This window comes from Cupriavidus basilensis (assembly GCF_000832305.1).
Taxonomy (GTDB): Bacteria; Pseudomonadota; Gammaproteobacteria; order Burkholderiales; family Burkholderiaceae; genus Cupriavidus; species Cupriavidus basilensis_F.
Window position 1 is genome coordinate 3,492,817 of the sequence record NZ_CP010537.1, and the last position, 57,236, is coordinate 3,550,052.

Genomic DNA, 57,236 nt, shown 5'->3' on the forward strand with positions numbered 1-57,236 from the left:
CATCCTGTGCCAGGATATCGTCTGCGCGCACCTCGAAAACCTCGTCGACCTCGCGAAAATCGGCGATATGCACCAGCAGCACGGCGCAGCTGGTCTCGGCCAGGCGCGCCTGGGCGATCGACTGGTCGAGCCAGCGAGCAAAACCGGCACGGTCCGGAAGGTCCGTGCTGACGCTGTACTCCCCGACCGTGCCATGCCCGCGCGCGGTCGCGCGCACGGTCAGGCGTCCCGGGATACGGCCACGGCGGCGCATCGGCACGGTCGGGCCGCCGCTGCCGGCGATGCCACCAGTGCCAGGCGGATGGTCCTCGAACATCTCGTCCAGCGCAGGGCTCCGCGGGCTTGAGAAATTGCCGCTGCTGGCCAGCCGCCATCCGGGCAGGTTGGCACGGCGCAGGGCGAAGAATCCCAGCGGCAGCAAAAACAGTGCGCCCGCCGCCACCCAGGCCGGCGGCATGAACCTGCCGGGATCCAGGCAAAGGGCGGACGGGTGCGGGGCCTCGCCGCACAGGGTGCTCAAGCGCATGCCGGCAGCCACCACCACGCCGGCGCCAGCCAGTGTCATCACCAGCGCGGCACCACGCAGTGGCACGTTGCGGCGCAGCCAGGGGATGGCAAGCGTGAGTGCGGCCGTCGCGACAAGGGCCGCCGCGGTCCGCGACACGCCGTGCGTGACGCGCAGGCTGCCGGAACCCAGCGCGACCCATAACGGCAGGCCTACGGAAGCAGGGGAGAGCAGCAAGACCGCCCATTGCAGCGACCGGGCCGGCCCGCTGGGCTGCTCCCGGTCCGGCTTGGCTGCACGTATCCCCAACCAGACCGCGAGGCTGGATAGGGCAACGAGCAGCAGAAGGCTAGCACTCATGTCAATAAGGAAGCTGCGCAAAAATTGGGGGCGATGGCGCGACGATCCAGGCGATGCGGGCGCAAGACCCGCATCATCGCATCACACGCGCTTCCCCGGTGATGAAAACGGCGGCAAACGTTCAACCATGGCTCAGAACGCGCTCCAGTCGTCGCCGCCAGCGCTGGCCGAAGCCATTGCCGGGACAGCCGGACGCGCCGCGCTTGCCTTGCGCTGGACCGGCGTGCGCGGGCGCGCCGGCATGGCCGGCTGGCGCCCGGGCGAACCGCTCGCCGCGGCCTTGGCGGCCACGGGCGCGCGCGTTGCCGGCGGCTGTGCTGCCATCACGTGGCTGCCGGAAAGACGGAACACCGACACCACGCCATTGAGCTTCTGCGCCTGCTCTTCCAGCGCGCCGGCCGCCGCCGCGGCCTCTTCCACCAGCGCGGCATTCTGCTGGGTGACCTGATCCATCTGCGTGACCGCCTGGTTGACCTGCTCGATGCCGCTGGTCTGTTCCTGCGTGGCCGCGCTGATCTCGTTCATGATGTCGGTGACCCGCTTGACCGCGTTGACGATCTCGCCCATGGTCTGGCCGGCTTCGGCAACCAGCTTGGTGCCGCTTTCCACGCGCTGGCCCGATTCGCTGATCAATGCCTCGATCTCCTTGGCCGCGGCGGCCGAGCGCTGCGCCAGGGTGCGCACCTCGCCCGCCACCACCGCGAAGCCGCGGCCTTGCTCACCGGCGCGAGCGGCTTCCACCGCGGCGTTCAGCGCCAGGATGTTGGTCTGGAAGGCAATGCCTTCGATCACGGCAATGATCTCGACCACCTTGCGCGACGAGCCATTGATCTCGTTCATCGTATCGACCACGCGGCCCACCACGTCACCGCCCTTGAGCGCGATCTGCGAGGCATCGCTGGCCAGCACGCCGGCCTGGCGCGCGTTGTCCGAATTCTGGCGCACGGCCGAAGTCAGCTCTTCCATGCTGGCTGCGGTCTCCTCCAGCGACGAGGCCTGCTCTTCGGTACGCTGCGACAAATCGAGATTACCGGTCGCGATCTGCTGCGTGGCCGAAGCGATCGAGTCGGTGCCGCCGCGCACCTGCGAGACGATATTCGACAGGCTGTCCTGCATGGCGACCAGTGCCTGCATCATCCGGCCTACCTCATTGCGCGACACATTGGTGATACGCGAGGTCAGGTCTCCCGCGGCGATACGCTCGAAGACCGCCAGGGCCTCCTCCACCGGCCGGACGATGGCCCGCTGCAGGGTAGCCGTGCACAGCGCGGCCACCACCAGGCCAAAGGCGATCAACAGGAAGCAAAGCACGCGCGCTTGCTGGAAACGGGCCTGGGCGGCATTGAAATTGGACTCGCCGGTACGGTACTGGAAAGCCTGCAGCGCTTCGTAGGCGGTAGCCATGCTGCGCTGCAGTTCCGGCAAGTCCTTCTTGGCAATCTTGAGTGCCACGTCCGCGTTGTTCTCCCTGATGGCCTTTTGCACGGGCAGGATGCCCTTTTCCATGAATTCCTGGCGCTTGCGGCCAAACTCGGTGGCCAGCGCCTTTTCTTCGGCATCCTGCGGCAGCGCCAAGTATCGCTTCCAGGCCGCCTCGGCACTGTCGACGAATATCATCGAGCGATCCACCACCGCCTTGCCATCATCTCCCTCTCCCGGCATGACGCCGCGATCGAGGGCCAGGCGCATGCGCGTCATGCCAAGCATGGCGTCGCCCAACGCTTGCGCCGAGGCAAGCTGGTTACCATAGGTTTCCTGAAGCGCGTCGTTGCTGTGCGACATGCCATACAGGCCAACGCCGCCAACCAGCATCAGAAGAAGCGACAACATTGCCATTGCGCCGCGCAGCAGAGTTTTGATCTGGATATTGTTATGGAAAGACATGAAGCACCCGATACGGTAAGAAACGCGCAAGGCCTCCGTCGGCCCCGGCCCGGCGGATCGACACCCCAGCGACCCGCTCAGGGCAGATAACGGCGGTGTCGCGCGATTTCTTGAGCCGGGTGCCGTGCCCGCCACGCCAGGCCGCTCATGCCGTTCCGGCCGCGGCGCAACGCCCTCGCCCCGCTCATTCGCGCTCTCCTGGCACTACCTGTAAGCCCTCGCCGGTGGCAAAAAAAGCGCCACCGGCCAAATGGCGCATTGAGCGGCACTCGACGTCCGGAACACACCGTCGACCCTCTGATAATGCGGCTAAGTCAGCCCACGCGGCCGCCACTTCGGCGCTGGACAAGTCGTGGCGGCCAGCATGGGCGCTGGTGACCAGCGTCACCGGGCCATGCTTCAACAGGCGATAGGTTTTTGCCGGTTCCACAGGGACGCGCCGGGAGGCGGCGCCGACGGGAATCGAGTCGTCAGGCATGTCGGATACGGATCAAGGGTCGCTCAAACTGAAATCGGATCGGCATTGTTACAGCAAAAGCACTTCATGACCCTCGCCATTACCAGGGGAAGGGTTATTGCGCAGCGCGAATGTAAAAAAACCGAATCTGCGCCACGCATGCATTTCGGCGAGATGCCAAAGTGGGCACCACGCCGAAAATTCCGGCCCCATCGATGACCGGCGACCTGCGTGGAAGTTCATTAATTAGATGGCGCAGATGATTTATCAGAATTCTCTCCATCGGGGTTAAAAGCGTTTGCAGGATCGCGTACGGCCGTTATAATTCATCCGATTCATCACGCTCACCCAGTAAATCGAGGCTCGTAATGGCGACTTATCAGGAAATTGTTCAGAAAATCAGCGAACTCCAAAAGCAGGCCGAGGAAATCAAGGCCCGCGAGCAGGCTTCCGTCATCGCCGATATTCGCCAGAAAATCGACCAATATGGACTGACCGCGGACGACCTGGGCTTCGGCACCAAGCCCGCCGCCGGCAAGAAGGCGACCCGCAAGGTACCGGTTCGCTATCGCGACAGTGCAGGCAATACCTGGACTGGCCGCGGCAAGCGTCCGGGCTGGCTGACCCAGGCCCTGGCCGCGGGCAAGACCATCGAGGACTTCCTGATTCGCTAAAGCCGGGCGCAAGGCCGGGCATGGCGCCCGGCTTGCCTGCGTGCCCGCGCGTCCGGCCAGGCAGCTTAGCCGGCAAACCCCAGCGGGTTCATCGACTGCCAGCGCCAGGAATCCTCGCACATGCGATCGATGTCGTGCTGCGCGCGCCAGCCGATCAGCTTTTGCGCCAACGCGGGATCGGCGTAGCACGAAGCGATATCGCCAGGGCGGCGGTCCCCGATCACGTAGGGCACCGGGCGCCCGCTGGCGCGCTGGTAGGCCGCGACCACTTCCAGCACGCTGTAGCCCCGGCCCGTGCCGAGATTGACCGTCAGACACTGCTGCTGGTCACGCAGGTAGACCAGGGCCGCAAGGTGGCCGGCTGCCAGATCGCAGACGTGGATGTAATCGCGTACACCGGTGCCGTCGACCGTGGGATAGTCGCCGCCGTGCACCTGCAGTTTCTCGCGGCGCCCGCCGGCGACTTGCGCCACATAAGGCATCAGGTTGTTCGGCACGCCACCCGGGTCCTCACCGATCAGCCCGCTTTCGTGCGCGCCCACCGGGTTGAAATAGCGCAGGTAGGCGATTCGCCAGGCGGGGTCCGACAGCTCCAGGTCACGCAGGATCTGCTCGCTCATCAGCTTGGTCTGGCCATACGGATTGGTCGCCGACAGCGGAAAGTCCTCCAGGATCGGCACCGTATGCGGATTGCCATAAACGGTGGCGGAAGAGCTGAACACCAGCTGCTTCACGCCGGCCGTGTTCATGACCGAGCAGAGGGTGAGCAGGCCATTGAGATTATTGTCGTAATAATCCAGCGGTTTGCTGACCGATTCCCCTACCGCCTTGAGTGCCGCGAAATGAATCGCGCCCGAGATCCGGTGTTCGGCGAACAAACGGTCCAGCAAAGCGCGGTCCCGCACGTCGCCTTCGACAAAATGCGGGCGCTGGCCGGTAATCTGCGCAAGCCGCTCGACCACGGCGCGATTGCTGTTGCAGAGATTATCCAGGCCGATCACGTGATAGCCGGCCTCGAGCAAGGCGACCCAGGTGTGCGAGGCGATATAACCGGTAGCTCCCGTGAGCAGCAAGGTTTCAGACATAGCGATTCATCAAATAGTTGTGAAAAGAGACGTAACGGACGCCAGGACAGCGCGCACGGTGCAACAAGCGAAATCCATGCTTCAGGCTGCGATGTCGCGCCGCTGCCCTGGCGGGCCGCAGCCAAGCCCAGCCGGGGTTGCCCGCATCGGATCGAAACCGGTCGAGACAGATTGAAAGAGATTGAAAGAGGACGGCTAAGCATAGCAGGCCACATCTGACGTGCCTGTGTCACCGGCACCGCCTTGCGCCGGTTTCAGGCCGACACGTGCCTGCCAGGCCTCAAACGCCGCACGCAAGCGCCAGCCAGACTCCAGGTCGCGCATGCCAAGATACTGCGCCACCTGGGTCGGGCCAGCTCCGGCCTCGAAATGCAGTGCGCCGCAGGTATTGCGAAGCGTCTGCGGCGACGCGCGCTCGCTGCGCCCCGCCAGCACGCCAGCCTCGTCGAGCAGGATCTCCACGCGGCGGTATAACGAGGCCGCGTGCAAGTGCCGCCCGCTTGGCATGGCCGGGAACACCAGATTGCCCAGCGTGCCGGTACGGGAGCGGATTTCCAGCCAGGCCAGCAGCGCCGCCCGGGCGAAGGCAAAGACCGGCGCCTCGTACGCGCGGCCGTTGTCGGCGCGGACCAAACGCAGCCTGGCGGCATCCTCGGCGATGCTGTCGATGCCCAGGCCACGCGCTTCGCCCACTTTCAGGCCGGCGCCCAGCAACACGGCCACCAGTGCGGTATCGCGGGCGCGCTTCCATTGGGTGGCCGACAGCGCGGCGCCGTCCTGCCCGGTCGCCTGGGCCGCCGGTGCCAGCACGCGGGCAATCAGGGTATCGCGCTCGGCGGGCAGCAGAAAGGCGGTCGGATCGTTCTCGCCCTCGGCGAGGTGAGCGCGCACCGCCTGGCTGGCCGGGTTGTGCAAGCCGTCCTGCAATAGCGACAGATGGTGGAAGACACGCTCGATCAGCCGCGTGTAGCGGTAACGGTGATGCTTGTGCAGATCCTGCTCATCGAGGAAGGCCCCGATCTGCTCCGCCGACCAGGACAGCGGCGCCAAGCCGCGCTCGCCCGACCAGCGCAAGAGCTTGCCCCACATCGCGCGGTACACCACAGCCGTGCCATGGCGAAAGCCGTGGCTGGCCAGCCAGCCATCGAAGGCTCGCTCGGGCTGCTTGCGCCAGGCCTCCAGGTCCGCATCGAACAGGTCGGGGGATGGCCCGTTGGCGCTCATGTCAGTACTCACTCGCGCTCCTGCATTGGTTTTCGGCAATGCTGCTATTGTAGACAAATCGCCACAAAATTCGGAGTTCGTTTGACCGCTGCCCAGGCAAGGGCGGGCCTCATCCGGCGATCCGGTACGCGCCGGTTCCTGCCCTCGCAACGACAGGCCATTGCATTTGGCGTCGTCTGCTGCTACCTTTCACACATCGCTATGCAACTGGTTGCATAGCGATGTGTAAGCCGCCGCTGCCGCAGTCCCTGAGGGGTCGCGGGCAAGCGTTGCGCAGCGTGCCGCAACGGGCGACTCCCACGCCCTCGGCCCAACCGGAGGAGACACCGTGACCCAAGCAACCTTGTCAGCGGCAGCGCAGGCCTCGCTAGCCATCTGGCACCGCATGATCGCCACCCATTCCATGTCCGACCTGGACAGCATCGTGGCGGATGAAGTGGTTTTTCACTCGCCCGTCGCCCACACGGCGTACCCGGGCCGCGTTGCCCTGCGCATGGTGCTGGAATCCGTCAACCAGGTGTTCCAGGACTTCCGCTACCACCGCACATTTGTCAGCGACGACGGGCGCAGCGTGGTGCTGGAGTTCAGCGCGACGGTCGATGGCAAATCCGTCAAGGCCATCGACATGATCCGTTTTAACGACGCGGGCAAGATCGACGATTTCGAAGTCATGGTCCGCCCGAAGAGCGGCCTGGACGCGCTCGCCGCCGCCATGGGCGCCCGGCTCGCCAGCCAGAAATCCGTGCTGCAGGGCGCCAGCGCCTGAGCGCCTCACCGTTTCCCGTATTCCTATCCGGTCCACTGTATTCACTCTCGCAGAAACGCCATGTCACTTCCCGCCATTCTCCAGAACCGACTTTCGCTGCCGGTGGTTTGCTCGCCGCTGTTCATCATCTCCAACCCCGACCTGGTGATCGCCCAGTGCAAGGCCGGCGTGGTCGGCTCCTTCCCGGCGCTCAATGCGCGCCCTGGCCCGGTGCTCAACGACTGGCTGGACCGCATCACCACCGAGCTGGCCGAGCACGACGCCAAGCATCCGGACCGCCCGTCGGCACCGTTCGCGGTCAACCAGATCGTGCACAAGTCCAATGACCGGCTCGATCACGACCTGGAACTGTGCGTGCGCTACAAGGTGCCTATCGTCATCACCTCGCTGGGCGCGCGCAAGGAAGTCAACGATGCCGTGCACTCCTATGGCGGCATCGTGCTGCACGACATCATCAACAACGCCTTCGCACGCAAGGCCATCGAGAAGGGCGCCGACGGCCTGATCGCGGTCGCCTCGGGCGCGGGCGGCCACGCCGGCGTGCTGTCGCCGTTTGCGCTGCTGCATGAAATCCGGGAATGGTTCGACGGCCCGCTGCTGCTGTCGGGCGCCATCGCCAGCGGCGACGGTATCCTCGCGGCGCTGGCCGCGGGCGCCGACCTGGCCTATGTGGGCTCGGCCTTTATCGCCACCGAAGAGGCCAACGCGCAAGCGGGCTACAAGCAGATGATCGTCGACAGCACCGCGTCGGACATCGTCTATTCGAACCTCTTTACCGGCGTGCACGGCAACTACCTGCGCCAGAGCATCGTCAATGCCGGGCTCGACCCGGAAGCGCTGCCGCAATCGGATCCGTCCAAGATGAACTTCGGTTCGGGCAGCGCCAAGGCCTGGAAAGACATCTGGGGCGCTGGCCAGGGCGTGGGCGCGATCAAGCGCGTAGTGCCCGCCGCCGAGCTGGTGCGCCGCTTCGCCGAGGAATACGCGCTGGCGCGCCGCCGCCTCGGGCTGGCCCCGGCAGCGGCTTACGCCAATGGCGCAACGGCGGCCGACCTGGCCTGAGCGCGTTGTTGACGGACGGTGGCCAGCGCGCCGCAGCGCCTGGCCACCTGTGCGCCGCCTCTATTGCCACCCGTTTCCACGCATTTCCACGCATTTCCCGTCGGCCGGGCGTGATCGCCCGGCGCGACTTCAGGCCGCGTCGTCCTGCTTATCCAGCAGCGGCAGCAATTCCTCGGCCCACGATACCCAATCCTCTTCATACCGGATGCCGCGCTTGAGCAGGGCGTGCTGCACCTGTTGCGCGCGCGTGGGCTGCGCGGCGAAGAAATCGCGCTGCTCGATCTGGCGATAGGTCTCGAGCCGCTCGCGGTGCAGGCCGATCAGCCGCGTCATCTCCGGCCTCAGCCCGAGCGGGCCTACGACAGCATCGGCACGCAGCTTCACCAGGATTTCATCGCGCACGTCCAGGCCGGCCGTAGGCGCCAGCACCCAGCGTGCCAGTTCGTCGCGTCCTGGCGGCAGCACGAAGTAGACCTTCTTGCGGTTCCTGGCGTCACCCTCCCCCTCGTCCGCGGCAATCCAGCCGTGCTCGGCCATGCGGCCCAGCTCCCGATAGATCTGCTGGTGCGTGGCATGCCAGAAATAGCCGATGGAGCGGTCGAAGCGGCGAGCCAGCTCGTAGCCGGAAGACGGTTTTTCCAGAAGGGAAGTCAGGAGTGCGTGCTGAACGGACATGCGGGAAGCGTGACGTGGAGGCCGGTCGCCCGGTGGCGGCATATGGCAGCCGCCATGGCTTTGGGTGGCGAGCGCCTATGGTAGCGCAAAGCCAGGCCCCGCCAGGACTGCTGCCCACGGATACCGCCAGTTTCCGGCGGTTGGACACACGAAAAATGACAAGGCGACGACAACGCTGATGCAGATCTAAAAAATGCTAAATAGCATTTTTCGGCAGGGTGCAATACATTTGCAGACATAGTCATTCCGCATGCCTGTTGCCGGTTCTCGGCCACGGCACAGCCATGCCAGTCATTCACCAGGAGTGGTCCATGCCAGGACGAACAGATTTCGCCGAAGACCGGGATGTCCCGTGGGAGGCCGATGGGCCCCAAGCCACCAGCCAGCCCGCGCCGGCGACAACGATGCCCGTGTACTACCGCCTGCCGGATACGCCGGACGGGCACCATATCAAGGAGTACGCCAGCGGCTTGCGCCAGCTGGTGCGCTTTGTGGGCGTGGAAGAACAGGTTGTCAAGTACAGCCTGGCCTGACGGCTGATGCGCGGCGTGCGCCGTGCACCGTCTCCTGCCAATGTTTCCCCCTGTCTCCTCCTGCCCTGTGTGTGGGCCAGGATTGGGCCCGCAAGCTACCGCGGGCTTTTTTCTGTCCTGTGCGCGCTCACACGTCAAGCGCGCCCACGTAAAAAGGCCGGCCCCGAAGGGCCGGCCTTTTTACTGTCATCGGCCCGGGCCAGAAGTCCGGGCCAGGGCGACCGGGCTGGGATCGATCAGTCCACCGTGGCGCCCGAAGCCTTCACCACCTTGGCCCACTTGGCGGTCTCGGTCTTCATGAAAGCGGCCAGTTCGGCCGGCTTCTCGGGATGCGGCTCCGCACCCTGGTCGGCCATCTGCTTCTTCACTTCCGGCATGGCCAGGATCTTCACCACTTCCGCATTCAGGCGGTCGACGATCGGCTGCGGCGTGCCGCCGGTGGCGTACAGCGCAAACCAGGACGTCGCCTCATAGCCCGGCACGCCGGATTCGGCCACGGTCGGCACGTTCGGCAGTGCCGGCGAGCGCTTGGCCGAAGTCACGGCGATGGCGCGCAGCTTGCCGGCCTTCACGTGCGGGTACGACGACGGCATGTTGTCGAACATCAAGCCGATCTGGTTACCCAGCAGGTCGTTGACCGCCGGGGCGCTGCCCTTGTACGGGATGTGCTGGATATGCAGGCCGGTCATCGAGTTGAACAACTCGCCCGACAGGTGCATCGACGAGCCGCTGCCCGACGAACCGTACGACAGCTTGTCCGGGTTGGCCTTGACGTAGGCGATCAGTTCCTTGATGTTGTTGACCGGCACCTTGGGGTTCACCACCACGATGTTCGGTACCATCGCCACGCGCGAGATCGGCGCGAAATCCTTGACCGGATCGAACGGCAGCTTGGAATAAAGCGACTGGTTGATGGCGTGGGTACCGATGGTGCCCATGAACAGGGTGTAGCCATCGCCCGGCGCCTTGGCCGCGATCGATGCGCCGATGTTGCCGCCCGCGCCCGGACGGTTGTCGATCACCACCGGTTGGCCGAGCGCCTTGCCCAGCTGCAGGCCGACGATGCGCGCCAGGATGTCGGTGGTGCCGCCGGCCGAGAACGGCACGATCATGGTGATCGGCTTGGTCGGATAGTTGCCTTGTGCGTAGGCCGCGCTGGTCATGCCGCCGAAGGTGGCGGCCAATGCCACACCGGCAGCCAGCAGGCGACGGCGCGCGCTGTTGTGCGGGGTGCGAGCTTGGGAATGGGATTTCATGTTTGCTCCAGGATAAATCGCTGTAAGCCCGCGCTTGTGGCGCGGGCCATCTTTTTTTGTTTTCTACGGACTAAATGCTGCGGCGTGATGACGGGTGCGCGTTTTGCACCGGTCGTGCCGCGGGACTACACGGGTGCGACGCCGAGGGTGGTGCCACCGCACACATAAAGCACCTGGCCGGTCACGAAGCCATTCTCCGGCGACAGGAAGAACATCGAGGCGCGAGCCACGTCTTCCGGGGTGCCCATGCGCTTGACCGCGATGCTGGCGAGGATCCGCTTGGTCTGCTCGCTGCCTTCGGGGTTGCTCTTGCGGAACAGGTCGGTAGCAATCGGGCCAGGCGCCACGGCATTGACCGTGATGCCGTCGCCGCCGAGTTCCATCGCGAGCGTGCGCGTCATGCCGATCAGGCCGGCCTTGGTGGCGGAATACACCACGCGTTCCGGCTTGCCCAGCGCCGCGCGCGAAGCCATGTTCACGATGCGGCCAAAGCGTGCCGCGCGCATCGCGGGCAGGCAGGCCTGGGTCAGCAGCAGGGTGGCTTGCAAGTGCAGGCCAACCACGTAGTCCAGGTCTTCGACGCGCGCCGTGTCGGCCGTGCCGGGGCGGGTGGCGCCGGCATTGTTGACCAGCCGGGTCACGGCAAAGCGCGAGGTCACCTGCTCGGCCGCGGCGCGGGTCGCGTCGGCATTGGTCAGGTCAGCCTGGACAAACGTCATGTTGGGATGGGACCAGGCGGGGGCGACATAGTCGACATTGACCACCTGGGTCACGCCATCGGCCAGCAGCATTTCGCTGATGGCGCGGCCGATACCGGAACTGGCGCCGGTAACGAGCGTGGCAACGGGAAGAGACATCACATACTCCGACCGGCAAGAGGCACCGGGTCATGCTGAAGAGGATGCGACGAGAGCCGGCGAGCCAGTCGGCCCTGTCGCGCTGCTTCTTTGCGTTGGAAAACTTCGTCAGCCTGCACTTCCACCGGGTACTAACGGCAGCCGCGCGGCATTCTTTAGCGCACGGCGCCCGCGAGCCGAAACCCGCGGGCGCCCGGGCGTCAAACGGTCAGGCAGCTGACGATCAGACGCGCTCGATCACCATGGCGATGCCCTGGCCCACGCCAATGCACATCGTGCACAGCGCGTAGCGGCCGCCGGTGCGGTGCAGTTGGTACATGGCGGTGGTGACCAGGCGGGCGCCGCTCATGCCGAGCGGGTGGCCCAGTGCGATCGCGCCGCCATTCGGGTTGACGCGTGCGTCGTCGTCGGCCACGCCGAGTTCGCGCAGCACGGCCAGGCCTTGCGCGGCGAACGCTTCGTTCAGCTCGATCACGTCCATCTGGTCGATGGTCATGCCGAGCTGCTTGAGCAGCTTTTGCGAAGCCGGTGCCGGGCCGATGCCCATCACGCGCGGCGCCACGCCAGCGGTTGCCATGCCAACGATGCGAGCCTTGGGCGTCAGGCCGTGCTGGCGGGCCGCGGCTTCGCTGGCGAGCAGGATGGCGCAGGCGCCGTCATTCACGCCCGAGGCATTGCCGGCGGTCACGGTGCCATCGGCGCGAACCACGCCGCGCAGCTTGCCCAGTGCTTCCATGCTGGTGGCACGCGGGTGCTCGTCGCGCTCCACCACCAGCGGATCGCCCTTCTTCTGGGCGATCGTGACCGCGGTGATTTCCTGCGCCAGCGTGCCGTCGGCTTGCGCGCGCGATGCCTTTTCCTGGCTGCGCAGGGCCATCAGGTCCTGGTCTTCACGGCTGATCTTGTAGTCGGTGGCGACGTTCTCGGCGGTCTCGGGCATCGAGTCCACGCCGTAAGCCGCGCGCATCGCCGGGTTGATGAAGCGCCAGCCGATGGTGGTGTCGAAAATCTGCGCATCGCGCGAGAAGGCGCTGGTGGCCTTGCCCATCACGAACGGGGCGCGGCTCATGCTTTCCACGCCGCCGGCGAGCATCAGGCCGGCTTCGCCTGACTTGATCGCGCGCGCGGCGGTGCCGGTAGCGTCCATGCCCGAACCGCACAGGCGGTTGATGGTGGCGCCCGGCACGCTTTGCGGCAAGCCGGCCAGCAGCAGCGACATACGCGCTACGTTCCGGTTGTCTTCGCCGGCCTGGTTGGCATTGCCGTAGATCACGTCGTCAATGGCGGACCAGTCCAGGTTCGGGTTGCGTGCCATCAGGGCCTTGAGCGGCACCGCGCCCAGGTCGTCCGGGCGCACGCCGGACAGGCTGCCGGCGTAGCGGCCGATGGGGGTACGGATGGCGTCGCAGATGAAGGCTTCGGTCATGGTTGTCTCTCTCTCTTGCTTGTTCGTGATCGTGAAAACGGGAAGCTTGGAAGCGTGCTCGCCGGGGCTGGCCCCACCGGTCAGGCCAACACTCGGGTAGTCAGGCAGAAGCGCCCTGCTTGAGCGGCACGCCGGTCAGGCGTTGCAGTTCGTCGAAGGACAGGCCTTCGACCAGGTCGCGCGCCACCAGCCCGTCGGGCGTGACGTCGATGGTCGCCAGATCGGTATAGATGCGCGTGACGCAGGTCATGCCGGTCAGCGGATACGTGCATTCCGCCACGATCTTGCTCTCGCCCTGCTTGGTCTGGTGTTCCATCATCACGAACACCTCCTTGGCGCCGATCGCCAGGTCCATCGCGCCGCCCACAGCGGGAATCGCGCCCGGCGCGCCGGTATGCCAGTTGGCCAGGTCGCCCTTCACCGAGACCTGGAAAGCCCCCAGCACGCAAAAATCGAGGTGGCCGCCGCGCATCATGGCGAAGGAGTCGGCATGGTGGAAATACGAGCCGCCCGGCTTGATCGTGACCGGCTGCTTGCCGGCGTTGATCAGGTCGCCGTCTTCTTCGCCGGCGGGGGGGGCCTTGCCCATGCCGAGCAGGCCGTTCTCGCTGTGCAGCAGGATTTCACGGTCGGCTGGCAGGTGATTGCCAACCAGGGTGGGCAGGCCGATGCCGAGATTGACCACGGCACCGTCGGGAATGTCTTTGGCCACGCGGGCGGCCATCTGATCGCGGGTCAGGCGTTGCATATTCTGGATCTCCTTGGCGCTCAGGCAGCGGCCTGGCTGGCGCCGTCGACCTTGACGACGCGCTTGACGAACAACCCCGGGGTCACGATGTGTTCCGGGTCCAGCTCGCCGAGTTCGACGATCTCGCTGACCTGCACGATGGGGCATTTGGCGGCCATCGCCATGATCGGGCCGAAGTTGCGCGCGGTCTTGCGGTAGGTCAGGTTGCCCCAGCGGTCGGCGCGCAGCGCCTTGATCAGGGCGAAGTCGGCATGGATGGGCGTCTCGTAGACGTAGCCCTGGCCGTCGATGATGCGGGTTTCCTTGCCCTCGGCCAGCGGCGTGCCATAGGCGGTGCGGGTGAAGAAGCCGCCGATGCCGGCGCCGGCGGCGCGGATGCGCTCGGCCAGGTTGCCCTGCGGCACCAGTTCCAGCTCGATCTTGCCGGCGTGGTAGAGCGAATCAAAGACGTAGGAGTCGGCCTGGCGCGGGAAGGAGCAGATGATCTTGCGCACGCGCTCGGTCTTGAGCAGCGCGGCCAGGCCAGTGTCGCCATTGCCGGCGTTGTTGTTGACGATGGTGAGGTCGCGGGCGCCCTGGGCGATGAGGGCATCGATGAGCTCCGCCGGCATGCCTGCCATGCCGAAGCCACCGATCAGGATGGTGGCGCCGTCCTGGATATCGGCCATGGCCGATTCCACCGAGTCGAATAGCTTGTTGATCACTTGCGTTCCAGTTCCGAGAGTCCGGACGAACTATCCGGAACCGGCCGCCAAGGAGGGAAATCAGGCGGCGCGCAAACGCTGTCTCCGGACAGTCCTGCCGGAAGAGCCATCCGGCTTGGGTGCCCTCCGCTTGCAAAAGGCGCACCGCCGGAAACGAATCCAACAGACTTTGGTTTTTCTTGTTGTTGTGGTTTGTTCTAATTGCGAACTTCAATTCGCAGAATGAACAGGTTACACCCCCTGTCCGCGGGTGGTCAAGGCGCCGGCAAATCGCTTGTGCGTTAGCCGGCCACAACCGTAGGGCAGTTGAAAGCTAGCTTGCCAACGGGGCCGCGGCGGCCCGGAACATCGGACAGCTTACGCTCTTCAGGCCCCGCTGAGGTGGTTCCGGGCCGCTACGGCAATTGCAGCTCCGCCCGGCTGCCGCCGGCCCCCGCCCGGATCTCCAGCCGCACATCGATGCGCTCGCGCAGCTCGGCCACGTGGGAAATGATGCCCACTAGCCGCCCGGCGTGCTGCAGGTCGATCAGGGTGCGGATGGCAAAGTCCAGGCTCTCGGGATCGAGCGTGCCGAAGCCTTCGTCGACAAACAAGGTATCGAGCTGGATCCCGCCCGCGCGCGACTGCACCACATCGGCCAGCCCCAGCGCGAGCGAGAGCGAGGCCAGGAAGCCCTCGCCACCGGACAAGGTATTGGCCGGGCGCGCCATGCCGGTGTCGTGGTCGAACACCTCCAGGTCCAGGCCGCCGGCGGTGCGCTGGTCGCCCTGCTGGCGCACGCGCTGCAGTTCATACCGGTTGCGGCTCATGCGCATCAACCGCAGCGAGGCAGCTTCCAGCACCTCGTCGAGCAAGGTGGCCAGCACGAAGCGCTGGAATGTCATGCGGCGCGGATTGTTGCCGTTGGCCACTTCGGCCAGGCGGCCAAGCACGGCGTAGCTGCGCTCGATGTCCGCGCCCTTGCTGGCCAAGGCATCCAGCCGCTGCTGGCATTGCAGCAGGTTCTCGCGGCTGCGGTGCAGGTCGGCCTGCTGCCGGACCAGGGCCTCGAGCGCGCCGGCGGCGTCCGCCTGCGCCTGGCGCAGCGCGGCAAGATCCGGCGGGGCAAGATCGCGCGCGGCGATGGCGGCGCGCTCACGGCGATCGCCGGCAGCGGCCAGGTCGAGGTCGAAGCGATTGACCTGGGCTTCGGCCTGCTCCATCTGCGCGCCCGGCATGCGCGCCTCGGCGTAGGCCTCGCGGCTGACAAAGCCAGCTTGCTCCAGCGCGCTCGCGAAGGCGGTGTCCGCCTGCGTCTGCCGCGTTGCGTGGGTGGCGAGGCTCGCTTGCGCGGCGGCTTGCGCGGCCAGGGCTGCCGCCAGCCCCACGCCGGCCTGCTTGTCAGCTGCCTGCGCGGCGGCCAGCGCGGCTTCGCGCGCGGCAAGGTCCCGGCGCGCCTGTGCCAGCGCAGCGGTCAGCCGCTCCGGCTCGCGCCGGTCCGGCGGCACCTGCGCGCTGGCAGCCTGCCATTCGCCCTGGAGCTTGGCGTGACGCTGGCCTGCATCCTGCGCTGCGGCGTCGGCGGCACGAATGGCCGCCTCGGCTGCCGTGAGGGCGGCTTGCTGCCGCTCGACTTCCGTGGCCAGAAGTTGGCAGCGGCCGGCGGCCGCCTGTGCCGCCTGTTGCTGCTGGCGCAGCGCCTGGATGGCGCCGGCGAGCTGCTGCCTGGCCGCCGCCGGGTCTTGCGCGGCGCCCTCGGGCATGCCCACCGCTCCCGCCGCTTCGCGCAGTTCATCCAATTGTTCCTGCCGGTGCGTGGCGGCCAGCAGCGCGCCCTGCGCACGGCTGGCCGCGCCCTGCGCCGCCTGGTCGGCAAGCCGCGCGGCCTCGCGGGCCAGGTCCAGGGCCTCGTCGCTGACCAGTGCATCGACGTGCTGCGCCAGTCGCGGGTGCGCCGTGCTCCCGCAGACAGCGCACGCCTGGCCATCCTGCAAGCCGGCCGCCAGCCGCGCGGCTTGCCCGGCCCGCCAGGCCTGCTCCGTCTCGCGCAGGCGCGCCAGGCTTGCCGCCTGCTGCGTGGCGGCTTGCCGCGCGGCGCGCTGGTCGACGTCGGCCTGCCGGCCCGCTTGTTCGCATTGCGCCAGCGTGGCGGCGTATTTGTCGAGCGTGGTTGCCTGCTGCGCCAGGCCGGCCAGCTTGAGCTGGATCGTCTCCAGCCCGCGCGCGCCTTCCTGCGCCTGCGCCAGGCCGGCCTCAGCCTGGCGCAACGTGGCGGTAACTTGCTGCTGCGCCTGCAGCGCCCCGGCATGGGCCGCACCCGCTTGCGCCTGCTGGCGTGCTGCAGCCGCCAACTCCTGCTGCAGCACGCCGAGCCGCTGCGCCTGCGGCAACATGGCCTCCAGCTCCGTCACCTGCTTTTGCGCTGCCTGGCGCTCGCCGGCACGGGCCGCTTCGGCCTCAAGCCCCGCCGCGGCGGTGGCCGAGAGCGCGGCGCAAGCGGCGGACCGCGCGCTTGCCGCGGCCAGCGCTTGCTGCGCCTGCTGGTGTTCCTGCACGGCCTGCCCCAGATGCTGCTCGAACGGCTGCACCTGCATGGCACGGCGTGCGGCCTGCAGGCGCTGGCGCTGCGCCTCCATCTCGGGCCGCTGCGCCATCAGTGCGGCATGGGCCGTCTCGGTATCGCGCTGCTCCCGCAGGCGGGCATCCGTCTGCTCGCCCTGCCTGGTTGCCAGCGTGGCCACCTCCAGCGCGGTGCGCGCGGCCACATCGCGCTGCCGCAGTTCGGCCAGCTGGGCCTGCAACCCCGCAGCCTGCTCCCGCAGCGCGTCCACGGACGCCAACTGATACTGCTGCAGCAACGCCGTCTGCTCGATGCGCAGGCGCTCGGCTTCCTGGCGGATGCCGGCCGCCTGCCCCTTGAGCAGTTCCTCCACGCGCCGGTACAGCTCGGTGTGGAACAGCCGCTCGAGGATGGCCTGGCGGCTCTTGGAATCCGCCGTGAGCAATTCGCGAAAGCGCCCCTGCGGCAGCACGATCACCTGGCGGAACTGGCTGCTGTCGAAGCCCAGCAGGTTGCGCACGAAGTCATCGACCTTGTTGGGCTGGCTCGCCTTGCTGGTCCAGCCCGCGTCACCCATGACATCGAGCTGGGCCTTGGGCGTTTCCTTGACGGTGCCCTCGCCACGCAGCTTGGGCCGCTCCTGCGCAGGCGAACGCGTGGCCAGGTAGCGCTGGCCACCCAGGCTGAACTCGAACGTCACCTCCGTGCGCAAGGCCGGATCGGCGTTGGCGCTGCGCATGTCCTGCGCGCTGCGCTCGCCGCCAGAGGTGTCACCGTAGAGCGCAAAGCAGATCGCGTCGAGCAAGGTGGTCTTGCCCGCGCCGGTGGGGCCGTGGATCAGGAAGAATGCCCGCTCACCTAGCCGGGTGAAGTCGATTTCCTCGCTGGCGGCAAAGGGGCCGAAGGCTTGCAGTTTCAGGCGCAGCGGTCTCATGCGGACTCCCGGTCGGCGCGGGCGATGCCCTCAAGCACCTGGTCGAGCACGCGGCGCTTATCGTCGTCCAGCGCTTCGTCCGCCACCTCCTTGAAGAAGTTGGCGAACAGCTCGCCGGTATCGAGCTGACGCAGGCGCTGGCCTGCCGCCCCGGCCTCGCCCGAACGCGCCAGCACGGCGCGCTCGATGGCGAGCGCATTGGGATAAGCCTGGCGCAGGCGCGCCATCGGATCGAGCAAGGCGCCGTTGTCGGTCAACACCGCGTGGATGTAGTCATCGCGCCGCGGGTCTGCCGCGCCTTGCGCCAGCAGATCGGCCAGTTGCCCTTCGACGATGCGCAGGTCGCGCCGGGGCGTCAGCGCGATCGGCTCGATGCTGACCGCGCCATCGGCCGCCAGTTCGATCAGCGAGACCGACTTGGCATGCGTGACTTCGGACAGCGAGTACTTCAGCAAGGAGCCGGCGTAGTGGATGCGCTGGCCGAAGGTCTGCGGGCGATGCAGGTGGCCAAGCGCGACCAGGTCGAAGCCGTCGAACACGCTGGCGGCAACGGCGCCGCTGCCGCCAACCGACAGCGGCCGCTCGGATTCGCTGGCCTCGCCACCGATCACGAAAGCGTGGGCCACCACCACCGAACGCGCCTGCGCCGGATGGCTGGCGCGGATCGCGTCCAGGCGCGCCGCCAACGCCGCCTCGTGCCCTGGCACCTCCATGTCGAAGGCGTCGCGCACGGTTGCGGGCTCGGCATAGGGCAAGGCGTAGATCCTTACTTCGCCATGGGCATCGGACAAGGTCACGCAGGTGGCATCGCGCTCGGTGATGCCGGCCACATGCAAACCCTGCGCCGTCAGCAGCCGCGCGCCGAAACCAAGCCGCTGGGCGCTGTCGTGATTGCCCGCGATCATCACCACCGGAATGCCGGCATCCGCCACGATGCGGGCCAGCACGTCGTCCAGCAGCGCCACGGCCTCGGGCGGCGGCACCGCGCGGTCATACACGTCCCCGGCGATCAGCACCGCATCCGGCCGGCGCTCGCGCACCAGCGCAACAAATTGGTCAAGCATCCAGGCCTGGTCTTCAAGCAGGCTGCGCGCGTGGAATACGCGCCCGAGATGCCAGTCGGCAGTGTGAAGAAAACGCAATGTGAATCCCTAGCAGTGTATGGACGGACCGGAGCGGACTGCGGCGGCAGGCGCCATCATAACGTTGCCCAGCCGTCATTCAGCTTCGGTTCAGCCGGCACTCTCCACCATAGGCGCCGAGCCAGTGCAAAAGCACCGCCTCCGGCACAATGGGCTGGCCAGGTGCGCGGCCGCAGACAGTACAAGTGGATCGGCCAAGGCCGCGCAACGACGCCAGCATCCTTCTGAAATGGCCGCCAAGATCCGAGCGCAAAAACGGCGATGCCCGGGCCGTAGGCACCAGGGCATCGCCGCACTGACGTCTGGAAGCCTGGAATCCGGGTTATTCCTGGATATTGGCTTCGCTCACGATCTTGCGGTACGACTCGGTTTCCTTGGCGATAAAGCTGCGGAAAGCGGCGGCGTCCTTCGCATCGATGTCGACACCCGATTCGGTCAGCTTGCTCTTCACTTCCGGCGCGTTGATGGCGCGAGCCAGCGCGTCCGTCAGCTTGTCGGTCACCGCCTTGGGCGTGTTGGCCGGCGCGAACAAGCCAAACCACAGGCGCATGTCCACATTGGCCAGGACCTTGTTCTCCGCCAGTGCCGGGATATTGGGCGCGGCATGCGAGCGCGTGGCCGAGGTCACGCCAATCGCTTGCAGCTTGCCCGACTTGATCTGCGGCAGCGCCGTCGACAGCACCAGCACGCCCAGCTCGATCTGGTTTGCCATCAGGTCGGCGATGGCCGGCGCGCCGCCCTTGTACGGCACGTGGGTCATATCGACCTTGCTGGCGCCGCGGATCAGCTCTCCCGACAGATGCAGCGGCGTGCCGATGCCCGAGGTGCCATAGTTCACCGGCTTCTTGCTCTTGGCCAGCGCCAGGAAACCCGCCACGCCCTGAATGCCGGAATGCGCGCCGGACACCAGCACCATGGGCTGCGAGCCCACCATGCGCAAGGGCACGAGATCCCGCTGGCCGTCGTACTTGATCTTCGGGTTGGTCAGCTTGGCGATCGAGATTTCGCTGTTGGAACCCAGCAGCAACGTATAGCCGTCGGCCGGCGCATTGATGGTCTTGAGCGCGCCGATGGTGCCGCTGGCGCCCGGCGCATTGTCCACCACCACCGATACACCCAGGTCCTGGCCAAGGCGCTGGCTCAGCACGCGCGCCACCAGGTCGTTGCTGCCGCCGGCGGCGTAGGGCACGACGATGGTGATAGGCCGGTCCGGATAACCAGCCGCCTGGGCAGGCGCTACGGCGAGGGTCAGCGTGGCGGTAGTGACGATCGTGACGGCGGCGGACAGCGCCGTGGCGAGGGACTTCTTCATCGGATTCCTTTTCTGGCGCCTTAGGCGCTCCTTTGGTGTGGCAAGCGTGACGCGGGAAACCAGCGGGTTGCCGGCCTCATGATGCGGATCGCAATATACATGCCATCCAAAAAACTAGCCAAGTCTCGTTTACGAGACTGCCGAGGGCACTAATGGTTTCTTCATGCACCACAATCCAGCATCAAAGGCACATTGATGCACAAAGTGCGGATGATCCGGTTCATCCGGCCGGCGTGGGTAGATCGTCCGGAAGCACGGATGCCTTGAACGCGGAGATGCGCGGCAGCATGGCATTCCGAGACGATGCTTCTCTCGCCATCCCTCGCCATCCGGCCACGGCCCATGCTAGGATGGGCCTTGTCTTCTTTTTGAGATTCCCCGAGGATGGACGCTCCGATCGCTGCCGGCCCAATGGTTGATTTCGTTGAAATCGGCAATCGCCTGCGCGCGTACCGTCTAGGCGCGGGGATGCGCGCGGAAGCCATCGCCGAACAGCTCGGCGTATCGCGGGCCGCGATCTATCGCATGGAGAAGGGCGACATCGTCAAGATCGAGACCCTTGGCCGTCTCGCCCAGTTGCTCGGCACGTCGCTGGCGTCCATGCTGGGGGTCGAGTCCGAGTACTACTACTCGGCCGTGGCGTATATCGAGCGCATGCGCCAGCTCGAGCACGGCGCAACGCGCATCCTGGCCCATTTCGAACCGATCTCCTACCTGCTGACCTCGCCCGATTACGCCGGCCACCTGCGCCAGATGCTGGCGGAGAGCCCGCAGCCGGCGCCAGCCACAACCATCGACGCCCTGCTGGACCTGCTGGAAGAGCGCAAGCAATCGTTCGCGCGCAGCGTGCCGCCCATCACCAGCCTGATCGACCTGCGCTCGCTGGAGCGCTTCGTGCATTTTGGCTTGGTGGGACGGCTGGACCTGCCGCCCGCGGTGCGCATGGAGCGCTCGCTGGCAGCCCGGCGCGAGATCGAACGCGTGATCGACCTGCTCGACGCGCAGCCCATCGGCCTGCAGATCGGCATCGTCGACGGCAGCATGCCCAACGCGACCTTCCAGGTCTTCGAGCGGCCCGGCAAGGCTTATGTGGCCACCAGCCCGTTTCGTTTTGGCGAATTTCCCAACGTGTCCACCGGGATCGCCACCGTGACCGCGGCGCCCGAGGCGGTACGGCTTTACACCACCATGGTCAATGACCTATGGCAGCGCGCCTACAAGGGGCGCGATGGCGCCGCGCTGCTGCGGCGCATGTTGAACAGCGTATGAGCGGGCACGATCCGCCCGCCATGCAGCCATTTTTCATTTGACGTACCGAACCCGTTTTCACTAACCGATATTGCGCCATGACGCTTGAAACCACCCTCCAGCAATTCCAGGATTCGCTCCCCGGCACCGACGCTTTCGTGACGGTGAAGAAAGCCACGCGCGAGCTGATCGACGCCGACCCCGCACACGCGGCGGCCTACTTCCTGCTGTACGGCTTCGCCCGCTCGTACGTGCTGCTGTACGAGGACCAGGCAGTGACCATGGACTTCGCCGAAGCCGCCAAGCAGGAACTGCTCGGCTACATGCAAGGCATCGCGCGCACGCTGCACGGCGAGAGCGCCGCGCTGCTGGCGGAAATGAACCGCATCGTCAGCGCTTACCAGGGCGGCAAGAAGACGTTCTGAGGCGCAGCGCGCCCGTGCCATGACGGGGGCCAATTCACGCCGGCTCGGCCTCGTTGTCGGCGATCTGGAACTTGCGCATCTTCTCCCACAGCACCTTGCGGCTGATGCCCAGGCTGGCCGCCGTATCCTGGCGCCGCCAGCTATTGGCATCCAGCGCGGCCACGATGCGGCGGCGCTCCTCGGTCTCGCCGCGCCAGTCGGCCGTGCGCTCGCTGCTGTCGAACGCACCCGGGCGCAGGCTGCGGAACAAAGGCCGGATCCGCGCCTCGTCCCAATGCCCGGTCTGCTGCACGGTAATGCCGATGCGCTCGGCCAGGTTGCGCAGCTCGCGCACATTCCCCGTGAAGAACGCCGTGCCCACCGCGCCCTTGAGCCAGTCAGGCACGGGCGGCAATGCGTCCAGCCCTGACTGCCCAAGCATCTGCTTGAGGAACGACACCAGCAACGCCACCTTGTCGACGGCGCCCCGCTCCTCCAGGCTGGGCAGGCGCAGCTCGATCACCGCCAGCCGGAAATACAGGTCCGCACGGAAGCGGCCCTGCGACACGGCCTCGCGCAGATCCTTGTTGGTGGCCGCGACCAGGCGGAAATCCAGCTTGACCGGCATGGTCGAGCCCAGCCGGGTCAGCGCGCTCTCCTCCAGCACGCGCAGCAGCTTGACCTGCTGGAACATCGGCAGGTCACCGATTTCATCCAGGAACAGCGTGCCGCCGTTGGCCTGCTCGAAGAAGCCGCGGTGCGCGAACATGGCGCCGGTAAACGCGCCCTTGGCATGACCGAAGAACTGCGACTCGAACAAGCCATCGGGAATCGCTCCGCAATTCACGGCAACGAACGGTCCCTTGCCATAAATGTTGTTGCGCTCGTGAAAGCGCTGCGCGATCCGCTCCTTGCCCGCGCCGGTCTCGCCATACAGCATCACGTTGCTGCCGAAATCCGCGAAGGTCTCCACCTGCGACAGGAACTGCTGCATGGCGGGCGACTCCGCCACCAGATCCGCCACCGCGTTCGCCGGCTCAGCCGCCGCCAGCAATTGCGGCAGCAGCTTGCCGATCTGGTTGCGCAGGTCAGGCCCCGTGAAATCGTCGGCCAGGATATGCGCGTACTCCGCGGGAAAGCGCCCCGGATCGGTCTCGCGCCCCGGCGCCGCCACCCACACCACGGGCATGCCGTGGGCCGCCTCCCAGTCCAGCGCGGTGAACTTCGCCGCGCCGATCACCGAGACACTGATGACTGCCACGCACGGCTTTAGCCGCGGCTCCGCGGGCAAGGCCTCCAGCGCGCCGGCGCGGATCACGTCCACCCCAAGCGGCGACAGGAAACGCGCCACCCGGTCGGCAATGTCAGACTTGCCTTCCCATACATAAACTTCAAGGCTCTCGTAAGCCCAGCGATCTGTCTTCATCTGTCTTCCGCCGTATAGCGATTAGCCTGCTGCATGGCTCAGAACACCAGCTCGGCGTTGTTGCAGTCGATTCCTTGCATCCAGATGTCGGCGTAGCCTAGCTGGATGCCTAGTGCGCCTAGGAGCGGGCCAAGCACGCTGTCCAAAGCAGAGAACAAGGGCGTAAGCAGACCAGCTAGCGGCAATGGGACGTTCAATAGGTCGAGCCAGAGTACCTTGACGGCGACCGTCAGGTTCAGGTTACCCACAACATCGACCAGGACCCCTGTGAGTGGTTGGGGTGTCCCGACCCGAGTCGTTGTGCCTGGTGCCATGCTGACAGTCGAACTGTTGACGCTGACCGCGCCGGTTCGCGCACTGCCGCTGGCGATGATGCTCACCCCCGTACCGAGAAGACTAATCCCGGTGTTGACCAAGGTGACAGGGCCCGACGCGCAGCCGCTGCCGGAGGCTGCGGCAAGGCATGCCTTGACCAAGCCTGTGTTCACCCCCAATGTGGCACGGCAATCCGCCTTTGCGGCCGCGCACTGAATGCCCTGCAATGAGGCCGTGGCCGCCGCGACTTCAACGTAGAGTGGCACGTTGATGCCAACGCCGGCCAAGCTGGCCACATCAATACTGATTCCGGCATCGAGTCGCAACCCCACCTGGGCCGTGTGCGCGGAAGTCTGCCAGACTCCGGGACTCAGCTGGCGCGCGGGGCCCACTGCCATCACGGGTGGCTGCACGACATAGAGCTTGGCGCCGATACTGGTAAGGCCGGGCACGCTGAGATTAGGCACATTCACCTGGATCGCCGAATTGCCATTGGCAACCTGCGCCCCGAGCATCAGCAGTTGCGCCACGTTCAGCGCCACGTCCGCCGCTGACGACGCCGCCGGCGCCAGCACGCCCAGGTTCAGCAACTGGCCCAGTCCCACGTTAGCCTTGACCCCGCTCAACCCAAGTTGCGTAGGCGGACTGCCCAGCGCCGTGGACAGCAGCGAATCCTTGCCGGCCGCGCCCAGCACGAGCGCATAGAACTGCTGGATCGACAGCGATGTCTTCAGCAAGTCGTCAATGGTGCCAACACCCAGCTTCAGGCGCAACTGGTCAAGCGTGACATTGGCGTTGAGCAAGCCTTGCCAGTCCAAAACGGACAGCTGCACCGAAGTCCCCAGCAAACTGCCGAGCACACTGCTACCGGTATTGACGTCCAGCAACCCGCTACCTACCGAAAACGACGCCACCGGCGGACTCGCATTGGCAATCGCCTCCGCGCGCAACTGGCGCGACGCGCTGCCGGGAATCACGAACAGGATCGGCACGGTCTGGGTCACGACCACCTGCACCGCGTTTGCCGATAGCTTGGTGGTGTCGTAGCCGGCGTTGAAGTGCCGTACGGTGTCGCTCCCGGTGCTGTAAGCCGGATCCCATACGCCCAGGCAGACCCGCATGCCATCGGCATCGCTGCTGCCCGCCGCGCTGCAATTGGCAGTCGCGGTGCCGGCGTAGTCATTCTGCGTGCCCGCCGACTGCGTGGCGCTCAGCACATTGGCCGACACGGTGGCGGCAGCCGCGGCTTGCTTGAGCTGCTGCGCGCCGGCCAGCGCGGCCATGTCGGCGATCTTTTGCAACTGGCGCTGCCGGTAGAACACATGGCCAACATCGATCGAAACCAGCGAACCGATCGCAACCGTTGCCAGCAGCAGGGCGCCAAGCACACCGATGGCACCGCGCTGCCCGCGTCGGCGCCCAGCGACGAGATGCGAGCAGCAGCGACTCATCGGCCTGCCACTCCCTGCCCTGCGCCACCGCCGGAACCATTTTTCGATCCCGCCTGGCCCGTATAGAACTCGGGGATCGGATACGTGAACGTCGCCATGTAGCGCTGGTAGGACAGGGCAGCCTGCTCCCCACGCAACACCTGCAGCTCGCCCGCCTGCGCGCCGCTGCGCTGGATCTCGAGGATGCCGCGGGTATGCGGGCCAATCTCTTGCCGGGCCGGTCGCGCCGAGGGGGTTGCAGGCGCGTCCGTCTGGGCTCCGGCGGGGAAGGCGCCCAGCCCGAGCATGGCGATCACAAGCGCCAGTCCGCTGCGCCGGGCATGGCCACGCAGGCTTCTTGTTCCGGTCTGGTTCATGGAAATCTCCTGGGTTGGTGCCGTCGGCGCGGACAACGGGTATCGGGTATTGCGAGCTTGTGCCATCCAGCGATCTCTCATGGCGTGGCCTGGATGATGTCGGTCAGGCGCTGATGGTTCGGGCCGGGTGTGCCGGCGGCGGCAAGCCGGGCCGATTGTGGCGCGGTCTGCGCCACGGCCTGCTGCGCGGCCACGCGCTCGCGTTGCGTGCTCGCGCGCCGGACCCGCTCCGCCTCCTGCAACACCGCCTTGCGCGTTGCCTCGGGCAGGCCGGCCCGCTGCATCAGCGACGCCGCCTGCTCACGCTTGCCGTCGGCTGCGAGCCAGACCGCCGCGTTGCTCACCACGCGCGGATTCTTGCCATCGAGCTGCAGGGCCTGCATCACCGGCACGCGCGCTTCAGGCAGCGCGCCAGTGCGCATCAGCGCGTAGCCCAGGTCATTGGCCACCTGTGCATTGGTGGGATCGGCACCGGCTGCCAGTTGGAACGCTGTCGCGGCGGCGGCAAAGTCGTTCCTGCGCCCGGCGATCAGGCCCAGGCCGTGGTAAGCGCGCGCCTGCACCGAAGTGCCAGCCAGGCTGCGATAGGCCTGCTCGGCAGCGGCATCCTGATTGGTCTCGCGCAACGCATCCGCGCGCATCAGCGTCATCGCCGGCGACACGCCGAAGCGATTCTCGTAGACGTCGATATGCGCGAGCGACGCGAAGTACAGGCCCTCTTCCTGCATCTTGCCGATCAGGCCGAGGTAGACCGACTTATCGTCGTAGATGGCCCGGTCCTGCTTGTCGCGCAGTTTGGACAGCTCGACCTGGGCATCTGCCTGATCGCTCATGCGGGTGGCCAGGCTGGCGCCGCAGCCAGATAACACCGCCAGGGCCAATGCCGATGCCAGGGCGGTTAAAGCGCGTGCGGGCCAAATCGATCGATATCCCGCCTCGCTTCCTGGGCACTTGTCTTGCTTGTTCATTTCGATCCCCCCGACATATGCGCCAGCATTCTTATCACGCCCAAAAAGCCTGGTCCGGCCGTGATGATCAGCAATACGGGCAGCATGGTCACCACCATGACCGCAGTCATCTTCACCGTTAGCTTCCCCACCTGTTCTTTCATGCGCGCCTTGCGCGATTCCTGCAGGCGCAAGCCGAATTGCCGCAGCGGCTCCTGAACGGCCCCGCCGAATCGATCCACCTGGCTAAGCATGGTGATCAGGTTTTTCAGGTCCTCGCTGTCGAACAGCTTCCCGATGCGCTGGAGCGTCTGGTCGCGCGACCGGCCCGAAGCAAACTGCTGGTTGGCACGCATCAGCTCAGGGCCAAGCACGCGCAGCATGCTGCCGAACTCCGCGACGATCACCTGCAGGCTCTGATCGATCGACAACCCCACACCCTGCAGCAGGCGCAGCATGTCGACCAGCACAGGCAACTCATCCTCCAGGCGCAGCATGCGGCTGCTGGCCCGACGCCGCAACGCCCATTTCGGCGCCAGGAAAAACACCGCGAACGTGACGAAGGCCCACATCGCTGCGCCCATCACCGATGTGGGCAATCGCCATGCAAAGACTCCCGCCGCCAACGCCGCCGGTAACGACAGGCGCAGTCCCCCAAATATGGCCCGGGCCTTGTCACCGTAAAAGCCACACTGCTCAAGCAAGCGCTGTTCTTCGGCCGTCACCACGGCCTTGCCCAAAGGCGACTCAAGCCAACGCTGGTCAAAGCGCTTGCCAAGCTGGCTGCCCAGCCGCGCACCAATGCGAGCGCCGGCACCTTGGGCCACAGCGGCGTTGGCCGGAGCCGTGGCCGGAGCAGTGGCGGGAGCATCCGGCACGGCGGCGGCAGCGGCCGCCTGTCGCGAGAGAGCGGCATCGATGGTCCGCTCGGCGCGGCGACGTTGCCGCCATTGCCCCACCAGCGGCAAGGCCAGGGCGGCTAGCCCGATGGCCGCCGCGCATAGGCTCAGAGAGATCAAGGTAGTGCTATCCATGGTCCCTTGTTCCTATACCGACTTGGCCAGGCGATAGAGCATGGCCGCTCCCATCACTTCCAGTATCACGGCAACCAGCAATAGCGTCTTGCCGGCCGGGTCGCGCCACATCATCATGATGTAGGCGGCATTCATCACGAACATCAACCCGGCCACCACCATCGGCAGCAAGCCGAGCACCCAGGCCGACAACCGCGTCTCGGACGACAGCGCATGCAGTTCCTGCTGCGCTTGCTGGCGGTCTCGCATGAAGGCGGCGGTACGCTCCATGACAATGTCCGCGCGGCCGCCGTAGCGCACCGCGAGACGCAACACGGAAGACAGCAGCATCAGTTCGTCAACCTGGTAGATCCGCGCGACCTGCAAGACCGCCTGATCCAGTTCCTTGCCTGCGCGCTGCAAGTGGATGGCCTGCACCAGGCACTGGCGCAATGGCGCCTCGGTGTTGCCGATGGCAGCCTGAAAGGCCGAAGGCACACTGCTGCCGATGCTCATCATCCGGACTACCGCATCAAGAAACGATGGCAACTGCTGGCGAAGTCTCTGCCCGGTACGACGGGCTCGGTTCCAGAGCATGAAATAAAGGATCGCCACCCCGATCGACAACGCGGCCACTGCGGCCAGCCAGCCGCCCATGGCAACGCCCACGAGCCCTAAGGCGATGATGGAACCACCCCACAGCGCATAAGTGCGCCGCGTCGGCGCCAAGTCCGCACGGCGCAGGAAATCCGCCCACTTGCGCCGCAAGTCGTGCTGCTTCTTGCCGGCTTGCGGCTCTGGCGTAGTCGCATAGCGTGCCTTGACCTGCTCGGTCTGCGCTTGCAAGAACGCGCGTGCGCTCTCTTCCTGCGCGCGCGCCTTGGCGCTGGACAGCAGCAGCAGGCCCAGTCCCAGCAAAACGAGAGCGGCCGCGGCAACGACCAGCGCTGCGCTAGACATCGAAGCGGTCGTCCAGGCCAAAGTTGGCCGGGCGCATGCGCGCCAGCTTGGGCGAATGCGGCAGGATGCCAAGCGAGAGCCAGCGGTCTACCTCGTTGCCGTCAGGGCCGACGAACGGCTCGTGGCGGAACAGCTCCTGGGTCGAGATGATGTTGTCGCCAAGGCCAGTGACTTCCGTGATCGAGAGGATGCGGCGCTTGCCATTGGAGAGCCGGCCGATCTGCACGATAAAGTCGATGGCATTGGCAATCTGCCGGCGCAGGCTGGCCTCGCTGCCCTGGAAGCCGGCAAAGCCGGCCAGCATCTCCAGGCGGTACAAGCACTCGCGCGGGCTGCTCGAGTGGATGGTGCCCATGGAGCCATCGTGCCCCGTGCTCATGGCCTGCAGCATTTCCAGCACCTCGCCGCCGCGCACCTCGCCCACGATGATGCGGTCGGGCCGCATCCGCAGGCTGTTGCGCAGCAGGTCGCGGATCGACACCACGCCCGTGCCTTCGAAGCCGCCGGGGCGGCTCTCCAGCCGCACCACGTGCGGATGGTTGAGCGCCAGTTCCGCCGTGTCCTCGATGGTGATCACACGCTCGCCGTCAGGCACATAGGTGGCCAGCGCATTGAGCAGCGACGTCTTGCCCGAGCTGGTGCCGCCGCTGACAAGGATGTTGCAGCGCGCCTTTACGGCAGCTTCGAGCAGTTCGTTGACCTCGGGGCTCATGGTGCCCAAGCCTTGCAGGTCCGCGGGCGTCAGCGGGTCCTTGCGGAACTTGCGGATCGACACCACCGGGCCGGCCAGCGCCAGCGGGGGAATCACCACATTGATGCGCCCGCCATCCGGCAGGCGTGCGTCGACCATGGGGTTGGACTCATCCAGCCGCCGCCCGATCGGCGCCAGGATGCGGCGCACGATGCGCAGCAGATGCCCACTATCGGCAAAGCGCACGGGAATGCGCTCCAGCACGCCGTGCCGGGAGACGTAGACGTCCAGGTGCCCGTTGACCAGGATGTCTTCCACCGCCGGGTCGTTAAGCAAGTCCTCGATCGGGCCGAAGCCCGCCAGCTCCTTGGTCAGCGCCTCGGCGATCTGACGCAGCTCGGCCTCGTTGATGGGAATGCGGCGCAGCCGCGTGAAGCTCTCCAGCTCCAGGTCGACAAAGCGGTTGATCGCGGTTCGCGACCAGCGGCCGAACTCCGCGCCCAGCTCCTCGATGCGGGTGAGCAGATGCTCATGGGCCGCTTCCTTGATGTTCTGGAATTCCTGCGAAGCAGGAAAGGGCGCGGCGGAGTTATCGGAGAATTCGATGGCTTGCGACATGTCAGTTCCCAGCCCGCTCAGCGCGTATCACGCGCATGGCGCGTAGCGCTTCGGGCAGTTTTTCTTTTACCCGGCCCAGCAAGCCAGCTTCGCTTGCAGTGCCGGCACGGTATCCCAGCCGATCCACCAACTGGCCAATGGCACGGACATAGGGATCGGCGGGGCTGTCATCGGCCAGCACCACGCCACGGTTGAGCGCCAGCACCAGCGGCTCGCGCCGGTCGGGCAAGGTGCCAACCGATGGCGCCTCCAGGCGCTGCGCGATCTGCTGGGCATCCACGCCCAGGCGCGCCTCGAAGCGCGAGACCAGCAAGTGCAGGTCATCGCGCTCCACCTCGCGCTTCTTCAACTCCTGGAGCAACTCCGCGGCCGAGACGATGGCGCCCACGCTTTGGTCCACCACCAACACCACCATGTCGGCGGCCTTGACCAGGTGTGCCATGAAATCGACATTGCTAAAGCCGCCCAGGTCCACCACCTGCAGGTCAAAAAAAGCGCGCAGGCGATTGAGCAGCCCAAGCGCCTCCATGAACGAGATATCCCGCATCTCCGCCAGGGTGGCCGGCAGCGGCAACACGGCCACGCCACTGCCGTGGCGCGCCAGCGCGGTCTGCACGAAGACCTGGTCGAAGCGCCGCAGGTTGCGCACGCCTTCGACGAAGTGAAAGCCGGGGCTGATGTTCATGTACAACGAGCCGTCGCGCGACGGCAGCCCCAGGTCCATCAACAGCACTTCGCCATGGCTACGCTTGCGCACCGCCGCCGCAAGGTTGGTAGCCAGCGTGGTCGCGCCCACGCCCACGCGCGCGCCAAGCACCGCCACGACCTTGCCCCGTCGCGCCGGCTCCGCGTGGCCGCGCACCGCCAGCAGCCTGCGCACGATCTCGATCGCGCCAGCCGGCGGCGCCGTCATGTCGATAAAGTCCTTGGCGCCGGCCCGCAGCGCGGCCAGCATGATGTCCGGCTCGCCCGCGTTGCCCACCGCCACCAGCGGCAGCCCCGGGTACAGCTTCGTCACATGCTCGGCCAGCCGGCTTGACGCCAGCGCCTGCTCCCGCGAAAAATGCAGGAAGACCATGCCGGGATTGACCGTGGCGATCTGCTCCACGAAGGCATCCTGCGGGCCAGCCTCGACGACCAGCCGGCCCAGGTTGCCGAGCGCGTTGGCCAGCCATTGGCGCGGCTCCGGCTGTGTGGTATTGAACAGGAAGAAGTCCATCTGACCCCGCCTTGCGCCGTCGTCCTGCTTGCCCAATGTCATTTTGAAAACCCTGGCAGCGTCGGATCGACGTATTCGCCAAGCACATACCACCCCCACACATTGGGGTTGCCGCTGGTGCGCCCATCCTCGCTGACCGCGGCCACGGCCGCCGCGCCCTTGGCGAGCGGGCGCACCAGGCGCGGCGTGACCACGATCATCAGCTCGCGGTCTTCCTGGTTGAAATTCAGGTTGCGAAAGAAGGTACCGATGATCGGCAGGTCGCCGAGGAAAGGCACCTTGTTGACGTTGCTGACCGTGGTACGGCTGACCAGCCCGCCAATCACGAAGCTCTCGCCATCGCCGAGTTCCACCGTGGTGTCGGCGCGGCGGGTGACGATGGCAGGCACCATGGCGCCGTTGATCGATATGCCGCGCGACGGATCGAGATCACTGGCTTCAGGCGCCACCTTCAATGCAATGCGATCCTTGGCCAGCACGGTGGGCGTCACGGTCAGGCCAATGCCGAAGGGCTTGAACTGGATGGTGGTCGTGCCAAGTGCCTGCGGCACCGGGATCGGGATCTCCCCGCCGGCAAGAAAGCTCGCGCTCTGCCCGGACAGCGCCACCAGGCTCGGCTCGGCCAGCACGCGCGCCATGCCATTGCTTTCCAGCAGGCTCAGGTTGGCGAAGATCCCGCGCGAGAATGACGCCGCGACAAGATTGAAGGCACTACTCATCGGCGAGCTGATGTCGGCACTGAACGAACCCGGCGTGGAGTCCGTTCGCGGTGTGAAAGTGAACTTGTTCAGCGACGACGGGGAGAACGTGCCAAAGGCGAAGCCGCCGTTGTTCCGGTAGAAATTGAACCCCACCTCCTTGAGCACGGTCTTGCTGACCTCGACCACCTTCACGTCGACCTGCACCGTGCTGCTGACCGCAATCGTGGAGCGATCGATCACCACACCACCCTTGCCTTCGGCGGTAGCGGTGGCCGAGCGCGCTGCCAGTTGCGCGCGCAGCGAAGCCTGCGCATCGCGCGCCTGCCCGCTGATCAAAGCGCCGCCGCCCGATACGGCCACGTCGGGATCGCCGGGCTCGCCTCGCGTCGCATCCACTTGCACCCGGTAGGTTTGCGCGGCTTCGCCACGCGGCCAGACCATCAGCTCGGTGGCGCCGGGCTTCTTGGCGACCACCAGCACGCCGTTGGCACCCGAGCCGCTCTTTAGCAGCAACCCATCCGCCACGGCAGGATTGCCGATCGCCACGCGTTCAAGTGGCTTGTGCAGACGTAGCTCACGCTGGCTACCCACCACCAGCTTCAGATCGCGCACGCCGCCATCGGCCTGCTGCGCCCACGCCGCTGGGACGGTGCAGCAGACGGCCAGGATGGTGGCGGCCCCGGCAAGAATGGATTTCATCAATCGACTATCCAGAAGTAACACTGAAAACACCAATCCAAGCGCAATCCGGCGGGCCTGCACGAGGCATGCATCGACCACGGCAGCATGCCTGGCCTCATTCGATCTCGCGCTTGCCGCCGCGGATCATCTCAACACTGTTTTGCGCGACGCTGCTCGCGATCGCGCCATGAGGGCGCTGCGCGATGGCTGCGGGTGCCGGGACAGGCGATGGCGCCGCCTTGACCGGAAGCGCTTCACCCCGTGCCCCGCCGGCGATCCCTGTCAGCGCAACGCCTGCCATTGCGCGATCGGATGGCGCCAGCGCTGCGGCAGGCACCCCGCCTTTTGCCTGCGTCTTTGCCTGCAATACCGGCGCGGGATCCTCAAACAAGCCTTCAGTGGGAACATCCGGATCATCGGGATTGCGCAAGGCCAGCAACAGGCGCCCGGTTTGCTGTGCGATGGCCAGCTTGCCGACGTTGGCCACCGGCACTGCCAGTACGGCGGTCTTCGCGCCTTCGCGGCGCGCCATCATTTGCTCGGGCGGGGGCTTGGCGGCTTCATTGACCGTACCCGCGCCATAGGCCAGCACGCGCAGGCGCGCGAGCAGCATGCGTGCCTGGCTGCCTGTGATCTCCTGGCCATCGCGGCGGAACACCGCGAACACATCGACAAAGTCGCCCGGCTGCACCTGGTTGCCAACGCCAATCACTTCATCGACCGCGACCGCCACCGCGCGCTCGCCCTCTTTCACCTGGGTGGCAAGGCCCGCCAGCAGCTGGCTTTCGAGTACCGGCACGTTCGCGCCGATGCCAACCAACGGCACCTGGCCTGCCACGCGGGCCACCTCGGTGTAGGCCCCAGCCGGATTGATGGGTAACTGCTCTACTTTGAGGGCGTCGACGGGGACTGGCTTGCCGGCTTCAATCGGCTTCACTGTGACCACCACCGGATACGACTGCGCGCTTGCGGCCACGGGCTCCGCTGGTTTGGCCGGCGTACGCGCCACGCGCCACGCGAGCAGCGCCAGCAACGCGGCAAGGACGAGCAGCGCGATGGCAAGCACGCGGATCTGTTTGCTGGTCATGCTAAATCTCTGGTTTGGATAAATGGAATCTGGCTTGGGCACATGTCGACAAACGGCGTTCGCTCGTGGCGTGGGCAGATCCTCATGTGTCAGGCGCCAGTTGCACCGTCGCGCTGCCAGTCAGCGTTGTGGGAATGGGTACCCCAGGTATGACCGGCAAGATCGCGCTTGAGGGAAGGTTCAGCGTCACCGTGACGCAGACCGAGCCGCTCGGATTGGCGCAGGAAACAACTTGCGCGATATTGGCGGTGGGAATGACGCTGCTGATCGAGGCAGGCAGCACAGCGAGGGCCGTCGTCGAAGCCGCACTCACCCGCAAGGCCTGCGTGGCAGCCGCGTTATTGGCCGATGCCCCGCTCGGGTAACGCAGGGCTGCTCGCGCGCCCTCTTCCGCGGCAAGCGTCAGGGTCTGCTGCAAGGCCAGCACGATGCCGAAATAGACAATGCCGATCACGACAGCCAGAAGAACCGGCAGCACGATGGCAAATTCAAGCGCAGCCGTTCCGGACGAGCGCGTCCGCACGGCGTGGTTTCCCCGCAATGGCATACTTCACCCGGTTATCTTTTACTTTTTGCGCCGACCGGTGACGCGAGCGCCAGGCGGTTGGCCAACGGCCCCTCGCCCGCGCGGCAGCTACCTTCCCAAGATCATCCAGACCAACAAGCCGATCGCAAGGTACGCAGCGTACGGAATGCCGCGCCGCTCCGCCGTGTGGGGCGCCGCGCCAGGCACGCTGATGCCGCCTGCGCGCCGCTGCAAGCTTGCGAAATGGTCTCGCCATGCAGCCCAGACCGCGCCAGCTTGCATGCGCACCAGCAAGGCATGCGCAAGCGCCAGCAGGCTGCCGACGACCCATACCGTCACCAGCCCCATGGGGCCAGTAAACAAGCCTGTTACGGCGAAGAACTTGATGTCGCCCGCGCCCATGCGGCCGAGTGCATAAACCGGCAACATGACCAGCAGGCCCACCAGAAAGCCGAGCAGCCGCGAACCCAGCCCAGGCACAGGCTCAGAAGCCGGCCCGAACGCAAGCGCCAGGCCGATTGCCACGATCGTGGCAGCCAGCACGGCATTTGGTACTTTGCGATAAGCGAAATCGGTCCAGATGATCGCCGCGCAGAACAGCGCAGCAATCAGGGCTAACACTTAGCCACCGGATGCGGGAAGAATGGCCGTGACCTTGCTGCTCAAGCGAGTGAACAGGGCACTGACGTCGGTGCCTAGCTGGGTGACCGTGGTGATAAGAGCCAGAGCAATGAGTCCTGCAATCAACCCGTACTCGATTGCAGTTGCCCCTTGTTCGTCCCGAAGAAAGCGTACCAAAGCGTTTTTCATGATGTCACTCCGTTTTTGATTTATTCCATCACGCAGCGTCCGCTTACCCCTCCGATACCGCCTCGCTCTTGTGGCCAGGCTAGTACCGAGCAGTAACGCTGGTGAAGAATTTATAGATCAAAGCCATGTATCAACCATACCCCCCCTTGGAGTTATAGTTGTCTCAGCATAATGGCTGACGCCCGTTTGAAAACAGTGTCTTTTTAAAGAGCAAACGTTCTACTCGCGTCAAATACCACACCCGTTCGGGTGAGCCATGTGGCGCGGCGTGGTGTAAAAGGATGCGCAGCCGCGGGGTAAGGACAACTGCGCACCGTAAAGACTAATTCGACGTGCTCGACGTACTCGACCTACTCAGATCAACAATCAACGAGCCAGGCCGCCGAGCAGATTGGTCAGCCCCGGCGTGTTCGGCGTGCCCGATGTCGTCGAAGCCGCGCCCGCTGCGGCGTTGCGCGCGCCGCTCAGCACGCCCGTTACAGGTGCCAGCAAACCGGCCAGGGGCCCCAGCGCGCCGGCAGTGCCCGTGCCCGCGGAAGCGCCGCCCGTCACGCCGGCAAGCAGGCCGGTCACGGGTGCCAGCACGCCTGCTGTGCCTGTGCCCGTGCCCGAGCCGGAGCCGCCCGCAATGCCACCCAGCGGCAGGTTGTTGAGCAACCCGCCAAGCGGATTGCCGCCGGTGCCGTTGCCGTGCACCAGCACGCCGGTCCCCGCGACGGTCTTGCCGGCTTCGGTCACGACACCGCCGAGGCTGGAGACCAGCGGGGCCTGGGTGTTGGTCAGCAGGCCGCCGCCGCTGGCCACGGAGTTGCCAAGGGTTGCCAGCAGCTTGTCCAGCGGCGCGCCAAGGCCGGTGGCTGCGCCAACCGTTTGCGTAACGGTGGTGACTTGCGTGGTCAGTGGCACGATCACCTTGCTCACGCTGCCGGTGACTTGCGCCACGGGGCCGGTCGAGAGCGCCTCGCCGAGCTTGCCGCCGGCCATCGTTACCGCGCCGCCAACCTGATTGACCAGGCCGCCCACGGGCGTGGTCACCGCACCTAGCGGCGCCAGTTGCCCGGTGCCAAGGCTGCTCACGAGATCGCCCGCGCTCGATACCGTGACGCCAGCTTTCTGCACCACGTTGCCCGTGCTGGACACGGTAATGCCTAGCGGATCGGTGACGGCGCCCATCTTGCCAAGGCCGTCGCGCACACCCACGCCTAGCGCACCTACCGTGTTACCGGCGTTTACCACTACGCCGCCGAGCGCGTTGCGCGTGGCGTCAGGAAGCAGCGGCACTTGCGCAGCCTGGATCTGCTTGCCGATATCGCTCACCGCATTGCCCGTTGCCACCACCGTATTGCCCACGCCTTCAGTGACCTTGGCGGTGGGCGTGGTGTCGGGCGTCGCAGCCGGTGTGTTCGGAGGGGGCGTGATTGGCGTGACGGCGCTGGGACTCACGCCGCTGCCGGAGCCGCCTGAGGAGCAACCTGCCAGCAGCAACAGTGCGGCGGCACAGGCGAGGGTCATGGATGACATCGGGGCGAAATGCGCTTTCATGGGATCTCCTGGTCTTCCTCGCGGAAGGTTCTCCTTTGGAACTGCAATCGAATTGGCTCTTGGACGATGCATGCGAAGCCTTGAGCGCGGAACGCAATACGACTAGGGCGTTTGCTTCGTGCCGCGCCGTGCGCCGCGCTTGTCGGGTGTCAATACCGCAAGCTGCGTGCCACCCGCATGGCATGCTGTCGGCAAGGCAGTCCATCACCGCAGGCGCCACCGCGCAAACCGTTGTTTGACGCGGGATGGCGAGCATAGGCCCGCCGCGCGTCGCGTTGCGCAACAAGGCGGCCCCATGCCGCGCGGCGTGTTACGTGCTACGTAACGTGTTCCCCCCTCGATGTTCCCAATGCCCAACTGCACACGCACCGTCTGCCCACACGTTGCCGACACGGAAGCATGCAGCCGTAGCGCAGGGAACAAGTCCGCGTTGTTCCCAATGGGCGCCATGGCGTTACGTAACGCGTAACACCGAAACACCGCACAGCGCGCTCATGTCTGGTCCTTTCCCGGCTATGTCTCATCCTCTTCAAACCCAAGCGTGGCAAGGCTTGGCGCGTTTATATCCGGCGCCCGCGCGCGCGCCGGCGGCATGCGGGCACGCACTGGCACACCCTTTGCGCAATGCAGTGACACCACGGCATGCGCGACGCGCTCCGTGATTTCACGACGGGAAGAAGAAAAGGAAAAGGTCATGCGTACTCAACAGATTCTCATCACGGCACTGCTCGGCTCGCTGTTGGCACTCGGTGGTTGCGCCAGCGGTGGCGGCACAACGTCCATGGATACCGGCAGTGGTGCAGGCACCAGCAATGGCGGCGGCACCAGCGCAGGCACCACCGGCGGCAGCGGTACCGGTACCGGCGGCGGCACCAACGCCGGCACGGGCGGTGGCAGCAATGGCGGCAATTCCGGTGGCAACAACGGCGGAAACAATGGCGGAAACAACGGTGGTAATAACGGTGGCAACACGGCCGCGCTGACGCCGACCAGCAAGATCGTCGATCAGGCGGGTGGCATCGTGACCTCGGCCGGCAACGTCGTGAGCGACCTCGGCACGCAGATCAAGAACACCAACTTGCCGATCCTCTCGACCCAATCCAAGGACGGCCTGGGCGGCGTGGTCGGCTCGCTCGGCGCCGCGGTCAGTACCCTGGGCAACGGCGTGCAAAACGGCCTGGGCAACATCCCTAACGCCACCAACCCGCTCGGCACCACGGTGGCAAGCACCGGCGGCGTGGTCAGCCAGGTGGGCAATGCCGTGACCAATGCCGGCGCGCTCGTCAGCGGCCTGGGCAGCGGTCCGCTGTCGCCCCTGGCAGCCGTCACCACGCCGGTGGGCTCACTGGTTTCGCAAGTCGGCACCGCGGTCAATGGCGCGGGCGTCCAGCTCGGCGCGGCCCTCTCGAGCGGCCCCGTGGAGCAGCTCACCGGCGGCGTCAGCAAGCTCATCGTGCCGCTCACCTCGCAACTCACCAACACCACGCAGACGCTCGGCGCGGCAACCGGCCTGGGTGCTCCGGTCAACAACCTCCTGGCGACGCTTGGCGGCGGCCTGGCCACGGCGGGCAACACGATCAAGCAGACCAACACGCCGGTGGTATCGGGCGTGGGCGGCATCGTCGCCGGTGCGGGCAGCACGGTGGCCGCGCTTGGCGGCGTGGTCTACAACCCGGGCGGCACGGGTACCGGCAACCCGCTGGCGCCGGTCACGAGCCTGCTGGGCGGCCTCACGGGTGGCAGCGCAAGCGGCCCGCTTGCGCCCGTCACCAGCCTGGTCAGTGGCCTGACCGGCGGGCTCACCGGCGGCCTGGGCGGTGGCAGCGCAAGCGGCCCGCTCGCGCCTGTCACCAGCCTGGTCAGTGGCCTGACCGGCGGACTCACCGGCGGCCTGGGCGGCGGCAGCGCAAGCAGCCCGCTCACGCCTGTCACCAGCCTGGTCGGCGGCGTGGTAAGCACGGTCGCCGGCGCAGCTGGCGGTGCCTCGGGTGGCAGCGCAGGCAATGCGCTCGCACCGGTTACCGGCATCGTCGCTGGCGTCACCGGCGGCAATGGTGCAAGCAGTGGCAGCGGCTCGGGCAACAACGCACTGGCGCCGGTTACCGGCCTCGTGAGTGGCCTGCTGGGCGGCCTCGGCGGCAAGCGCTAAGTGCCGAGCAGGCAATACATGCTTCGCGCTTCATGCGCCTGCATTTAAGAATTAAAGAAGGGGGTGCGTTCGACGCGCCCCTTTTAAAAAGAGAACGCGATCGGCCACGCAGCAGCGCCAAGGGTAGCGGCACCCCTGGCGTCATTGGCACAGCGCGTTAAAGCCGCATGCTGATTTTTACGGATACAGGGGTATTACCATGACGCACACACACCTGCGTGTCGCTACGTTGCTGCTCGGCATCGGTGCCTGCACCAGTGTCCTTGCGGAACCACGCAGCCCGATCCTGGGCGATCCCACGCAAACCTTGCCTAGCATCGCGCCCGCGCGCCCGCCGCAGAGCAATGTCACCGTGCAGGTCGAACGGCCGGACGCCGCGCTGCAAAACCTGCTTACCAGCAAGCTCACGCCGCAGCGATTCCAGATCGAAGGCGTGAAGGCGATCCCTTTCGCGGAAATCGCAGCCAAATTCGCACCGCTGGCCGGCAAGGAAATCACGGTGGGCCAGTTGCTGGAGGTCGCGAATGACGTCACCCGGATGTACCAGGAACGCGGCTTTCCGCTGTCCTTCGCCTTTGTCCCGACGCAGAGCTTCGAGAATGGCAATGTGCTGGTCACCGTGGTGGAGGGCCATGTTTCCACCATCACGATCCGCGGCGAAGCCGGCCCGGCCGAAGGCCGCCTGCGCGCCATTGCAGAGCAATTGATGCAGGACCAGCCGCTGCGCCGCGAGACCTTCGAGCATTACGTCAACGTACTGGCGCTGCAGCCCGGCATGCAGGTGGCAGCGACCGTGCAGCCGCCGCAGACCACGGACGGCGCCTGCGAGATGGTGCTCGAGGTCAAGCGCAAGCCCTTTACGTTTGGCATGGGCCTCGATTACAAGGATCCGAGCGTGCGCGGCATCTTCACCGCCACCACCAACAGCCTGACCCCGCTGGGGGAACAGATATCGGTCTCCGCGCTGGCGCCCCGGGGCCCGGACCATGAGGAATACTACGTCGCCAGCTACGGCCAGCCGATCGGCACCGAGGGCATGATGGCCCGCCTGAGCGCCTCGCATTACCGTGGCGTGCCGCAGAACGGCACGCTGGCGCAGATCGGCTTCGATACGCGCTACGTGAACGACACCAAGCGCCTCGGCGGCACGCTCAGCTATCCGGTGATCCTCAACAACGCGCACTCGCTCACGGCTACCGGCGGCCTCTATGCCAACGACCAGTTCGAGCGCTATACGCAGTCGGGCACGGGCAGCCAGATCGCGCTGACCACGCACGTGCGCGTGCTGAGCGCGGAACTCGCCTACGTGCAGCGGCAGGAGGGCCAGACCCGCAGTGCCACGCTAGGCGTCTACAAAGGCATGAACGCGCTCGGCGCGAGGCGTGAGAACAACGTCAACGACCTGGACTTCGTGCGCAGCCGGCTGGTGGTGTCGCAGGCCACGGACTTGCCCTGGGGCTTCGGCGTGGCGGTGTCCGCCGCAGGCCAGTACAGCGGGCAGCGCCTGGCGTCGAGCGAGCAGATCAGCTTTGGTGGCCGCTTCTTCGGGCTCGGCTATCCGGCGGGCGAGGTGGCGGGCGACAAGGGCTGGGGCGCGTCGGCTGAGATCAACCGCCTCTTTACGCCCGGCCTGACCTACCTGAAGACCGTGCAGCCTTACGTGCTGACAGACATGGCGCGCGTGTACTCGAACAGTTTGTCGCTGGTGCACCGCACGCTGCAGTCGGTGGCCATCGGCCTGCGCTTCTCGGACCGGCGTTACTACACGCTGGATGTCTCGGTGGCGCAGCCGGTTGGCGACAAGCCGACCAATGCCTCGCGCCGGTCGCCGCGCCTGAACGCAACTTACTCCTATCAGTTTGAATAGGTGACGGCGCAGGTGGCGAGTCGGTAGCGACTATCGGGCGAACAGGCGCATAGGTCGCGCCTGGACGGCAAAGACGAAGCGTCTTTGCGAATTTTCCGCATCACTTTGCAGATCTTTCCGAATTTTTTCGATGACAATGCGAATGATACTTGTTTGCATTCATTGCCAACCGCAGCCATCGGAGAATCATGCAAAGCGCCCTCGTCATCAGGACCAAGAAGAAGCTCAGCGCCACCGCGCACCTGACTGGCGCCGTTGGCGTGGCCATCGCGGCCGCGCCAACGGCTGCCCAGACCGCCGGAAGCACCAAGGTGGCGGCGGCGGAACTGCCCGCAGTCATTGTCAGCGGCTCGGCCCCAAACCCGTTCAAGACCGACGGCACCTCCTCGATCAAGACGCCTGGCGCCTTGCTGGATACGCCCAGGTCCATCACGGTAATCCCGCAGGAACTGATCCAGAGCACCGCCTCCACCAGCCTCACCGAGGCGCTGCGCACCGTGCCCGGCATTGCATTTGGCGCGGGCGAAGGCGGCAACCCGGTTGGCGACCGTCCGTTCATCCGTGGCTACGATGCGCAGGCCAGCACCTTCCTGGATGGCATGCGCGACATCGGCGCGCAATCGCGCGAGATGTTCAACATCGAATCGGTGGAGGTCACCAAAGGGCCGGCCGGCGCCTACGACGGACGCGGCTCGGCGGGCGGCAGCATCAACATTGTCAGCAAGTCGCCCAAGCTGGGCAGCTTCGCCGAAGGCAATCTCGGCGTGGGCAATGCCAGCTACAAGCGCGGCGCCGCCGACGCCAACTGGCAGTTCAGCGGCCACGCAGCGGTGCGTTTCAACGCCATGTTCCAGGATGCGGGCGTGCCCGGACGCGACAGCACGCATCAAGAGCGCTGGGGCTTTGCCCCGTCCGTCGCCCTTGGCCTTGGTGGCCCGACCCGGTTGACGCTCTCCTACTACCACATGGAGACGAACGGGCTGCCCGACACCGGCATGCCCTACGACAACCCGAACTTCGTGCCGCGCACCGATGGCCGGCCGCGCACGCGGCTGCCCGGCGATGGCTCGCCGCTCAAGCTGCCGCGCAACACCTACTACGGCCTGGCCGACCGCGATTTCCGCAAAGACAGCGCCGACGTCGCCACCATCCGCTTCGAGCACGATTTCAGCCCGGCGCTCAAGTTGCGCAACCAGACGCGCATCGGGCGCACCAGGCAGGACTACCTGTGGACGCGCCCGGACGGCAGCTTCAATGGCAACATCTACTACGACATGGTCTGGCGCCGGACCAACCAGCGCCACGGCGTCTCCACTACGCAGGCCAACCAGACCGACCTGTCGGGCGAGTTCCTCACCGGAGCCATCAAGCACAAGTACGCCTTCGGCGTGGAGTTCTCTCGCGAGAAAAGCGAAAACGACGGCTACACGGTCGCCACCGGCAACAGCCGCTGCCCGAGCGGCCCGGGCGCGGCCAGCGGCTACAACTGCACCACGCTGTACAACCCGGACCCGCATGACCCGTGGAGCGGCCGCATCGCCCGCAACTACAACCCGACCAATCACGCGGCCACGACCGCATCGGTCTATGCGTTCGACTCGATCGCGCTCAGCAAGCAGTGGATGTTGAATGCGGGATTGCGCTTCGACCACTACCGCGGCGAAGTGCGGACCGCCCGCGCCAACGGCGGCGCTGGCCCGCGCAGCACGCATACGCGTGACGACAACCTCTTCAACTATCAGGTAGGCGTGGTCTACAAGCCGGTGGAAAACGCCAGTGTCTACTTGTCCTACGGCACCTCGTCCACACCCGCCGGCGCGGTGGTCGGCCAGGGCAGCGAGCCGAGCGGGCTGGCGCCGACCAGCGCAGGCTCCGCGTTGTCTCCGGAAAAGAACCGCAGCATCGAGCTCGGCACCAAGTGGGACGTGCTGCGCAAGCGCCTGGCCTTGACGGCCGCCATCTTCCGCGTGGAAACCACCAATGCGCGCATCACCCTGGAAGACGGCCTCGCGGCCATGGCGGGCAACAAGCGCGTGGACGGCATCGAGCTCGGCTTCTCCGGCAACGTGACGGATCAGTGGGCTGTCTTCGGCGGCTACACCCACCTGAAAAGCGAACTGCGCAACAACGGCGGATCCGGCGCGGCCTTCGGCGCATCCAACGGCCACGCCTTCCCCAACACGCCGTCGGACAGCTTCAGCCTGTGGAGTACCTATCAGTTCCTCCCCAATCTCACGGTCGGCGGCGGCGCGTACTACGTCTCCAAGGTGTGGGGCAGCGAGGCCCGCAACAACTGGGTGCCGTCCTACTGGCGTTTCGACGCCATGGCGGCCTACCAGCTGAACAAGCACGTGACGCTGCAGCTCAACGTGATGAACCTCGCCGACAAGGTCTATTACAACCAGGCCTACCCGGCGCACTACGCATCGATTGCGCCCGGGCGCGCCGCCGTTTTCAACGTCAACCTGCGCTACTGAGCCGAGGTTGGCCGTCGTCGTGGCACGCGGGAGCCGCACGTGCCACGGCATGTATTCCCGCACGGCGAACCCTGAAATGTAACGTTTTCGCTACATACGCCATGGATGTATGTCTTGACTGACATATAAAATACAAATGATAATTCATCTCATTCGCAACATCATTCAAGCAATCGGGGAAATTCGTGCAGACCGCTTTTGTTGTCCGGAAGAACAAGAAACTTAACGTCATCCCGCGCCTTTCCGGCGCCGTTGGCATGGCGGTCGCGGCCGCGCCGGTGGCTGCCCAATCCGCCGGCACGACCGTTGCTGCCGTGGAATTGCCGGTGGTAACCGTCAGTGGCGCCAACGAAAGCGGCTTCAAGGCGGACACCGCATCGTCGATCAAGACACCCGCCGCCCTGCTCGATACGCCCAGGTCGATCACCATCATTCCGCAGGAAGTGATCCAGAGCACCGGCTCGACCAGCCTGAGCGATGTGCTTCGCACGGTACCCGGCATCTCCTTTGGTGCCGGCGAAGGCGGCAACCCGGTTGGCGACCGGCCCTTTATCCGTGGCTACGATGCGCAGGCCAGCACCTTCCTGGATGGCTTCCGCGACATCGGCTCGCAAAGCCGCGAGCTGTTCAACGTCGAATCCGTCGAGGTCACCAAGGGCCCGGCCGGCGCCTACGACGGCCGCGGCTCGGCCGGCGGCAGCATCAATATCGTCAGCAAGGCGCCCAAGCTGACCAGCTTCGCCGAAGGCAACATCGGCGTCGGCAATGCGGACTACAAGCGCGCCACGGTCGACGGCAACTGGAAGTTCGCAGACCACGCGGCTTTCCGCCTGAACGCCATGTATCACGATGCCGGCGTCGCCGGGCGCGATACCACGCACCAGAATCGCTGGGGCTTTGCGCCCTCCGTGGCCTTCGGCCTGGGTACCGGCACGCGCCTGACGCTGTCCTACTACCACATGCAGTCGGACGATATCCCCGACACCGGCATCCCGTACAACAACCCCACCTTCAATCGCCGCACCGATGGCCGCCCGCGCCTGAGCGTCGCCGGCGACGGCTCGCCGGTGAACGTGCCGCGCAACACCTATTACGGCTTGTCCGATCGCGACTTCCGCAAGGACAAGGCCGACATGGGCACCATCCGCTTCGAGCACGATTTCAGCCCCGCGCTCAAGTTCCGCAACCAGACCCGTATTGCCAGGACCAGCCAGGACTACATCTGGACCCAGCCGGACGACAGCCAGGGCAATCTGTACTACGGCATGATCTGGCGCCGCACCAATACGCGTGTGGCCACCGCCAACACCATTGCCAACCAGACCGACCTGTCGGGCGAGTTCGCCACCGGCACGATCAAGCACAAGTACGCTTTCGGCGTGGAGTTCGCGCAAGAGAAGAGCGAGAACGACAGCTACAGCGTGGCGACCGGCAGCAACCGCTGCCCGAGCGGCCCGGGCGCTGCCGGCGGCTACAACTGCACCACGCTGTACAACCCGAACCCCAACGACCCATGGGCGGGCGCCATCAGCCGTGTGAACAACCCCACCAACTCGAAGACCAACACCAGTTCGGTCTACGCCTTCGACTCGATCGAGCTGAACAAGCAGTGGCTGCTCAATGCCGGCGTGCGCTTTGACCGCTACAGCACCGAGTTCCAGGCCGCCCGCGCCGCCAACGGCACCCGCGCCGAGTACTCGCGTGACGACAACCTGTTCAACTACCAGTTGGGCGTGGTCTACAAGCCAGTGGACAACGCCAGTTTCTACGTCTCCTACGGCACCTCGTCGACCCCGGCCGGCTCCTTCCTGGCGCAGGGCAGTGACGGCAACGCACTGGCGCCGGACCGCGCCGGCAACCGCGGCGACCAGCTCGCGCCGGAAAAGAACCGCGCCTTCGAGATCGGCACCAAGTGGGACGTGCTGCGCAAGCGCCTCGCCTTGACGGCCGCGATCTTCCGCGTGGAAACCACCAATGCGCGCATCACGCAGCAGGACGGCACCGCGGTGATGGGCGGCGACAAGCGGGTGGATGGCGTGGAACTCGGCTTCTCCGGCAACGTGACCGACAAGTGGGCCGTGTTCGGCGGCTATACGCACCTGAAGAGCGAGCTGCGCAAGAACGGCGGTACCGGCGTTGCTTTCGGCGCCACCGATGGCCAGTCCTTCCCCAACACGCCGGCGGACAGCTTCAGCGTGTGGAGCACGTATCAGATCATCCCCAATCTCACAGTGGGTGGCGGTGCGTACTACGTGTCCAAGGTGTGGGGCAGCGAAGCCACCAACAAGTGGGTGCCGTCCTACTGGCGCTTTGATGCGATGGCCTCGTATCGCATCAACAAGAACGTGACGGTGCAGCTCAATGTGTTCAACCTGGCCGACAAGGTCTATTACAACCAGGCCTACGCCAGCCACTACGCATCGATCGCTCCGGGACGCTCCGGCGTCCTGAGCCTCAACGTGCGCTATTGAGCAGCGGCAAGCGCCCGCCAGACCCTGCGCTGCTGACCGGTCATGCAGACCGGCCAGCCCGCACGCGGCACACCACCCTTGCGGCACGGTGTGCCGTTTTTACTTTATCGCCCCGTATGGAAACACCAGAAACACTGGACACACTGGCCACCCTCCCCTTTCGCATCGTCTCTCCCGGAGAGCTTGACCAGCTTGGCCCCAACGGCCTGGCCGACAAGCTGCGCGAGCCGCCACACCTGGCTCTGCCCTGGCTGGGCGGCGCCGCCGTGCAAGGCAACCTCGAAGCGCAGATGATTCTTGGCCAGTGGTTTCTCGCAGGCCACGGCGTCGAGCGCGACGCAGCCCGCGCCTTCGCGTGGTTCAAGCACGCCGCGCACGCCGGCCATGCCGGGGCCTCGAACATGACTGGCCGCTGCTACGAAAACGCCTGGGGCACGCTGCAGGACGATCACGCGGCAGCGCAGTGGTACACGCTCGCGGCGCAGCGCGGCTCCGACTGGGGCATGTACAACCTGGCAACCGCGCTGGTGCTGGGCCGCGGCATTGCCGCCAGCCGCCCGCAAGCGCTCGACTGGTATCTGCGGGCCGCCAACATGGGACACGCCAAGTCGCTCAATATCGTGGGCGGCTTCTACGAGGACGGCTGGGAAGTAGAACGCAACGCGGCCGTGGCAATGGATTACTACCGCCGCGCCGCCGAAGGCGGCGATTTTCGCGGCCAGTTCAACTACGCCCGCGCGCTGGCGCTATGCGGCCAGCAACACGAGGCCATCCGCTGGGTGCGGCAAGTGCCGCGCACCGCCAATGCGCCCTTCATCGACAAGATGCTCGCCTTCCTGCGCGACGCGCCCGACGCAGCGCTGAACCAGTTGCATAGCCATGCGGACGATGCCGCGCAACTCAGCTCACGCGAAACCCGACCTTCAGCGTGACCTGGAAGTGCGCAACCTTGCCGTCCGCGATGTGCCCGCGTGTCTCAACCACTTCGAACCAGTCGATATGCTTGATGGTCTCGCTCGCCTTCTCGATGGCGCTACGGATCGCCGCGTCGCAGCCGTCCGGCGACGAGCCCACGATCTCGACCAGTTTGTAGGTGTGGTTTGACATGTCCGCCCTCCTTGGCGCGATGGCCGCTGGCTATGAGCCGCACCCGCCAGCTTGGTGCTCCGGATACGTTTCTCCATCATAGGCAGCGGGCACGGCAAATCCAAAGTGCGGTGATTCGCCGACAAGATTGCTGACGTGTCAAGCGCCGGCCCCGTGCCGGCGCTTCATGCCTGAGGCTGGCCCGCGCGCCGGCGTGCCGGCTGGTCCGGCACGGCGCGGCGGCGCCCGGCAATGTCCTCGGCGAGCCATTCGACGAAGGCGCGCACCGCCGGCGGCAGGTGGCGTCCCGCCATGGCCTGTACCTGCAGCGCGCGCTGCTGCATGGCGCGGCTGGCAATCGGCACCAGCACGCGCCGCTCCGCGCGCAGGTTGTTGCGCACCGCCAGGGAACCCGTCAGGTACACCGCGTCCGTGTATGCCTGGTAGCCCACCAGCGCGCTCAGCGAATTGCTGCTAAGCAATATGCGCGGGCGCAGCCCTTCCACGCCGCAGGCCAGGTCGAACAGTTGCCGGATGGTGTTGGTCTCGCTGGGCAGCGCCAGCGGATACGCCACCACCTCCTTCAGGCTGGCGCGCTTGAGCGCGGCCAGCGGATGCTTGCGCGCTACATAGGCATAGACCGGCGCGGCTTCCGAATAGGCGACTTCGATGCCCTCCTGGGCGGCGATGGCGAACGTCAGCGCCAGGTCCACCGCACCCTCGCGGACCATGCGCGTGGCGACCGCGGGCGCGCAGACTTCAAGCGAAAAGCTCACGCCGGGAAAACGGCGCTGAAACAGCGCCATGGCGTAAGGCATGTAGTCCCGCGCGAAGCCGTCGGTGCAGGCCAGCCTGACTTTGCTGTGCGCCACGCTAAGCAAGCCCTGGAGATCGGCCTGCAGGGTCTGCGCGTCGAGCAAGGCGCGGCGTCCGTACTGCTGCACCACCAGCCCGGCCTCGGTCAGGCGCATGCCGCGCGGCTCGCGCTCAAAGAGCGCCGTACCGAGTTCCGCTTCGAGCCGGGCTACCTGCCGGCTGATGGCCGATACCGCCACATGCAACGAGGCAGAGGCCGCGCTGAGCGAGCCGCGCTCCGCCACTTCAAGGAAATAGGCCAGCGGTACCGCGTGGATCGATGTGAGCTTCATGGTTGTGCTTCTGGCAAGCGTGTCTTTGCTTCAGAGGGACTGGCAGCGCGCTGCCATGCCGCGCCGGCCTTTGCGCAATGATAAGCCTGGCCTGCGCTTGCCTTGCTGATTTTAGAAAGCGGCTTTCTGGCCCGCCGGAGCGCCAATGGTGCCGAAATGCCGTGCGGCGCGGCCTGAGCGGCAGCTTCTCGCGGAAATGGCACCGCCGCGGTGCGGCTAGCGCGCGGTGCCACGCCACTGGCGGGCGTGAACTGACAGGCAGAAGCCGGAAATGCTGTTGGCATTGCGACACGCTGTTTGCCGGACCCGGCCCGGCTGCCGTTATCGTTACGCCATGCCCCGGCCGCACAAGCAGGCGACAGCGGGGTGCCGACAGAATGCAAAGCGAAGCAAGGAGACCGTAACCCCGATGGAAGACATCTGCTACCTGGGCGCCGTGGAAATGGCCCGCGCCATCCGCACCCGCGAACTCGGCGTGCGCGAAGTGGTTGACGCGCATATCGCGCGCATCCTGCGCATCAATCCGGCCATCAACGCCATCGTCACCACCACCTTCGACGAGGCACAGGCAGCGGCCGATGCGGCCGACACGGCGCTGGCGCGTGGCGCCGTGCCCGGGCCACTCTTTGGCCTGCCCGTGGCGCACAAGGATTCCTTTCTGAGCGCAGGCGTGCGCACGACCTTTGGCTCCGCCGTGTACCGGGATTTCGTGCCGGCGCAGGACAGTGCCGTGGTGGCGCGCCAGCGGGCGGCGGGCGCCATCATGCTGGGCAAGACCAACCTGCCGGAGTTCGGCGCGGGCTCGCACACCTTCAACGCCGTGTTTGGCGCCACGCGCAACCCTTACCGCAAGGACGTCTCGGCGGGTGGCAGCAGTGGTGGCAGCGCGGCGGCGCTGGCCGCGGGCATGGTCGCGCTGGCCGATGGCTCGGATATGGGCGGTTCGCTGCGCAACCCGGCCAGCTTCTGCAACGTGGTGGGCTTGCGAGCGTCGATCGGCCGCGTGCCGATGACGCCGGCCAGCCATGCCTTCAACACGCTCACGGTGGGCGGGCCGATGGGCCGCTCGGTGGCGGATGTGGCGCTGATGTTCAGCGTGCTGGCCGGCGACGATCCGGCCGATCCGCTGGCAATCGCTGCCGACGCCAGCGATTTCGCCACCCTGCCCCGGATCGATGGCAAGGGCCTGCGCGTGGCGGTCAGCCCGACGCTCGGCGGGCTGCCGTTCGAGCCGGCGGTGAGCCGCATGCTGCAGGAGGGGATTCGCCAGTGCCAAGCGCTGGGCTGCACGGTGGATGAGGCGGAGCCGGATTTCAGCGGGGCCGACCACGCCTTCGAGGTGCTGCGCGCGCTGGCGTTCGCTGCCAACTATGGCGCGGCGCGCGCCAAGCATGGCGAACAGATGAAGGAAACGGTGCGCTGGAACATCGACCTGGGCCTGGCCCAGGACGGCGCCGCGATGGCGGAAGCCGCGCGGGCCCACAGCCGCATGTTTGCGCGCATGCAGGCCTTGCTGACGCGTTACGATTTCCTGATCGCGCCGGTGTCGCAGGTGACGCCGTTCGCCGTTGAAACCGAATATCCGCAGCACATCGAAGGCGTGCCGATGCCTAGCTATATCGGCTGGATGCGCTCGTGCTACCGCATCACCATCACGGGCCATCCCGCGATCTCGGTGCCCTGCGGCTTTACCGACGACGGCTTGCCGGTAGGCTTGCAGATCGTCGGCAAGTATCGCGGCGAGCGCGCGCTGCTGGCATTCGCGCAAATGTTCGAGCAGGCCAACGCCGCCGGGCGCATCCGCCCGGCGTTGTAAGCCGCCGCGGCGGCGCCGGCCAGCGTCCGCGCACCGGGCCACATTGACCATTTCGACAACATCGACCACATTGATCGCAACACAAGGGGAAACACAGATGCTTGCAACGCACATGACAAGATGGACGCTGGACAAGACCAGCGCCGTGGCCCGATGCATCATGGGCGGTGCCGCCGCCTGCGCGGCACTGGCGGCTGCCGGGCCGGCGCTGGCCCAGACGTACCCGGACAAGCCGGTCAAGCTGGTCGTGCCGTTTCCCCCGGGCGGCTCCACGGATGTGCTGGCCCGCCTGGTGGCACGCAAGCTGGGCGAAGTGCTGCGGCAATCCGTGGTGGTGGAGAACAAGGCTGGCGCTGGCACGATCGTCGGTGCCGACTATGTGGCGAAAGCCACGCCTGACGGCTATACCCTGCTGCTCAGTGCCGCCACCACGTTCACCGTGAATCCTGTCACGTACTCGCGCCTGCCCTACGACTCGCTCAAGAGCTTCGAGCCGCTCGGCATGGTTGGCTCCACCGCGCTGGTCCTGCTGGCCAATCCAGCGGTCAAGGCGGACACGCTCAAGCAACTGGTGGCCGAAGCCAAGGCCAAGCCGGGCGGCATGTCTTACGGGTCCTACGGCGCGGGCACCACCGCGCACTTCGCGGGCGAAATGATCAACGCGGCGACCGGCATGGGCTTGCTGCACGTACCGTACAAAGGCAGCGCGCCCGCCATGGCCGACCTGATCGGCAACCAGATCCCGCTGTCGGTCGATACCGTGGTGGCAGCCGCGCCGCAAATCAAGGGCGGCAAGGTCAAGGCCATCGCCGTCACCAGCGCCACGCGCTCGATGCTGTTGCCCCAGGTGCCCACGGCGATCGAAAGCGGCTATCCCGGGGTGTCGCTCAGCACCTGGTTTGCCATCGTCGCGCCCAAGGGCATTCCCGCGCCGGTGCGCCAGACGCTGGACGCCGCCATTGCCAGCATGATGAAGGATCCCGCGCTGCAGCAGAGCATGACTGCCAACGGCTTCGAGCCCGAATACGGCAGTGCCGGCGAATACCGCGCGCGCGTCACCAGCGAGATCGCGCGCCTGCGCAAGATCGCGCAAGCGGCGAACATCCACGCCGATTGATCGCTATCCGGCGGCATCGCAACGGCGCGCTTGGTGTCCGCGCTTGCCGTTGTTTGCGCCGTCCCGGGTGCATTCTGGCGGCGTGTTTGCGGCGTGTTGGCGGACTGTTGCCGTGACGCGTAAAACGATCGTATGCGCCGAGAAAGTGTTTGTCCTTTCCGGTGCATACGTTCTACCTTACGAGTGTGCGCCCTGCCTTTCCGGAGACCGCAATGGCAATCCGTTCCACCGCCTCACACAGCACCGCGCAGTTGCGACGGCTCGTCGGCCAGTTGCAGGCCGAGGTCGATTCGCTTGATCACCTGGCGATCTTCGACGCCGAGACCCAGACCGCGCTGGGCCAGGCGCGCGACCGTCTCACTCAAGGCATCGAGGCGATCGAAGATGCCATCCAGAGCCTGCGCACCCTGCAGCAGGTGCGCCCCTCGGCCATGCGCAGCCGAAAGACACCGCGCGCTGCCTGATCCACAGGGGCGCGGCCTTGTTGCCCGCAATGCTCAGAATTCCTGCACGGTCGGGCGCAGCACAATCTCGTTGATATCCACGTCGGCCGGCTGCTCGATCGCGTAGGCGATGGCGCGCGCCACCGAATCGGCCGGGATGGCTTGCTGATAGAACTCGCCCACCACCTTGGCGCTTTGCGCGTGGGAGCTGCCCAGCTTGAGTTCCGAGTCGACCGCGCCCGGCGAAATCACCGTGGTGCGGATCGCGCCGCCGGTTTCATGCCGCAGGCCTTCGGAAATGGCGCGCACCGCGAACTTGGTGCCGCTGTACACCGTGCCGCCCGGGCTGAACACCTTGACGCCCGCGACCGAGGCAATATTGATGAAGTGCCCCGTGCCCTGCTTCTGGAACACTGGCAGCGCGGCGGCAATGCCATACAGTACGCCCTTGATGTTGATGTCGATCATGCGCTCCCATTCCTCGACCTTGGCCTCGCTCATGGGGGCAATGGCCATGAGGCCCGCGTTGTTGATCATGACATCGATGCGGCCGAAGCTGGCCACGGCCTTTTGCACCAAGGCCTCGACATCGGCACGCCGGCTCACGTCGGCTACCACCACTTCCACCTTGCCGCCCTTGGCGCGAATCTCGGCCGCCAGCGTTGCCAGGCGGTCGCCGCGACGCGCAGCCAGCACCAGCGAGGCGCCCGCCGCGCCCAGGTGACGCGCGGTGGCTTCACCCAGCCCGCTGCTGGCGCCGGTGATGACTACAACCTTGCTTGCGATGTTCGTGCTCATTGTTCACTCCGGAAAACTGCAGGCGCGTTGCCTGCGGATGGGAGTGATTATCTTGGCTGCGCCGATCAATCAAAATGGAAACGTTTTGATTTCAGTATTCCATTTTATGGAACTCACGAGCTAGCGGCGCAACCATGCGCCGGCGGCGCCATGCCACCGTCCACGCGTTCAAGCCAGCGGGAAACAGGAAGCGGGTGCGGGTAACGGGTAGCGCGCTCAGCGCGCCGGCACGGCATCCTTGTCGCCGAAATAAGCCACCAGCGCATCGAACACCAGCCGGATGCGCATCGGCACCGGGCTACGGCGCGAGCGGTAGATGTACAAACCCCACGGCGCGGGCGCAAAGCGGTCCAGCACGCTGACGAGGCGGCCCGAGCGCAGATGGGGCTGGGCGAGATAGTCAGGCAACTGCCCGTAGGCGAGCCCGGAGAGGATCGCCTCCATTTCGGTCTCCGGGTCGTCGGTAAGAAACGCTGGCGCGCGCGGATTGAACTGCTCGCCCTGCGCGAAGTACCACGGCCAGGCGCGGCCGCTGCTGCGGTCGATCAGGCCTGTGGTGGGCAGCGCGGCAAGTTGGGCCAGGTCGACCGGCTTGCCCACGCGCGCCACCAGCTCCGGCGTGCCCACGATATGGAAGCCCACCCGCGTCGTCATGCGCGCCACCAGCCGCTGGTCGCGGAACATGCCGAGGCGCAGGCCGATGTCGATCTCGTCGTCGACCACATCGGCGACCTGGTCCGAGAGCCGGATGTCGAGCGTGATGCCCGGATGCGCCAGCGCTACCTCCCGCAGCGCCACCAGCAGATGCTGCCGCCCAAGCGTGCTCGGCGCGGTAATGCGCACGACGCCCTTTAGCTCCGTGTCCGAGCGGCTGGCCGGATGCGCGAACAGGCTGTCGACATCGACCAGCGCCGCGCGGGCGCGCTCGGCCAGGCGCTCGCCGGCGGCGGTGATGCGGATCTGGCGGGTGTTGCGGTGGAACAGCGGCTCGCCCACGGCTTCCTCAAGGTCCTTGACCGCGCGGGTGACGGTTTGCGGCGACGTGCCCAGCCGCGTCGCGGCTGCCTTGAACGAAGCCGACTCCGCTGCCGCGCAGAAGATCCTCAGCATTTCCAGCCGGTTGAGCATGGTGGTGTGCGCCGTGAAAAACGCAGGTGCGTGGGTGATGATGCAAAAGCGCGATTATAGGAGCCGCCGCGGCATTGAATGAGAACTGCCTCATTGCCACCCTGGTCTATGTAGGTTGCGCATCGCTCGTTCCGCATCGCGCTTCTGTCTGGCAGAATGCCCGGCTCCCGCGCACGGCCTCCGCCATCCTGCGCGACGGTGCAATGTCCTCTGACGGCTCTCGCTGGCTTTCTCAGGCTTCTTTTTTGGGCCTTTGCCCGCTTTTTCCGGCTTTTGCCGTTTCTTCAATCTGCAAGCTGTAAGGATTTTTTTCTCGCATGAAGACGTTTTTTGTCTCGGTGGCGCTGTGCCTGGCATCTGGCGTGGCCAGCGCTTCCGGTAGCTTTGCCCAATGTCCTCAATTCTTCGCGCAAAGCACGGCCCCCAAGGCGCCGAGCTCGGCCGAGCTCAAGCTTCGCCCCCTTTGCTATGACGCCTTCGCGGTCATGCACTCGGGCCGCAGCAAGACCCCGCTGTACGTGGCCGAGCGCCTGTCGCGCGCGCAACTGATCGATGCCAGGGACGAGGCGCGAACGAATCGCTTCTTCTCCGATGCGCGCCTGCCCCGCGCCGAGCGGGCGGAACTGGACGATTACAAGGGCAATGAAGGCATCGACCGTGGCCATATGTCGCCTGCGGCCGACCAGCCGACCGCGCAAGCCATGTCGCAATCGTTCACGCTCGCCAACGTGGTACCGCAATACAGCCAGAACAACCGCAAGGCATGGGCCTCCATCGAAAAGGCCACGCGCAAGTACGCCATGCGCGCGGCCGGCGATGTCTATGTCATCACGGGTCCGGTCTTCAACGGCAACGTTCGCACCATCGGCAACGGCAAGGTCTGGGTCCCCACATACCTCTACAAGCTCGTCTACGACCCGTCGACCAACCGCGCCTGGGCGCACTGGATCGAAAACTCCGACGCCGCCCGGCCGGGCAAGCCGATCTCCTATGGCGAGCTGGTCAAGCGCACCGGCATCGAGTTCCTGCCTGGCGTTCAGCCGGCAAGCTGACGGAGCGGGCGGTGTGCCGGGCTGCGCCGCGCCCTGCAGGTCTGCCCGGACGGTGGCACACTTGCGGCTTGCCGGATCTCTGTCCTGCCGATCAACGTCACTGAGTGTCAATGGAGCAAGCATGCCTAACCACAGCAACAGCCAATGGATCCGCGTTGAAACCGAAGGCGGCGCCTTCGATGCCTACCTGGCGCTGCCGCCCACGGGCAAGGCGGCCAATGCACCGGGCATCGTGCTGGTACAGGAAATCTTCGGCGTCAATGAACATATCCGCGCGGTAGCGGACCAGTACGCCCTCGACGGCTACGTGGTGCTGGCGCCGGACGTGTTCTGGCGCCTGGCGCCGCGCGTGGAGCTCGGCTATGCGGGCGCGGACATGGCGCGCGCGATGGAGTTGCGCCAGAAGGTGGATGTGGAGCTGGCGGTGAAAGACATCGCCGCCACCGCCAAGGCGCTGCGCGGCCAGCTCGGCGCGGGCGCAAAGATTGCGGCAGTGGGCTACTGCTTCGGTGGCCTGATGGCCTACCTGAGCGCCGCGCGCGGCCTGGTCGATGCGGCGGTTCCTTACTATGGCGGCGGCATCCAGAACAACCTGCAGGAAGCCGCCAGTATCAAGGTGCCGGTCCAGTTCCACTACGGCGCGCTTGATGCGCATATCCCGGCCGACGCTGTCGAAAAAGTGCGCGCGGCCGTGGCCGGCAATCGCCAGGCGGAAATCCACGTCTATGCGCAGGCCGATCACGGCTTCAACTGCTGGGCGCGCGGCTCGTATCATCAGCCGTCCGCCGCGCTGGCCCATGGCCGAGCCCTGACTTTCCTGGCTGGCGCGCTGTCCGCCTGAGCCGGCGGCAGCGGCCGCCATCGGGCCGCATGCACGCGCCACGGCCGGGCCGTGGCGCGCTGCCTCGCTTTATCTTCCCCCTTGCGCCAGGCGTCCTGCCCGGCGTCTCTCGCCTTTCCCCACGCCAGGGCGGCTTGCGCCTGCGCCGGCTCGCCCATATGCTGGCCCCTCGAAGGCCAACGCCGCAGCCGTGGCATCGTGCTTGTGCCAGGGATGCAATGACGCGATCCGGCCCCGCGGCATCGGCTCTCAAGACTTGCTGGACCCTAAAACCATAACGGAGACCACCATGCAGTCAGAGCAGCAGCGCGTCCTGCGCAATACCATCCCCGATGCCCTCGCCCGCGCGGTACGGCGCAGCCCCGACAAGGTGGCGCTGCGCTTTGGCGAGCGCAGCTGGACCTATCGCGAGCTCGAGGCCGCGGCGGCCAGCGTAGGCGCCGCGCTGCAGCGGTGGGGCCTGCGCCCCGGCGACCGCGTGGCGGCGTTCGGCAAGAATTCGGATGCCTACGTGCTGCTGTGGCTGGGCTGCCTGCGTGCCGGGCTGATCCATGTGCCGGTGAATTTCTCGATGACGCGCGGCGAGGTCGAATACATCGTCGCCCAGTCCGGCGCCAGCGCGCTGTTTGCCGACCCGGCGCTGGCCGCGCATGTCGAAGGGCTGCCTTGCCCGTTGCTGGGGAGCCTCCATGGCGGCGGCCAGCGCGACGTGCTGACGGCGGCCCAGGGCCCCGCCGGGGAGATTCTCGCCACCCTCGACGACGCCATGCCAGCGCAGATCCTCTACACCTCAGGCACCACGTCCGCGCCCAAGGGGGCGGTGCTCACGCATCGCGCCTTGCTGGCCGAATACATGAGCGCCATCGCCACGTGCGACATCAAGCCGGAGGATGACGCGCTGGCTGCGCTGCCGCTCTACCACTCTGCGCAGATGCATGTCTTCCTGATGCCGCTGCTGCTGATGGGCGGCAGCATTCTGCTGGCGCAAAGCCCCGAGCCAGGCTTCTGCCTGCGCACGGTGCGTGAGGCCGGCATCACCAGCTTCTTTGCGCCACCCACCGTATGGATTGCGCTGCTACGCCACGCGGACTTCGATCCGCGCCAGCTGGTCTCGCTGACCAAGGCCTATTACGGTGCCTCGATCATGCCGCTGCCGGTGCTGCTGGAGTTGCGCGAGCGCCTGCCCGCGCTGGGCTTTTTCAACTGCTACGGACAAAGCGAGATCGGCCCGCTGGCCACGGTGCTCAGCCCCGAGGAGCACCGCGAGCGGCCCGCTTCGGCCGGGCGGCCCGTGCTGAATGTGGAAACCCGCATCGTCGACGAGAAGATGCAAGACGCCAGACCCGGCGAGCTCGGCGAGATCGTGCACCGCTCGCCGCAGTTGCTCACCGAGTACTGGGACAAGCCAGAGCAGACCGCTGAGGCCTTCAGCGGCGGCTGGTTCCACTCGGGCGACCTGGGTTATATGGACGAGGGCGGCTACCTGTATGTGGTGGACCGCATCAAGGACGTGATCAATTCCGGCGGCGTGCTGGTCTCCAGCCGTGAAGTCGAAGAGTGCCTGTACCAGCATGAGGCCGTGGCGGAAGTCGCCGTCTTCGCGCTGCCGCACCCCAAATGGGTGGAAGCCGTGGCGGCTTGCGTGGTGCTCAAGCGCGAGACGCGCGCTGAGGAGGAGGCGCTGCTTGCCCATGCCCGCGCCGCGCTTGCCCCGTACAAGGTGCCCAAGCGCATCGTGTTCGTGCCCGACCTGCCGCGCAACACCGCCGGCAAACTGCTCAAGCGGCAATTGCGCGAGGATTACGCGGACTTGTTCGGGGCGGGCTTGTAGGCGATCAAGACTTCAGCAATTTCAGCAAGGCCTCGGCGGCTGCGGCCGACGAGGCGGGATTCTCGTCCGGCCACGGGCGCGCTATGCGCTGCCGCCTCCGCGCCCGGGAACCCTTACCCCCTTACCCGTTACGTTAGACAACGACAATGGAAGATCCGGGCAAGCGCCATCGTCAATAAGGCATTGCCACGCCGTTCTGCACCTTGACCCGGTCGCCGTTGCGCAGGTTGTACGGCGTGGACTGGGTCAGCGTGAGGTAGCCGTTGTCGGTGGTGCGCACGCGGATGCGGTACGCGGGCGGTGCCGTGTTGGCGCGCTTCTCCACCTCGTTGCCGGCCACCGCGCCGACCACCGCGCCGCCGATGGTCGCCACCGTATTGCCGCGGCCGCCGCCTACCTGGTGGCCGAGCAGGCCGCCAACCATGCCGCCGATCAAAGTGCCGGCGACGCCGCCGCTAGCCGGCTGTCCCGGCAACATCTCGATGGATTCAACCTGGCCATAGCGCACGCCGTAGGCATCATTGCCGTAGGCGGCTTGCGGCTGGCTCGCCTGGGGATAGCCGGCTTGCGGGTAGCCCTGTTGCGGATAGCTCTCCTGTACCGGCGCCTGCGGGTAGCCCGATTGCGGGTAGTCGGCCTGCGGGTAAGCGGGTTGCTGGTATCCCTGCTGCGGATAGGCCACCGGGTAAGCGCCACCCGCCTGCGTGCTGCTGCCGTACGTGCCCGAATTGCCATAGGCCCCGTAGCCACCATACCCGCCGCCATATGGCGCGCTCACGCAGCCGGCCAGGGCGCCCGCTGCAAGCAAGCCAAGCGCGGCGGTACGAAGGGGGAAAGAAGGGAAAGGCATCGGGAAAACTCCTGCGGTAGCAAC

49 protein-coding genes (1 of these 49 running past the window's edge) are annotated in these 57,236 nt (G+C 66.2%); 17 read left to right on the plus strand and 32 right to left on the minus strand.

What is annotated here, in order from left to right; translation table 11 throughout:
- Both RR42_RS35860 and RR42_RS35865 read right to left on the minus strand, forming a co-directional pair.
- Positions 1-865, minus strand: partial view of a putative bifunctional diguanylate cyclase/phosphodiesterase gene (locus RR42_RS35860; protein ID WP_043357040.1) — the start only. Its footprint begins 1,097 nt before the window's first position; only the first 865 of its 1,962 coding nucleotides appear in the window; the start codon lies at positions 863-865; its stop codon lies off the left edge, out of view.
- 132 nt (positions 866-997) lie between these two features.
- A complete protein-coding gene (locus tag RR42_RS35865) occupies positions 998-2,749 on the minus strand; it encodes a methyl-accepting chemotaxis protein (RefSeq protein ID WP_043357042.1) in 1,752 nt (583 codons plus the stop codon).
- An 825-nt stretch (positions 2,750-3,574) separates the two neighbouring features.
- Between RR42_RS35865 and RR42_RS35870 the strand changes: the two genes are divergently transcribed.
- Positions 3,575-3,880, plus strand: a complete 306-nt coding sequence (locus RR42_RS35870) for an H-NS family nucleoid-associated regulatory protein (protein WP_043357044.1) — start codon at positions 3,575-3,577, stop codon at positions 3,878-3,880.
- 65 nt (positions 3,881-3,945) lie between these two features.
- Here RR42_RS35870 and galE read toward each other — a convergent pair whose 3' ends face one another.
- Together galE and RR42_RS35880 are read right to left on the minus strand one after the other, a co-directional pair.
- The gene (gene galE, locus RR42_RS35875; RefSeq protein ID WP_043357046.1) at positions 3,946-4,965 is read right to left on the minus strand and encodes a UDP-glucose 4-epimerase GalE; all 1,020 of its coding nucleotides are present in this window, start codon (positions 4,963-4,965) and stop codon (positions 3,946-3,948) included.
- A 195-nt stretch (positions 4,966-5,160) separates the two neighbouring features.
- The gene (locus tag RR42_RS35880; RefSeq protein ID WP_052495199.1) at positions 5,161-6,189 is read right to left on the minus strand and encodes a tyrosine-type recombinase/integrase; all 1,029 of its coding nucleotides are present in this window, start codon (positions 6,187-6,189) and stop codon (positions 5,161-5,163) included.
- A gap of 385 nt (positions 6,190-6,574) precedes the next feature.
- On the opposite strand from RR42_RS35880, the gene RR42_RS35885 reads away from it, so the two are divergent.
- Entirely contained in the window at positions 6,575-6,955 is a 381-nt protein-coding gene (locus tag RR42_RS35885) for a nuclear transport factor 2 family protein (protein ID WP_419188927.1), read from the plus strand.
- A 60-nt stretch (positions 6,956-7,015) separates the two neighbouring features.
- Positions 7,016-8,017, plus strand: coding sequence for an NAD(P)H-dependent flavin oxidoreductase (locus tag RR42_RS35890; RefSeq protein WP_043357050.1), 1,002 nt, complete (start codon positions 7,016-7,018; stop codon positions 8,015-8,017).
- A 129-nt stretch (positions 8,018-8,146) separates the two neighbouring features.
- Here RR42_RS35890 and RR42_RS35895 read toward each other — a convergent pair whose 3' ends face one another.
- Positions 8,147-8,692 carry a PadR family transcriptional regulator gene (locus RR42_RS35895; protein ID WP_043357051.1) on the minus strand — a complete coding sequence of 182 codons (546 nt, stop codon included), beginning with the start codon at positions 8,690-8,692 and terminating at the stop codon, positions 8,147-8,149.
- Between the two features lie 311 nt (positions 8,693-9,003).
- Between RR42_RS35895 and RR42_RS35900 the strand changes: the two genes are divergently transcribed.
- Complete coding sequence (locus RR42_RS35900; protein WP_043357053.1) at positions 9,004-9,225, plus strand: hypothetical protein; 222 nt, start codon at positions 9,004-9,006, stop codon at positions 9,223-9,225.
- Positions 9,226-9,461: 236 nt separating this feature from the next.
- Here RR42_RS35900 and RR42_RS35905 read toward each other — a convergent pair whose 3' ends face one another.
- The 8 genes from RR42_RS35905 to RR42_RS35940 form a co-directional block, all read right to left on the minus strand.
- Complete coding sequence (locus RR42_RS35905; RefSeq protein WP_043357055.1) at positions 9,462-10,481, minus strand: Bug family tripartite tricarboxylate transporter substrate binding protein; 1,020 nt, start codon at positions 10,479-10,481, stop codon at positions 9,462-9,464.
- 125 nt (positions 10,482-10,606) lie between these two features.
- A complete protein-coding gene (locus RR42_RS35910) occupies positions 10,607-11,338 on the minus strand; it encodes an SDR family NAD(P)-dependent oxidoreductase (RefSeq protein ID WP_043357057.1) in 732 nt (243 codons plus the stop codon).
- Between the two features lie 223 nt (positions 11,339-11,561).
- The gene (gene pcaF, locus RR42_RS35915) at positions 11,562-12,764 is read right to left on the minus strand and encodes a 3-oxoadipyl-CoA thiolase (RefSeq protein WP_043357059.1); all 1,203 of its coding nucleotides are present in this window, start codon (positions 12,762-12,764) and stop codon (positions 11,562-11,564) included.
- A gap of 100 nt (positions 12,765-12,864) precedes the next feature.
- Positions 12,865-13,512: a 3-oxoacid CoA-transferase subunit B gene (locus RR42_RS35920; RefSeq protein ID WP_043357060.1), complete on the minus strand. Its 648-nt coding sequence runs from the start codon at positions 13,510-13,512 to the stop codon at positions 12,865-12,867.
- A 20-nt stretch (positions 13,513-13,532) separates the two neighbouring features.
- Complete coding sequence (locus RR42_RS35925; RefSeq protein ID WP_043357062.1) at positions 13,533-14,216, minus strand: 3-oxoacid CoA-transferase subunit A; 684 nt, start codon at positions 14,214-14,216, stop codon at positions 13,533-13,535.
- Positions 14,217-14,611: 395 nt separating this feature from the next.
- Positions 14,612-17,689, minus strand: coding sequence for an AAA family ATPase (locus tag RR42_RS35930; protein WP_043357063.1), 3,078 nt, complete (start codon positions 17,687-17,689; stop codon positions 14,612-14,614).
- The gene (locus RR42_RS35935) at positions 17,686-18,831 is read right to left on the minus strand and encodes an exonuclease SbcCD subunit D (RefSeq protein WP_043357065.1); all 1,146 of its coding nucleotides are present in this window, start codon (positions 18,829-18,831) and stop codon (positions 17,686-17,688) included. The genes RR42_RS35930 and RR42_RS35935 overlap by 4 nt, the downstream gene beginning before the upstream one ends.
- Positions 18,832-19,153: 322 nt before the next feature.
- Positions 19,154-20,143 (minus strand): Bug family tripartite tricarboxylate transporter substrate binding protein, encoded by a 990-nt coding sequence (locus RR42_RS35940; RefSeq protein ID WP_082055240.1) that lies wholly within the window; start codon positions 20,141-20,143, stop codon positions 19,154-19,156.
- A gap of 384 nt (positions 20,144-20,527) precedes the next feature.
- Between RR42_RS35940 and RR42_RS35945 the strand changes: the two genes are divergently transcribed.
- Entirely contained in the window at positions 20,528-21,412 is an 885-nt protein-coding gene (locus RR42_RS35945; protein WP_043357067.1) for a helix-turn-helix domain-containing protein, read from the plus strand.
- Between the two features lie 77 nt (positions 21,413-21,489).
- Positions 21,490-21,816, plus strand: coding sequence for a hypothetical protein (locus RR42_RS35950; RefSeq protein ID WP_043357069.1), 327 nt, complete (start codon positions 21,490-21,492; stop codon positions 21,814-21,816).
- A gap of 34 nt (positions 21,817-21,850) precedes the next feature.
- Here RR42_RS35950 and RR42_RS35955 read toward each other — a convergent pair whose 3' ends face one another.
- The 14 genes from RR42_RS35955 to RR42_RS36020 form a co-directional block, all read right to left on the minus strand.
- On the minus strand, positions 21,851-23,221 hold the full coding sequence (locus RR42_RS35955) for a sigma-54-dependent Fis family transcriptional regulator (protein WP_043357071.1): 1,371 nt from the start codon (positions 23,219-23,221) through the stop codon (positions 21,851-21,853).
- A 38-nt stretch (positions 23,222-23,259) separates the two neighbouring features.
- Positions 23,260-24,987 carry a TadG family pilus assembly protein gene (locus tag RR42_RS35960; protein ID WP_043357073.1) on the minus strand — a complete coding sequence of 576 codons (1,728 nt, stop codon included), beginning with the start codon at positions 24,985-24,987 and terminating at the stop codon, positions 23,260-23,262.
- Complete coding sequence (locus RR42_RS35965) at positions 24,984-25,343, minus strand: DUF3613 domain-containing protein (protein ID WP_052495200.1); 360 nt, start codon at positions 25,341-25,343, stop codon at positions 24,984-24,986. Before RR42_RS35965 ends, RR42_RS35960 begins: the two co-directional genes overlap by 4 nt.
- Before the next feature lie 77 nt (positions 25,344-25,420).
- On the minus strand, positions 25,421-26,176 hold the full coding sequence (locus RR42_RS35970; protein ID WP_236702126.1) for a pilus assembly protein TadD: 756 nt from the start codon (positions 26,174-26,176) through the stop codon (positions 25,421-25,423).
- A 131-nt stretch (positions 26,177-26,307) separates the two neighbouring features.
- Positions 26,308-27,324 (minus strand): type II secretion system F family protein, encoded by a 1,017-nt coding sequence (locus RR42_RS35975; protein WP_043357076.1) that lies wholly within the window; start codon positions 27,322-27,324, stop codon positions 26,308-26,310.
- A 12-nt stretch (positions 27,325-27,336) separates the two neighbouring features.
- Positions 27,337-28,263 (minus strand): type II secretion system F family protein, encoded by a 927-nt coding sequence (locus RR42_RS35980; protein WP_043357078.1) that lies wholly within the window; start codon positions 28,261-28,263, stop codon positions 27,337-27,339.
- Entirely contained in the window at positions 28,256-29,572 is a 1,317-nt protein-coding gene (locus RR42_RS35985) for a CpaF family protein (protein WP_043357080.1), read from the minus strand. Before RR42_RS35985 ends, RR42_RS35980 begins: the two co-directional genes overlap by 8 nt.
- A 1-nt stretch (position 29,573) precedes the next feature.
- Positions 29,574-30,791, minus strand: a complete 1,218-nt coding sequence (locus tag RR42_RS35990) for a pilus assembly protein (protein WP_043358536.1) — start codon at positions 30,789-30,791, stop codon at positions 29,574-29,576.
- Between the two features lie 38 nt (positions 30,792-30,829).
- Entirely contained in the window at positions 30,830-32,191 is a 1,362-nt protein-coding gene (locus RR42_RS35995; RefSeq protein ID WP_236702127.1) for a type II and III secretion system protein family protein, read from the minus strand.
- Positions 32,192-32,288: 97 nt separating this feature from the next.
- Positions 32,289-33,260, minus strand: coding sequence for a Flp pilus assembly protein CpaB (cpaB, locus tag RR42_RS36000; protein ID WP_043357082.1), 972 nt, complete (start codon positions 33,258-33,260; stop codon positions 32,289-32,291).
- Positions 33,261-33,342: 82 nt separating this feature from the next.
- The gene (locus tag RR42_RS36005; protein WP_043357084.1) at positions 33,343-33,807 is read right to left on the minus strand and encodes a TadE/TadG family type IV pilus assembly protein; all 465 of its coding nucleotides are present in this window, start codon (positions 33,805-33,807) and stop codon (positions 33,343-33,345) included.
- 87 nt (positions 33,808-33,894) lie between these two features.
- Positions 33,895-34,398, minus strand: a complete 504-nt coding sequence (locus tag RR42_RS36010) for a prepilin peptidase (protein WP_043358539.1) — start codon at positions 34,396-34,398, stop codon at positions 33,895-33,897.
- A 9-nt stretch (positions 34,399-34,407) separates the two neighbouring features.
- Positions 34,408-34,596: a Flp family type IVb pilin gene (locus tag RR42_RS36015; protein ID WP_043357086.1), complete on the minus strand. Its 189-nt coding sequence runs from the start codon at positions 34,594-34,596 to the stop codon at positions 34,408-34,410.
- Positions 34,597-34,962: 366 nt separating this feature from the next.
- Positions 34,963-36,138, minus strand: coding sequence for a collagen-like triple helix repeat-containing protein (locus RR42_RS36020; protein WP_043357087.1), 1,176 nt, complete (start codon positions 36,136-36,138; stop codon positions 34,963-34,965).
- A 694-nt stretch (positions 36,139-36,832) separates the two neighbouring features.
- Here RR42_RS36020 and RR42_RS36025 point away from each other — a divergent pair.
- The 5 genes from RR42_RS36025 (at position 36,833) to RR42_RS36045 (ending at position 46,034) form a co-directional block, all read left to right on the plus strand.
- On the plus strand, positions 36,833-38,287 hold the full coding sequence (locus tag RR42_RS36025; RefSeq protein ID WP_043357088.1) for a collagen-like triple helix repeat-containing protein: 1,455 nt from the start codon (positions 36,833-36,835) through the stop codon (positions 38,285-38,287).
- A gap of 199 nt (positions 38,288-38,486) precedes the next feature.
- Complete coding sequence (locus tag RR42_RS36030) at positions 38,487-40,154, plus strand: ShlB/FhaC/HecB family hemolysin secretion/activation protein (RefSeq protein WP_043357090.1); 1,668 nt, start codon at positions 38,487-38,489, stop codon at positions 40,152-40,154.
- Between the two features lie 188 nt (positions 40,155-40,342).
- A complete protein-coding gene (locus RR42_RS36035; protein ID WP_043357091.1) occupies positions 40,343-42,631 on the plus strand; it encodes a TonB-dependent receptor in 2,289 nt (762 codons plus the stop codon).
- A 257-nt stretch (positions 42,632-42,888) separates the two neighbouring features.
- The gene (locus RR42_RS36040) at positions 42,889-45,102 is read left to right on the plus strand and encodes a TonB-dependent siderophore receptor (RefSeq protein WP_236702253.1); all 2,214 of its coding nucleotides are present in this window, start codon (positions 42,889-42,891) and stop codon (positions 45,100-45,102) included.
- 116 nt (positions 45,103-45,218) lie between these two features.
- Complete coding sequence (locus RR42_RS36045; protein WP_082055242.1) at positions 45,219-46,034, plus strand: tetratricopeptide repeat protein; 816 nt, start codon at positions 45,219-45,221, stop codon at positions 46,032-46,034.
- Here the strand turns inward: RR42_RS36045 and RR42_RS36050 are convergent.
- Positions 46,003-46,209: a dodecin gene (locus tag RR42_RS36050; protein ID WP_006163091.1), complete on the minus strand. Its 207-nt coding sequence runs from the start codon at positions 46,207-46,209 to the stop codon at positions 46,003-46,005. The two genes, RR42_RS36045 and RR42_RS36050, sit on opposite strands and share 32 nt — an antisense overlap.
- A gap of 164 nt (positions 46,210-46,373) precedes the next feature.
- Positions 46,374-47,336, minus strand: coding sequence for a LysR family transcriptional regulator (locus RR42_RS36055; protein WP_043357094.1), 963 nt, complete (start codon positions 47,334-47,336; stop codon positions 46,374-46,376).
- Between the two features lie 409 nt (positions 47,337-47,745).
- On the opposite strand from RR42_RS36055, the gene RR42_RS36060 reads away from it, so the two are divergent.
- The 3 genes from RR42_RS36060 to RR42_RS36070 all read left to right on the plus strand — a co-directional run bounded on the left by RR42_RS36060 (position 47,746) and on the right by RR42_RS36070 (position 50,733).
- Entirely contained in the window at positions 47,746-49,152 is a 1,407-nt protein-coding gene (locus RR42_RS36060; RefSeq protein WP_043357096.1) for an amidase, read from the plus strand.
- 112 nt (positions 49,153-49,264) lie between these two features.
- Positions 49,265-50,269 carry a Bug family tripartite tricarboxylate transporter substrate binding protein gene (locus tag RR42_RS36065; RefSeq protein WP_236702128.1) on the plus strand — a complete coding sequence of 335 codons (1,005 nt, stop codon included), beginning with the start codon at positions 49,265-49,267 and terminating at the stop codon, positions 50,267-50,269.
- A gap of 212 nt (positions 50,270-50,481) precedes the next feature.
- Positions 50,482-50,733 carry a hypothetical protein gene (locus RR42_RS36070; RefSeq protein ID WP_006163098.1) on the plus strand — a complete coding sequence of 84 codons (252 nt, stop codon included), beginning with the start codon at positions 50,482-50,484 and terminating at the stop codon, positions 50,731-50,733.
- A 33-nt stretch (positions 50,734-50,766) separates the two neighbouring features.
- Here the strand turns inward: RR42_RS36070 and RR42_RS36075 are convergent, their stop codons facing one another.
- Positions 50,767-51,510 carry an SDR family oxidoreductase gene (locus RR42_RS36075; RefSeq protein ID WP_043357097.1) on the minus strand — a complete coding sequence of 248 codons (744 nt, stop codon included), beginning with the start codon at positions 51,508-51,510 and terminating at the stop codon, positions 50,767-50,769.
- A 216-nt stretch (positions 51,511-51,726) separates the two neighbouring features.
- On the minus strand, positions 51,727-52,638 hold the full coding sequence (locus tag RR42_RS36080) for a LysR family transcriptional regulator (RefSeq protein ID WP_043357099.1): 912 nt from the start codon (positions 52,636-52,638) through the stop codon (positions 51,727-51,729).
- Between the two features lie 317 nt (positions 52,639-52,955).
- On the opposite strand from RR42_RS36080, the gene RR42_RS36085 reads away from it, so the two are divergent.
- The 3 genes from RR42_RS36085 to RR42_RS36095 all read left to right on the plus strand — a co-directional run bounded on the left by RR42_RS36085 (position 52,956) and on the right by RR42_RS36095 (position 56,362).
- The gene (locus tag RR42_RS36085) at positions 52,956-53,690 is read left to right on the plus strand and encodes a DNA/RNA non-specific endonuclease (RefSeq protein ID WP_043357101.1); all 735 of its coding nucleotides are present in this window, start codon (positions 52,956-52,958) and stop codon (positions 53,688-53,690) included.
- Between the two features lie 121 nt (positions 53,691-53,811).
- Positions 53,812-54,531 carry a dienelactone hydrolase family protein gene (locus tag RR42_RS36090; protein WP_043357103.1) on the plus strand — a complete coding sequence of 240 codons (720 nt, stop codon included), beginning with the start codon at positions 53,812-53,814 and terminating at the stop codon, positions 54,529-54,531.
- Positions 54,532-54,820: 289 nt separating this feature from the next.
- The gene (locus tag RR42_RS36095) at positions 54,821-56,362 is read left to right on the plus strand and encodes a fatty acyl-CoA synthetase (RefSeq protein WP_173430745.1); all 1,542 of its coding nucleotides are present in this window, start codon (positions 54,821-54,823) and stop codon (positions 56,360-56,362) included.
- Between the two features lie 172 nt (positions 56,363-56,534).
- Here the strand turns inward: RR42_RS36095 and RR42_RS36100 are convergent, their stop codons facing one another.
- Positions 56,535-57,212, minus strand: coding sequence for a glycine zipper 2TM domain-containing protein (locus RR42_RS36100; RefSeq protein ID WP_043357105.1), 678 nt, complete (start codon positions 57,210-57,212; stop codon positions 56,535-56,537).
- Positions 57,213-57,236 lie beyond the last annotated feature (24 nt).

Excerpts from the sequence above, each read along its gene's own strand:
- RR42_RS36005 (WP_043357084.1), bottom strand. The coding sequence starts at position 33,807 with ATGCCATTGCGGGGAAACCACGCCGTGCGGACGCGCTCGTCCGGAACG.
- RR42_RS35900 (WP_043357053.1), top strand. The coding sequence starts at position 9,004 with ATGCCAGGACGAACAGATTTCGCCGAAGACCGGGATGTCCCGTGGGAG.
- RR42_RS35895 (WP_043357051.1), bottom strand. The coding sequence starts at position 8,692 with ATGTCCGTTCAGCACGCACTCCTGACTTCCCTTCTGGAAAAACCGTCT.
- RR42_RS36040 (WP_236702253.1), top strand. The coding sequence starts at position 42,889 with ATGGCGGTCGCGGCCGCGCCGGTGGCTGCCCAATCCGCCGGCACGACC.
- RR42_RS36090 (WP_043357103.1), top strand. The coding sequence starts at position 53,812 with ATGCCTAACCACAGCAACAGCCAATGGATCCGCGTTGAAACCGAAGGC.
- cpaB (WP_043357082.1), bottom strand. The coding sequence starts at position 33,260 with ATGACCAGCAAACAGATCCGCGTGCTTGCCATCGCGCTGCTCGTCCTT.
- RR42_RS35995 (WP_236702127.1), bottom strand. The coding sequence starts at position 32,191 with ATGAAATCCATTCTTGCCGGGGCCGCCACCATCCTGGCCGTCTGCTGC.
- RR42_RS35955 (WP_043357071.1), bottom strand. The coding sequence starts at position 23,221 with ATGAAGACAGATCGCTGGGCTTACGAGAGCCTTGAAGTTTATGTATGG.
- RR42_RS35890 (WP_043357050.1), top strand. The coding sequence starts at position 7,016 with ATGTCACTTCCCGCCATTCTCCAGAACCGACTTTCGCTGCCGGTGGTT.
- RR42_RS35970 (WP_236702126.1), bottom strand. The coding sequence starts at position 26,176 with ATGAGCGATCAGGCAGATGCCCAGGTCGAGCTGTCCAAACTGCGCGAC.
- RR42_RS35950 (WP_043357069.1), top strand. The coding sequence starts at position 21,490 with ATGACGCTTGAAACCACCCTCCAGCAATTCCAGGATTCGCTCCCCGGC.
- RR42_RS36025 (WP_043357088.1), top strand. The coding sequence starts at position 36,833 with ATGCGTACTCAACAGATTCTCATCACGGCACTGCTCGGCTCGCTGTTG.
- RR42_RS35880 (WP_052495199.1), bottom strand. The coding sequence starts at position 6,189 with ATGAGCGCCAACGGGCCATCCCCCGACCTGTTCGATGCGGACCTGGAG.
- RR42_RS36030 (WP_043357090.1), top strand. The coding sequence starts at position 38,487 with ATGACGCACACACACCTGCGTGTCGCTACGTTGCTGCTCGGCATCGGT.
- RR42_RS36070 (WP_006163098.1), top strand. The coding sequence starts at position 50,482 with ATGGCAATCCGTTCCACCGCCTCACACAGCACCGCGCAGTTGCGACGG.
- RR42_RS35965 (WP_052495200.1), bottom strand. The coding sequence starts at position 25,343 with ATGAACCAGACCGGAACAAGAAGCCTGCGTGGCCATGCCCGGCGCAGC.
- RR42_RS36085 (WP_043357101.1), top strand. The coding sequence starts at position 52,956 with ATGAAGACGTTTTTTGTCTCGGTGGCGCTGTGCCTGGCATCTGGCGTG.
- RR42_RS36095 (WP_173430745.1), top strand. The coding sequence starts at position 54,821 with ATGCAGTCAGAGCAGCAGCGCGTCCTGCGCAATACCATCCCCGATGCC.
- RR42_RS35975 (WP_043357076.1), bottom strand. The coding sequence starts at position 27,324 with ATGGATAGCACTACCTTGATCTCTCTGAGCCTATGCGCGGCGGCCATC.
- RR42_RS35985 (WP_043357080.1), bottom strand. The coding sequence starts at position 29,572 with ATGTCGCAAGCCATCGAATTCTCCGATAACTCCGCCGCGCCCTTTCCT.
- RR42_RS36060 (WP_043357096.1), top strand. The coding sequence starts at position 47,746 with ATGGAAGACATCTGCTACCTGGGCGCCGTGGAAATGGCCCGCGCCATC.
- RR42_RS36050 (WP_006163091.1), bottom strand. The coding sequence starts at position 46,209 with ATGTCAAACCACACCTACAAACTGGTCGAGATCGTGGGCTCGTCGCCG.
- RR42_RS36035 (WP_043357091.1), top strand. The coding sequence starts at position 40,343 with ATGCAAAGCGCCCTCGTCATCAGGACCAAGAAGAAGCTCAGCGCCACC.
- RR42_RS36075 (WP_043357097.1), bottom strand. The coding sequence starts at position 51,510 with ATGAGCACGAACATCGCAAGCAAGGTTGTAGTCATCACCGGCGCCAGC.
- RR42_RS35980 (WP_043357078.1), bottom strand. The coding sequence starts at position 28,263 with ATGTCTAGCGCAGCGCTGGTCGTTGCCGCGGCCGCTCTCGTTTTGCTG.
- RR42_RS35865 (WP_043357042.1), bottom strand. The coding sequence starts at position 2,749 with ATGTCTTTCCATAACAATATCCAGATCAAAACTCTGCTGCGCGGCGCA.
- RR42_RS36055 (WP_043357094.1), bottom strand. The coding sequence starts at position 47,336 with ATGAAGCTCACATCGATCCACGCGGTACCGCTGGCCTATTTCCTTGAA.
- RR42_RS35990 (WP_043358536.1), bottom strand. The coding sequence starts at position 30,791 with ATGGACTTCTTCCTGTTCAATACCACACAGCCGGAGCCGCGCCAATGG.
- galE (WP_043357046.1), bottom strand. The coding sequence starts at position 4,965 with ATGTCTGAAACCTTGCTGCTCACGGGAGCTACCGGTTATATCGCCTCG.
- RR42_RS35910 (WP_043357057.1), bottom strand. The coding sequence starts at position 11,338 with ATGTCTCTTCCCGTTGCCACGCTCGTTACCGGCGCCAGTTCCGGTATC.
- RR42_RS36045 (WP_082055242.1), top strand. The coding sequence starts at position 45,219 with ATGGAAACACCAGAAACACTGGACACACTGGCCACCCTCCCCTTTCGC.
- RR42_RS35940 (WP_082055240.1), bottom strand. The coding sequence starts at position 20,143 with ATGAAGAAGTCCCTCGCCACGGCGCTGTCCGCCGCCGTCACGATCGTC.
- RR42_RS36020 (WP_043357087.1), bottom strand. The coding sequence starts at position 36,138 with ATGAAAGCGCATTTCGCCCCGATGTCATCCATGACCCTCGCCTGTGCC.
- RR42_RS36015 (WP_043357086.1), bottom strand. The coding sequence starts at position 34,596 with ATGAAAAACGCTTTGGTACGCTTTCTTCGGGACGAACAAGGGGCAACT.
- RR42_RS36080 (WP_043357099.1), bottom strand. The coding sequence starts at position 52,638 with ATGCTCAACCGGCTGGAAATGCTGAGGATCTTCTGCGCGGCAGCGGAG.
- RR42_RS35945 (WP_043357067.1), top strand. The coding sequence starts at position 20,528 with ATGGACGCTCCGATCGCTGCCGGCCCAATGGTTGATTTCGTTGAAATC.
- RR42_RS35885 (WP_419188927.1), top strand. The coding sequence starts at position 6,575 with ATGATCGCCACCCATTCCATGTCCGACCTGGACAGCATCGTGGCGGAT.
- pcaF (WP_043357059.1), bottom strand. The coding sequence starts at position 12,764 with ATGACCGAAGCCTTCATCTGCGACGCCATCCGTACCCCCATCGGCCGC.
- RR42_RS36100 (WP_043357105.1), bottom strand. The coding sequence starts at position 57,212 with ATGCCTTTCCCTTCTTTCCCCCTTCGTACCGCCGCGCTTGGCTTGCTT.
- RR42_RS35920 (WP_043357060.1), bottom strand. The coding sequence starts at position 13,512 with ATGCAACGCCTGACCCGCGATCAGATGGCCGCCCGCGTGGCCAAAGAC.
- RR42_RS36065 (WP_236702128.1), top strand. The coding sequence starts at position 49,265 with ATGACAAGATGGACGCTGGACAAGACCAGCGCCGTGGCCCGATGCATC.
- RR42_RS35870 (WP_043357044.1), top strand. The coding sequence starts at position 3,575 with ATGGCGACTTATCAGGAAATTGTTCAGAAAATCAGCGAACTCCAAAAG.
- RR42_RS35960 (WP_043357073.1), bottom strand. The coding sequence starts at position 24,987 with ATGAGTCGCTGCTGCTCGCATCTCGTCGCTGGGCGCCGACGCGGGCAG.
- RR42_RS35905 (WP_043357055.1), bottom strand. The coding sequence starts at position 10,481 with ATGAAATCCCATTCCCAAGCTCGCACCCCGCACAACAGCGCGCGCCGT.
- RR42_RS35930 (WP_043357063.1), bottom strand. The coding sequence starts at position 17,689 with ATGAGACCGCTGCGCCTGAAACTGCAAGCCTTCGGCCCCTTTGCCGCC.